The 57267-nt window shown below is 47.6% G+C and carries 61 protein-coding genes, 5 tRNA genes, 1 rRNA gene and 1 other RNA gene (1 of these 68 only partly in view); 16 read left to right on the top strand and 52 right to left on the bottom strand.

Features of this window, described 5'->3' with window-relative positions; all coding sequences use genetic code 11:
• The 5 genes from EDM52_RS22530 to EDM52_RS22510 all read right to left on the bottom strand — a co-directional run.
• Nucleotides 1–847, bottom strand: partial view of a heavy metal translocating P-type ATPase gene (locus EDM52_RS22530; protein WP_122911156.1) — the 5' portion only. It extends 1586 nt beyond the left edge of the window; only the first 847 of its 2433 coding nucleotides appear in the window; the start codon lies at nt 845–847; the stop codon falls past the left edge of the window.
• 32 nt (nt 848–879) lie between these two features.
• A complete protein-coding gene (locus tag EDM52_RS22525; protein ID WP_122911173.1) occupies nt 880–1080 on the bottom strand; it encodes a copper ion binding protein in 201 nt (66 codons plus the stop codon).
• A gap of 257 nt (nt 1081–1337) precedes the next feature.
• On the bottom strand, nt 1338–1658 hold the full coding sequence (locus EDM52_RS22520; protein ID WP_276330142.1) for a metal-sensitive transcriptional regulator: 321 nt from the start codon (nt 1656–1658) through the stop codon (nt 1338–1340).
• 105 nt (nt 1659–1763) lie between these two features.
• On the bottom strand, nt 1764–2141 hold the full coding sequence (locus tag EDM52_RS22515) for an urease accessory protein UreH domain-containing protein (protein ID WP_122911155.1): 378 nt from the start codon (nt 2139–2141) through the stop codon (nt 1764–1766).
• A 408-nt stretch (nt 2142–2549) separates the two neighbouring features.
• Nucleotides 2550–2927, bottom strand: a complete 378-nt coding sequence (locus EDM52_RS22510; protein ID WP_245997311.1) for an urease accessory protein UreH domain-containing protein — start codon at nt 2925–2927, stop codon at nt 2550–2552.
• Nucleotides 2928–3150: 223 nt separating this feature from the next.
• On the opposite strand from EDM52_RS22510, the gene EDM52_RS22505 reads away from it, so the two are divergent.
• Nucleotides 3151–3489 carry a four-helix bundle copper-binding protein gene (locus EDM52_RS22505; protein ID WP_122911153.1) on the top strand — a complete coding sequence of 113 codons (339 nt, stop codon included), beginning with the start codon at nt 3151–3153 and terminating at the stop codon, nt 3487–3489.
• A 155-nt stretch (nt 3490–3644) separates the two neighbouring features.
• Here EDM52_RS22505 and EDM52_RS22500 read toward each other — a convergent pair whose 3' ends face one another.
• Together EDM52_RS22500 and EDM52_RS22495 are read right to left on the bottom strand one after the other, a co-directional pair.
• On the bottom strand, nt 3645–4493 hold the full coding sequence (locus EDM52_RS22500; RefSeq protein ID WP_338068339.1) for a F510_1955 family glycosylhydrolase: 849 nt from the start codon (nt 4491–4493) through the stop codon (nt 3645–3647).
• Between the two features lie 378 nt (nt 4494–4871).
• Complete coding sequence (locus EDM52_RS22495; RefSeq protein ID WP_122911151.1) at nt 4872–5924, bottom strand: cell wall-binding repeat-containing protein; 1053 nt, start codon at nt 5922–5924, stop codon at nt 4872–4874.
• Between the two features lie 180 nt (nt 5925–6104).
• Between EDM52_RS22495 and EDM52_RS22490 the strand changes: the two genes are divergently transcribed.
• Nucleotides 6105–7829 carry a multicopper oxidase family protein gene (locus EDM52_RS22490; RefSeq protein WP_183185291.1) on the top strand — a complete coding sequence of 575 codons (1725 nt, stop codon included), beginning with the start codon at nt 6105–6107 and terminating at the stop codon, nt 7827–7829.
• 214 nt (nt 7830–8043) lie between these two features.
• On the opposite strand, the gene EDM52_RS22485 is transcribed toward EDM52_RS22490, so the two are convergent.
• The 14 genes from EDM52_RS22485 to EDM52_RS22420 all read right to left on the bottom strand — a co-directional run bounded on the left by EDM52_RS22485 (nt 8044) and on the right by EDM52_RS22420 (nt 20676).
• Nucleotides 8044–9117: a DUF5677 domain-containing protein gene (locus EDM52_RS22485; protein WP_122911150.1), complete on the bottom strand. Its 1074-nt coding sequence runs from the start codon at nt 9115–9117 to the stop codon at nt 8044–8046.
• 414 nt (nt 9118–9531) lie between these two features.
• Nucleotides 9532–10869, bottom strand: coding sequence for a HAMP domain-containing sensor histidine kinase (locus EDM52_RS22480; RefSeq protein ID WP_122911149.1), 1338 nt, complete (start codon nt 10867–10869; stop codon nt 9532–9534).
• Between the two features lie 3 nt (nt 10870–10872).
• Nucleotides 10873–11568, bottom strand: coding sequence for a response regulator transcription factor (locus EDM52_RS22475; protein ID WP_122911148.1), 696 nt, complete (start codon nt 11566–11568; stop codon nt 10873–10875).
• 344 nt (nt 11569–11912) lie between these two features.
• Nucleotides 11913–12851 carry a CBASS cGAMP-activated phospholipase gene (locus EDM52_RS22470; protein ID WP_122911147.1) on the bottom strand — a complete coding sequence of 313 codons (939 nt, stop codon included), beginning with the start codon at nt 12849–12851 and terminating at the stop codon, nt 11913–11915.
• Nucleotides 12844–13338, bottom strand: a complete 495-nt coding sequence (locus EDM52_RS22465) for a type II CBASS E2 protein (protein WP_221175570.1) — start codon at nt 13336–13338, stop codon at nt 12844–12846. The genes EDM52_RS22470 and EDM52_RS22465 overlap by 8 nt, the downstream gene beginning before the upstream one ends.
• Nucleotides 13325–14494: a nucleotidyltransferase domain-containing protein gene (locus tag EDM52_RS22460; protein ID WP_245997309.1), complete on the bottom strand. Its 1170-nt coding sequence runs from the start codon at nt 14492–14494 to the stop codon at nt 13325–13327. The genes EDM52_RS22465 and EDM52_RS22460 overlap by 14 nt, the downstream gene beginning before the upstream one ends.
• 369 nt (nt 14495–14863) lie before the next feature.
• Nucleotides 14864–15202 carry a helix-turn-helix domain-containing protein gene (locus EDM52_RS22455; protein WP_122911146.1) on the bottom strand — a complete coding sequence of 113 codons (339 nt, stop codon included), beginning with the start codon at nt 15200–15202 and terminating at the stop codon, nt 14864–14866.
• A 156-nt stretch (nt 15203–15358) separates the two neighbouring features.
• Nucleotides 15359–15714: a transfer-messenger RNA gene (gene ssrA, locus EDM52_RS22450) on the bottom strand.
• Between the two features lie 179 nt (nt 15715–15893).
• On the bottom strand, nt 15894–16367 hold the full coding sequence (gene smpB / locus EDM52_RS22445) for an SsrA-binding protein SmpB (RefSeq protein ID WP_122911145.1): 474 nt from the start codon (nt 16365–16367) through the stop codon (nt 15894–15896).
• Nucleotides 16368–16495: 128 nt separating this feature from the next.
• The gene (gene rnr / locus EDM52_RS22440; protein WP_122911144.1) at nt 16496–18994 is read right to left on the bottom strand and encodes a ribonuclease R; all 2499 of its coding nucleotides are present in this window, start codon (nt 18992–18994) and stop codon (nt 16496–16498) included.
• A 145-nt stretch (nt 18995–19139) separates the two neighbouring features.
• Entirely contained in the window at nt 19140–19382 is a 243-nt protein-coding gene (secG, locus tag EDM52_RS22435; protein ID WP_122911143.1) for a preprotein translocase subunit SecG, read from the bottom strand.
• A gap of 117 nt (nt 19383–19499) precedes the next feature.
• The gene (locus tag EDM52_RS25775; RefSeq protein ID WP_122911142.1) at nt 19500–19622 is read right to left on the bottom strand and encodes a DMT family transporter; all 123 of its coding nucleotides are present in this window, start codon (nt 19620–19622) and stop codon (nt 19500–19502) included.
• 45 nt (nt 19623–19667) lie between these two features.
• Nucleotides 19668–20006: a DMT family transporter gene (locus EDM52_RS22425; RefSeq protein WP_122911168.1), complete on the bottom strand. Its 339-nt coding sequence runs from the start codon at nt 20004–20006 to the stop codon at nt 19668–19670.
• Between the two features lie 85 nt (nt 20007–20091).
• Nucleotides 20092–20676 (bottom strand): TetR/AcrR family transcriptional regulator, encoded by a 585-nt coding sequence (locus tag EDM52_RS22420; protein ID WP_122911141.1) that lies wholly within the window; start codon nt 20674–20676, stop codon nt 20092–20094.
• Nucleotides 20677–20893: 217 nt separating this feature from the next.
• On the opposite strand from EDM52_RS22420, the gene EDM52_RS22415 reads away from it, so the two are divergent.
• The 4 genes from EDM52_RS22415 (at nt 20894) to EDM52_RS22400 (ending at nt 23251) form a co-directional block, all read left to right on the top strand.
• Nucleotides 20894–21289 (top strand): YqzM family protein, encoded by a 396-nt coding sequence (locus tag EDM52_RS22415; protein ID WP_122911140.1) that lies wholly within the window; start codon nt 20894–20896, stop codon nt 21287–21289.
• A gap of 83 nt (nt 21290–21372) precedes the next feature.
• On the top strand, nt 21373–22131 hold the full coding sequence (locus tag EDM52_RS22410; protein ID WP_122911139.1) for an ABC transporter ATP-binding protein: 759 nt from the start codon (nt 21373–21375) through the stop codon (nt 22129–22131).
• Nucleotides 22128–22883, top strand: coding sequence for an ABC transporter permease (locus tag EDM52_RS22405; protein WP_122911138.1), 756 nt, complete (start codon nt 22128–22130; stop codon nt 22881–22883). Before EDM52_RS22410 ends, EDM52_RS22405 begins: the two co-directional genes overlap by 4 nt.
• Nucleotides 22884–22918: 35 nt before the next feature.
• On the top strand, nt 22919–23251 hold the full coding sequence (locus EDM52_RS22400) for an HIT family protein (protein WP_122911137.1): 333 nt from the start codon (nt 22919–22921) through the stop codon (nt 23249–23251).
• Between the two features lie 59 nt (nt 23252–23310).
• Here the strand turns inward: EDM52_RS22400 and EDM52_RS22395 are convergent, their stop codons facing one another.
• The gene (locus EDM52_RS22395; protein ID WP_122911136.1) at nt 23311–24333 is read right to left on the bottom strand and encodes an ABC transporter substrate-binding protein; all 1023 of its coding nucleotides are present in this window, start codon (nt 24331–24333) and stop codon (nt 23311–23313) included.
• Nucleotides 24334–24538: 205 nt separating this feature from the next.
• On the opposite strand from EDM52_RS22395, the gene EDM52_RS22390 reads away from it, so the two are divergent.
• From EDM52_RS22390 to EDM52_RS22375, 4 genes are all read left to right on the top strand, one after another.
• Nucleotides 24539–25549, top strand: a complete 1011-nt coding sequence (locus tag EDM52_RS22390; RefSeq protein ID WP_122911135.1) for a FecCD family ABC transporter permease — start codon at nt 24539–24541, stop codon at nt 25547–25549.
• On the top strand, nt 25546–26583 hold the full coding sequence (locus EDM52_RS22385) for a FecCD family ABC transporter permease (protein WP_122911134.1): 1038 nt from the start codon (nt 25546–25548) through the stop codon (nt 26581–26583). Before EDM52_RS22390 ends, EDM52_RS22385 begins: the two co-directional genes overlap by 4 nt.
• A 21-nt stretch (nt 26584–26604) precedes the next feature.
• Nucleotides 26605–27438 carry an ABC transporter ATP-binding protein gene (locus tag EDM52_RS22380; RefSeq protein WP_122911133.1) on the top strand — a complete coding sequence of 278 codons (834 nt, stop codon included), beginning with the start codon at nt 26605–26607 and terminating at the stop codon, nt 27436–27438.
• Nucleotides 27439–27651: 213 nt separating this feature from the next.
• On the top strand, nt 27652–27996 hold the full coding sequence (locus EDM52_RS22375; RefSeq protein WP_122911132.1) for a YkgJ family cysteine cluster protein: 345 nt from the start codon (nt 27652–27654) through the stop codon (nt 27994–27996).
• A 135-nt stretch (nt 27997–28131) separates the two neighbouring features.
• Here the strand turns inward: EDM52_RS22375 and eno are convergent, their stop codons facing one another.
• The 11 genes from eno to EDM52_RS22320 form a co-directional block, all read right to left on the bottom strand.
• Entirely contained in the window at nt 28132–29418 is a 1287-nt protein-coding gene (eno, locus tag EDM52_RS22370; protein ID WP_122911131.1) for a phosphopyruvate hydratase, read from the bottom strand.
• 72 nt (nt 29419–29490) lie between these two features.
• Entirely contained in the window at nt 29491–31032 is a 1542-nt protein-coding gene (gpmI, locus tag EDM52_RS22365) for a 2,3-bisphosphoglycerate-independent phosphoglycerate mutase (protein ID WP_122911130.1), read from the bottom strand.
• 14 nt (nt 31033–31046) lie between these two features.
• The gene (gene tpiA, locus EDM52_RS22360; protein WP_122911129.1) at nt 31047–31805 is read right to left on the bottom strand and encodes a triose-phosphate isomerase; all 759 of its coding nucleotides are present in this window, start codon (nt 31803–31805) and stop codon (nt 31047–31049) included.
• A 12-nt stretch (nt 31806–31817) separates the two neighbouring features.
• Nucleotides 31818–33002, bottom strand: a complete 1185-nt coding sequence (locus EDM52_RS22355) for a phosphoglycerate kinase (RefSeq protein WP_122911128.1) — start codon at nt 33000–33002, stop codon at nt 31818–31820.
• Between the two features lie 99 nt (nt 33003–33101).
• The gene (gap, locus tag EDM52_RS22350) at nt 33102–34106 is read right to left on the bottom strand and encodes a type I glyceraldehyde-3-phosphate dehydrogenase (RefSeq protein ID WP_122911127.1); all 1005 of its coding nucleotides are present in this window, start codon (nt 34104–34106) and stop codon (nt 33102–33104) included.
• A 19-nt stretch (nt 34107–34125) separates the two neighbouring features.
• Entirely contained in the window at nt 34126–35493 is a 1368-nt protein-coding gene (locus EDM52_RS22345) for a Na+/H+ antiporter NhaC family protein (protein WP_122911126.1), read from the bottom strand.
• A gap of 19 nt (nt 35494–35512) precedes the next feature.
• Nucleotides 35513–36538 (bottom strand): sugar-binding transcriptional regulator, encoded by a 1026-nt coding sequence (locus tag EDM52_RS22340; RefSeq protein ID WP_122911125.1) that lies wholly within the window; start codon nt 36536–36538, stop codon nt 35513–35515.
• 180 nt (nt 36539–36718) lie between these two features.
• Entirely contained in the window at nt 36719–36988 is a 270-nt protein-coding gene (locus EDM52_RS22335; RefSeq protein ID WP_122911124.1) for a glutaredoxin family protein, read from the bottom strand.
• A 6-nt stretch (nt 36989–36994) separates the two neighbouring features.
• The gene (gene rpoN / locus EDM52_RS22330; protein WP_122911123.1) at nt 36995–38371 is read right to left on the bottom strand and encodes an RNA polymerase factor sigma-54; all 1377 of its coding nucleotides are present in this window, start codon (nt 38369–38371) and stop codon (nt 36995–36997) included.
• A 153-nt stretch (nt 38372–38524) separates the two neighbouring features.
• On the bottom strand, nt 38525–39565 hold the full coding sequence (locus EDM52_RS22325; protein WP_122911122.1) for a FecCD family ABC transporter permease: 1041 nt from the start codon (nt 39563–39565) through the stop codon (nt 38525–38527).
• Entirely contained in the window at nt 39558–40568 is a 1011-nt protein-coding gene (locus EDM52_RS22320; protein ID WP_245997305.1) for a FecCD family ABC transporter permease, read from the bottom strand. The genes EDM52_RS22325 and EDM52_RS22320 overlap by 8 nt, the downstream gene beginning before the upstream one ends.
• 177 nt (nt 40569–40745) lie before the next feature.
• Between EDM52_RS22320 and EDM52_RS22315 the strand changes: the two genes are divergently transcribed.
• On the top strand, nt 40746–41762 hold the full coding sequence (locus EDM52_RS22315; RefSeq protein ID WP_122911120.1) for an ABC transporter substrate-binding protein: 1017 nt from the start codon (nt 40746–40748) through the stop codon (nt 41760–41762).
• 154 nt (nt 41763–41916) lie between these two features.
• A tRNA-Arg gene (locus EDM52_RS22310) sits at nt 41917–41991 on the top strand.
• A gap of 404 nt (nt 41992–42395) precedes the next feature.
• On the opposite strand, the gene EDM52_RS22305 is transcribed toward EDM52_RS22310, so the two are convergent.
• The 3 genes from EDM52_RS22305 to EDM52_RS22295 all read right to left on the bottom strand — a co-directional run bounded on the left by EDM52_RS22305 (nt 42396) and on the right by EDM52_RS22295 (nt 45061).
• Nucleotides 42396–42968, bottom strand: coding sequence for an ABC transporter substrate-binding protein (locus EDM52_RS22305; RefSeq protein ID WP_276330141.1), 573 nt, complete (start codon nt 42966–42968; stop codon nt 42396–42398).
• Nucleotides 42969–43011: 43 nt separating this feature from the next.
• Nucleotides 43012–44472: an RNA-guided endonuclease InsQ/TnpB family protein gene (locus tag EDM52_RS22300; RefSeq protein ID WP_122911118.1), complete on the bottom strand. Its 1461-nt coding sequence runs from the start codon at nt 44470–44472 to the stop codon at nt 43012–43014.
• A gap of 133 nt (nt 44473–44605) precedes the next feature.
• Nucleotides 44606–45061 carry an ABC transporter substrate-binding protein gene (locus EDM52_RS22295; protein ID WP_122911117.1) on the bottom strand — a complete coding sequence of 152 codons (456 nt, stop codon included), beginning with the start codon at nt 45059–45061 and terminating at the stop codon, nt 44606–44608.
• Nucleotides 45062–45284: 223 nt separating this feature from the next.
• Here EDM52_RS22295 and EDM52_RS22290 point away from each other — a divergent pair, with 223 nt between their 5' ends.
• Nucleotides 45285–45530 carry a hypothetical protein gene (locus EDM52_RS22290; RefSeq protein WP_183185289.1) on the top strand — a complete coding sequence of 82 codons (246 nt, stop codon included), beginning with the start codon at nt 45285–45287 and terminating at the stop codon, nt 45528–45530.
• Between the two features lie 64 nt (nt 45531–45594).
• Here the strand turns inward: EDM52_RS22290 and EDM52_RS24865 are convergent, their stop codons facing one another.
• Entirely contained in the window at nt 45595–45741 is a 147-nt protein-coding gene (locus EDM52_RS24865) for a hypothetical protein (protein WP_183185287.1), read from the bottom strand.
• 198 nt (nt 45742–45939) lie between these two features.
• Between EDM52_RS24865 and EDM52_RS22285 the strand changes: the two genes are divergently transcribed.
• Nucleotides 45940–46074, top strand: a complete 135-nt coding sequence (locus tag EDM52_RS22285; protein WP_122911115.1) for a DUF4023 domain-containing protein — start codon at nt 45940–45942, stop codon at nt 46072–46074.
• Nucleotides 46075–46145: 71 nt separating this feature from the next.
• On the opposite strand, the gene EDM52_RS22280 is transcribed toward EDM52_RS22285, so the two are convergent.
• Nucleotides 46146–47375: a branched-chain amino acid ABC transporter substrate-binding protein gene (locus EDM52_RS22280; RefSeq protein ID WP_122911114.1), complete on the bottom strand. Its 1230-nt coding sequence runs from the start codon at nt 47373–47375 to the stop codon at nt 46146–46148.
• A gap of 251 nt (nt 47376–47626) precedes the next feature.
• Nucleotides 47627–48088 (bottom strand): copper amine oxidase N-terminal domain-containing protein, encoded by a 462-nt coding sequence (locus tag EDM52_RS22275; RefSeq protein WP_122911113.1) that lies wholly within the window; start codon nt 48086–48088, stop codon nt 47627–47629.
• Between the two features lie 218 nt (nt 48089–48306).
• Between EDM52_RS22275 and EDM52_RS22270 the strand changes: the two genes are divergently transcribed.
• A complete protein-coding gene (locus EDM52_RS22270; RefSeq protein WP_245997299.1) occupies nt 48307–48537 on the top strand; it encodes a hypothetical protein in 231 nt (76 codons plus the stop codon).
• Between the two features lie 137 nt (nt 48538–48674).
• Entirely contained in the window at nt 48675–49274 is a 600-nt protein-coding gene (gene clpP / locus EDM52_RS22265) for an ATP-dependent Clp endopeptidase proteolytic subunit ClpP (RefSeq protein WP_122911112.1), read from the top strand.
• Nucleotides 49275–49353: 79 nt separating this feature from the next.
• Here the strand turns inward: clpP and EDM52_RS22260 are convergent, their stop codons facing one another.
• The 13 genes from EDM52_RS22260 to EDM52_RS22200 all read right to left on the bottom strand — a co-directional run.
• Nucleotides 49354–49845: a metallophosphoesterase family protein gene (locus EDM52_RS22260; RefSeq protein ID WP_122911111.1), complete on the bottom strand. Its 492-nt coding sequence runs from the start codon at nt 49843–49845 to the stop codon at nt 49354–49356.
• Between the two features lie 145 nt (nt 49846–49990).
• Entirely contained in the window at nt 49991–50203 is a 213-nt protein-coding gene (locus EDM52_RS22255) for a hypothetical protein (RefSeq protein ID WP_122911110.1), read from the bottom strand.
• A 129-nt stretch (nt 50204–50332) separates the two neighbouring features.
• Entirely contained in the window at nt 50333–50590 is a 258-nt protein-coding gene (locus EDM52_RS22250) for an HPr family phosphocarrier protein (protein WP_122911109.1), read from the bottom strand.
• Nucleotides 50591–50641: 51 nt separating this feature from the next.
• On the bottom strand, nt 50642–51589 hold the full coding sequence (gene whiA / locus EDM52_RS22245) for a DNA-binding protein WhiA (RefSeq protein WP_122911108.1): 948 nt from the start codon (nt 51587–51589) through the stop codon (nt 50642–50644).
• A gap of 23 nt (nt 51590–51612) precedes the next feature.
• Nucleotides 51613–52605, bottom strand: coding sequence for a gluconeogenesis factor YvcK family protein (locus EDM52_RS22240; RefSeq protein ID WP_122911107.1), 993 nt, complete (start codon nt 52603–52605; stop codon nt 51613–51615).
• Between the two features lie 61 nt (nt 52606–52666).
• Nucleotides 52667–53548, bottom strand: coding sequence for an RNase adapter RapZ (rapZ, locus tag EDM52_RS22235; RefSeq protein ID WP_122911106.1), 882 nt, complete (start codon nt 53546–53548; stop codon nt 52667–52669).
• Between the two features lie 236 nt (nt 53549–53784).
• On the bottom strand, nt 53785–54765 hold the full coding sequence (gene trxB, locus EDM52_RS22230) for a thioredoxin-disulfide reductase (protein WP_276330140.1): 981 nt from the start codon (nt 54763–54765) through the stop codon (nt 53785–53787).
• 46 nt (nt 54766–54811) lie between these two features.
• Nucleotides 54812–56458, bottom strand: coding sequence for a tetratricopeptide repeat protein (locus EDM52_RS22225; protein WP_122911104.1), 1647 nt, complete (start codon nt 56456–56458; stop codon nt 54812–54814).
• Between the two features lie 163 nt (nt 56459–56621).
• Nucleotides 56622–56697: transfer RNA gene (locus EDM52_RS22220), tRNA-Gly, on the bottom strand.
• Nucleotides 56698–56715: 18 nt separating this feature from the next.
• Nucleotides 56716–56791, bottom strand: a tRNA-Lys gene (locus tag EDM52_RS22215).
• A gap of 5 nt (nt 56792–56796) precedes the next feature.
• Nucleotides 56797–56872, bottom strand: a tRNA-Phe gene (locus tag EDM52_RS22210).
• Between the two features lie 30 nt (nt 56873–56902).
• A tRNA-Asp gene (locus EDM52_RS22205) sits at nt 56903–56979 on the bottom strand.
• A gap of 111 nt (nt 56980–57090) precedes the next feature.
• Nucleotides 57091–57267, bottom strand: a 23S ribosomal RNA gene (locus tag EDM52_RS22200); the annotation flags it as partial.

The raw sequence follows: 57267 nt of genomic DNA, 5'->3' as shown, positions 1-57267 counted from the left end.
CCATAATTACAAGGGTGATTAGGACAGCACTTGTTTCGAAATAAAGAGCTGGCGCGTGGTGTGATTCTCCATTGCCTACAGACCAAGCTATCGTCTGATATACGCTGTAAAAATAGGCTGCAGACGTACCCAATGCAATCAATACGTCCATATTTGCACTACCATTGCGTAAGGCTTTGTAAGCACCCACATAGAACTGTCTACCAACGTAGAATTGGACCGGTGTAGCCAGAATAAGCTGAAACCATGGGTTCATAAAAATTTCTGGCGAATAGATCCAGGAAGTGAAGGAAAAGTGACCTACCATGCTCCATAATAGTGGCAAAGAGAGGATAGCTGACAAGAGCAATTTGCGTTTTTGATTCTGGATTTCTTTACCACGGTGATCTTGGGTCGCTTCCTTCTCGTTCTTCAAGATGGCTTTATAACCGAGTTGATTTACTTTATTTTGCATATCGGTTACTGATACTTCGCCAGGAGAGTACTCGACATGAGCAGTCTCCATAGCAAAGTTTACGGTTGCCTTCGTAACACCCGGAAGCTTATTTAATCCTTTTTCAATTCGGTTGGCACACGCGGCACAGGTCATACCTTCCAATTGGAAATCGATTACTTCTTTTACCGTACCATACCCTAATTTCTTTATGCTCTCTTCAAGGCGTGTCACATCAACTTTCGCTGGATCAAACACAACACTTGCTTTTTCCATGGCGAAATTCACATTCGCATTCGAGACACCTTCCAGTTTATTCAAACCTTTTTCGATTCGAATGGCACATGCAGCACAAGTCATGCCGGTGATCGGCAAGTTAACTTGTTTATTCCCTTGGGACGTAGCAGCTTCCATACCAAGTATTCCTCCTTTTTTATCGTAAGCCGTTACACAACCTCGTAACCTTGCTCCTCAATGGCTTCTTTGATTGCATCCATCTTGATTTTTTCTTCATCAAATGACACTTCTACGGTGTTGGTAGTAAGATCTACTTTTCCTTCAACTCCGATCAGTTTTAGAGCACCTTCAATGGAATTTACACAATGCTGACAGCTCATTCCTTCAACATGTAAAGTAACCTTTTTCATACCAATCGCTCCTTTAGGTTTTTTAATGATGGTACCTATAAAAGATTTCATACTCTGTCATGGTCTTTTTAAGTCGAATTTGTCCTCCCCATATAATCCCCCAAAATGTTTCTCAGGTAGGCGTTTGTTAGATTGGGGTGCATTTCCAGTATGATTTACAACTTCAATATACCCCCCCTGTGTATGCGCTGTCAACAACTTTTTACTATACCCCTGTACCCTATATTAAAGGTTTAAAAGGAAGCAGCATGCAGCTGCTATTTCATCAGTTTCGTGATACTTGTCATAAGTTCTTTTAACACTTCCGTGTCGCCTTCCTGGATTCGTTCCATCACACAGCTTTTCATGTGATGTTCCAGTAGCAGTTTTCCCACACCGTTAAGGGCGGATTGAACTGATGCAATCTGATTCAGCACATCATCACAGTACGTATCCTTTTCAATCATACCCTTAATGCCTCGAACTTGACCTTCAATTCGATTCAAGCGAAGAATCATATTGTTTTTGACTTGATCGGAATGATGACTTTTACGCTCTGTTTCTCCATGGGAACAACATGTATGCTCTACGTCACTTATATTTTTATCAAGTTGTACGATTTCCGTATTCAAAAAGTATCAACTCCTTTTCGTTCATTATACAATACCTATGTACCCTATTTCCAGTGATGAATGTCGGTCCCTTTACCAAAAAATCAAGAAATCCGAAATTCCAAGGAAAATAATGATGGTTCCAGCCAACTTTTGAATACCGGTTCCGATTCGTTTCGTCTTGTTCATCATCCTTGCCCGGTCACCGACAAATGAAAGAATCAACAAAACCACAAATAACGGTATTGCCGTACCTATTGCAAAAATAATGGGAACGAATATTCCGATCGAGCTTGAGAGCATTAATGGCACCGCAAGTCCAAAGAAGACCCAGAACATGGTAGGACAAAAACCTAATGAGAATGTAAAACCCATTAAAAAAGATTGCGTTCCTCCATCGAAACGTCCTGCAAACTGGTTCATTTTCTTTGTCAATGAAAGGGGCGCTTGTATGGAAGGTGTTAATACCAATACATAATGTCCAATGTAAGACGGAGCATGTTGTCCGAAATTAGACAGTAAATGTGTCCGATGCCTATATTGAGTGCCCAACCGATCAAACAATTGATGACTGATTTTGTCCGAAAATTCGTCTTTAACCGCTTACAAAGGGGCTGCTGAGCTAAATTGGCCATTTCGCACATTGAATAGGACATTGACGGCCGACTTGCCGCAAGGCAGAAGCCGATCTACTTCCCCTTCCGTCCCCTAAAGGGGAAACGCAGGGAACTCCGTCCCCTGCACCCCATCGCTCGCCGCGTGGCGGGCCAGCAACGGTTTGCTGGCAGCAATCAAGCGTGGGAGGATGGATTCACCAGTCAAGGCTAAATAAACGCTTCGCGGCCTTGACTGGTTTACTTGAAATGGTCGGTCATAACATCAAATTTTGGACACTTGAAACCACCAACTTTGAGACATTATGAAGTAGCAGAAACAGGAAGGTAACCGGACCCATCCGATCATATACAATCCGATTAGAATAAACAAAGGTGCCAATAATTTTCTTGCCCATTGAAAGAGTGGAATGGCGTCTGAAGATAGCTCTTTCCCAAACAGGAAGACGATCCCGCCAAAAGCGGAATAGACAACCACTTTTCCTAAAATAAACATGAATAGGCTGATCCCAAAAGTTCCTTTTCCAAGAGTTTTTCGTCCAAATACGGTGAAGGCAGCAACATTAGCGGAGAGCTGACAGGGAGCAAAAGCACCAATCACGCCAAGCAGGAGCGCGCCAATAATCGGAGCTTGTTCACCCATACTATAGTACAAATTAGAAAATGGTGAAGATAACCATGATCCTAAGTGGGATAAGTACGAAAACCATTCCATTTGTGCCTCTTCTCCCCCCGAATAGATAATATACTGCCTAACACTTACGTGAGAAAATCAAACGCAGGCTTGCTAATGGAAATATAAGAAGAATAATTCTTTGCTCGGTTATCATACTACTACTGAATAACGATGAGGGAGGATTTTAAACATGCCTGTTGCAGTTTCGAACATGTACCAACAATGCATTGATGCCTGTATGAAATGTCTGCAATCCTGCGAACAATGCCTGACAGCTTGCCTCCAGGAACCGGATGTACAGAATCGGACGAAGTGTATCCAACATCTACGGGATTGTATTGATATTTGTGCCCTGTCTACTCAGTTCATGGCACGTAATAGCCACTACGCGAAACAATTGTGTGGAATCTGTGCAACGATCTGCGATGCATGCGCAACTCATTGTGCTATGTACAAAGATCCGCATTGCCAAGAATGTGCAAAAGTATGCCGTGAGTGTGCTGAGCACTGCCACAATATGGCGTCTTAATCAAAAGGGAAAGGCGGTTGCCTTTCCCTTTTTCATTCTACGGTCTCATTCATCGATGAAGAATGATGGTTTCCCCTTCTTTACCCCACAACAAACTAGATACATGATATTCATTTGTGTGTTATTTCTATGACTGTATCTATTTATGGCTAACGTCACTCACCATCTGTTATTACCTTTCCTTGCTCAGCAATCCTTTTCCAGTCCAAGCCTTGGTTATCGGATATATAGACGTCTTTCTTAAAAGTCACAAATGACAGTTCATTCTTGTTTGAGGGGTTTTGCGCAATATAAGCAATGGCGTCTTCTGTTAGTGTAGGAATGGGGAGTTTTTCAGCCTTCCTATTTTCCACGTTCATCTTTTGTAAATTGGCGTTGTTTTGGTACCCTCCCATGAACAAATCGCCTTCCTCATTAAAGAGCAGTGCCGTAGCTTGTCCATTTGTAACCACTTTCTCAAAATGGTTGCCATTATCCTTGGAAAGATACACTCCGGTAGGTGTTCCAAGAGCTACAATAGCGTCTTTCGATGGATGAACAGCCAAAGAGATTGGTTCTTCCCGAATGCCGTTACTTTGACTTTTCGTCCATGTCTTTGCGTCATCTGTCGAAAAATAAAGTCCAGGCTCGTCCATTATCGAATTGGCTTGAGGATTCATTGCATATATCACGTGGGATGAGTATCCAACTGCCAAGAGATGAAAGTCGGTTTGTCCGTCCAGGACGAGTGTTTGTATGGTTTTTCCTCCATCTGTACTTTTCACAATCCCAAGTGGATTTTTTAAGGCAGAACCTGGTGCCGGATGTCCACTGCTGTAGAATCCATCACTTGATGGGGCAAAGCCCATATAGTCATGCTTTGGCCCTTCTGCCGCCATCCAACTTCCATCTTCATAGATTCGTAGACCATCATGGGCTGGTATGATCATTTCTTTGCCATCTGGAGAATAACCCAGTCCATGCGCATGCATCAGATCCATGGACTCTTCGCTATCGCCACTCATCAAGGTGATTACCCCGATTATAGACACTAGCAAGATGGAAGTGGCTACACTCCATTTCAAATACTTGGCGGTAACGGATAGCTTCACCCGTTTTTCCCGATCTTCCTGTGCTTTCACATTCTTCAGTTGCTCCATTTGCCTCTTGGTGACAATTAACCATGCAAAAAGGATGAGCGTTAGCAACGCAATCCCAACCAGTGTGAGTCCCATGTAATTCTCCTCTCGAACGTAACCAGATTCTGTTCCATTCTAATCGGTAGTTGTGAAGAAAATATGTTGATAATAAGGAGTTCCTGTGTCCATGTTGAGGACCTCCAATACGTTAGTTCTTCTGATCACGAAAAAAGCACCTTTTTAGGCGCTTTTGAAGAACAAGTGTTACATCGTAGGAAAAATGATGCTCTCTTCAATCTCAATCTGCGTTCGATAATCAATGGAATGAAAATCACCGAAAACGAACCCGTGCATGAATGGTGGCTGAGGTGGCTTTTTCCTTTCAGGACGTAAAAAGCGAAGATATTCTTTTACATCTCTTGGTAAGCTGTCTCTTTGTGTCAATAAAAGTGGCGCGTGTTTTCCAAGATGTGAGAAGAGTCCAGAGATGATCGCATGTCGCCAATCCTTATGATTTACGAAAGAAAATGCATTTCCGTTTTTTTGATTCCGATTCCAGCCCAATTGGGTTTCTTCGTCAAAAAATCGAGAGAAACGTACGGATAAATCATATGGCGATGCTCCTGTTAACCGAACAACTTTACCCCTTGTATAACGATGCAAGGATGCTTCCACATGTTGCGAGACGGTTTCAAAAGTGCCGACAATATACACATTCAGATCGGGGTGCATCGAGAAGAAATGTTGAATGGGCGCCGGTACATTGTTTTTCTCTGTTAGTAGAACAGGGATTCCCTGATGCATGGAATAATTTGGAACAAACATCGTTTCGGCGAATGTTTCGCCTGAAAGAAGAAACACGTTTTCTCTGCCTTGTTGGGCAGCCGACGGATGCAGCAATCGAAATTGCGAAACCTCCAATGAAGTCTGATACGGATCCTGATTTCCGATTCGATAGGTAGACAACCCTAATGCTTGAATCTCACGTTGTACATCTGAGTTTACTGGACCAATTAATAAGACTTGTGCTGGAAGCTGGTTACCTATCGGGGACAATCGGAGCATTTCATTTTTTACTTCCTCATTTAGCTGATCTGAAACCAACATCATCGGTGCTTTGTTCGGGTCATGAACGAGGGACGAAGCGGTAAAAGCATATTGGAATTGCGAAGCCGGAGCTACTGTAATCGCATTGGGTCTCCAGTGAACCATTGTAGTTGGATAACCAGGGTATATCATTTGAAACGCATTTGTCATCACCGATAATATATCTTCGCCCCAAATTCTTGTTGTATCAACCGTATTTCCACTAAACAACCTGAACACCTCCCCCAAGTTTATATATATACCCACCTGGGCTTCCTCAGAAGAGAATTCCTACTTCGCAAAGCATCTCCTGGACCAAAAAGCTTGGGTTCTCCCATTGTTCGTGTATCTCCATCTTTTCTTCACAATCGTATGATATTCTTCACCTAGAATTCAAAAGGAGGTTTCAGTATGATTCGTAAAATAAGGACAAAAAAGTGGATCGCACTACCTGTTGTGCTAACGGGCGCACTTGTTTTGTCTGCATGTTCAAATAGTGCTCAAAACGATATGGCAGGACATGACATGTCGAAAATGGGATCTACGAGTGCGGCAGAAACGACAGAGCCTACAAAAATGACTGCCTCAGCCGATCCAAAATTTGAAGTTCTTACCGGCAATTCCTTTACCCTAACAGCCAAAGAAAGCATGCTTATGCTTGATGATAATACCATGAAAACCGCTTGGACATATAACGGAACCGTGCCAGGACCGCAATTACGAATCAAGCAAGGTGAGACGCTGAAAGTAGTGTTGAATAATGAGTTGCCGGATCCGGTAACCATACATTGGCATGGGTTACCAGTCCCCAATAATATGGACGGAATCCCCGGTGTAACCCAAAATGCTGTAAAACCGAAAGAGAGCTTTACGTATGAATTCAAGGTAGATGTACCGGGTACTTACTGGTACCACTCCCACCAGGATGGTGTCAATCAGGTCGATAAAGGCTTGTATGGAACGATCATTGTTGAGCCTAAAGACGCCGAAGTTGTTGATAAAGACTTCACTCTTGTGTTGGATGAGTGGATGGAAGACGACAGCATGGCCGAGATGCATGGTGGTGGAGGTGCGAAGACAAGCGACAGTAATAGTCACTCTGATCAAGGCAATATGGACATGAGTAACATGAATCATGGTAATTCTGGTTCTGGTATGGACATGAGCAACATGAAACATGGCAATTCTGGTACCGGTATGGACATGAGCAGTATGAATCACGGCGATTCCAGTACTGGCATGGACATGAGCAACATGAGCGATGCTGAAATGATGCCGTTGATGTACACCATCTTTTCCGCGAATGGCAAGACTGGATCCGCCATTCAACCTCTTCAAGTGAAAGAGGGAGAAAAAGTGAGAATCAGACTGGTTAATGCGGGATATCTCTCCCATAAAATGTACTTGCCGGGTCATGAATTTAAAATCGTTTCGACGGACGGGCAACCGATTAACAACCCACCTTTGATCAAAGACCAGTTGCTCAATATTGCTCCAGGTGAGCGGTATGATATTGAGTTTGTCGCAAATAATCCAGGTAAATGGCTACTTGAAGAACATAGTGCATTTCCCGGTGCAAAATCACTGAAAATCCCGATTGTCTATGAAGGGTCAGAGAATGCTTCAGTCAAACCCGTGGCAGGAGATTTCCCTCTGATTGACATCACAAAGTATGGCGAAGCAGCGAAAAGTACCTTCTCGCTTGAAGGTCAGTACGACGTTGAATATACGATGGATCTCAATACTGTAATGGGCAATGGAATGACATTTACTATCAATGGTAAAACATACCCTGACGTCCCTCCCCTCAATGTAAAAGAAGGGGATTTGGTAAAGGTAAGAATGGTGAATAACTCCAAAGAGGACATTCATCCGATGCATTTGCACGGTCACTTTTTCCAGGTACTCAGTAAAGACGGAAAACCGATCTCTGGGTCCCCATTGCTAAAAGACACATTAAATCTTTTACCTGGCGAAGAATATGTCGTTGCTTTTAAAGCAGATAATCCTGGGAACTGGATGTTCCACTGCCACGATCTGGGGCATGCTTCTCAAGGGATGATGTCCGAAGTGAAATACGATGGTTTCAAACCCGATTTTACAATCGATCCAACTGTCAATAACAAGCCAGAATAAAAAAAGAAGTAAGGATAGGAGCGAGTTTTCCTATCCTTTTTGTGTTGATTAATATTGACTAATTTTATGAAAAAGCTGCGGTATAAGACCTTGAAAATGAAGTCTTAGACTGCCGCAACTGTTTTGATTTGTTATTCAATAAATGATGCCAGTTGGTCTCAATTCGATCGGCGTGTGTCACCAGCGATTTACAGTTCGACTTTCATACAAACATTCAATCTTCGTATTCTACTCCAAACTCTTCGTACTCAATGTTTTTTTGAACATCTACAAATGCATGACAAATTTCATCAACGAGTAGCGACATTACTTTACCTACCATCAATCGTTCATAAGAAGGATACACAGTCAATAAACAAGTAGTGATTTGACTCAGAGATAGACTCGTATTTTGCCCCGGATCAGCAAGTCCATAATTTGATGCTCCGGCTAATAGTAACTTACTCTCTTGCATTACTCCTAATGAATAAGAACTAGCTTTTGGCCCTAAATGTATATAATTACATGTGAGTTTGTAGAACGGTCTCAAATGATCCAATTTAATATTCTCTTCAATTCCTTTGAAATTCCTCTCCTTTTTAGGGAGGACACTCATCGTCCAGCCGAATGGCTTATCATACTCAGGACCATACTTGGAAACTAGATCGTTTCTTGATTCAGTTAACTTCTCAATTTCTTCCTTTGTTAACTCTTCAAATCCTAATATGGGTGCGTAACGAATATACTCTAGCATTTCATAATAACTTTCAATATACTCATATTCCAGATACATTTTCGCAACTTCATTACTATTTTGACTTATAAAGGCAGCTAGTACGGATAGTTCGTGGAGAGTCCGCCATCTGGAGATTGCTCCATCAGCAAATCCTCCCTTTAATAAACATAAAATTTCATAAGATATTTGACATGCCCGTGCATGAATTTTTACAAGCACCTCAAATACGGTGCAGTTTTCTTCAATTGCTTTGTCGATACATGCTTTATAACATGTTTCACCACTCTCACTTGAAATAACAATTAATGTTTCAAGCAAATTTATAGGCTTTGACCATCTTCTTTGAAGCCGTGCCTCAAACTCAATTCTCTCTAATCTATGTTCCTCCAGCATTTCCATAGATTTTTCCTTCAGTGAACCTAACAACAATGCTGCTGATTCTGGCAGTGTATTCTCAATTACTTTGCTCATTAATGCTTGAATTTTTTTATCGTCGAGGTCAATATTCGGATTTTCTTGAATTTTTTCTTGAATTAAAGAATAAAAAGATTGCAGAAACCAATCCTGCTCCATCGTTTTACAATCCTTTCGATTACCTATTCATAATTCTATGTTACAACATTCAGAACAGTTTTTGTGGGATAAAATTACTTATGACTTCCTGTTGGTTCGATTAAATAAGCTGTTGAGAGATAGCATCGCTTTATTAAAAATGAATATAACGAAGCCATTTCAGTTTATGAAGTGAACAAAGAGAGCAAGTACCCCCTGCCCCCATTTTACCTACTGATCGCCAACTTTTTTCAGTTCTTTTGGGATCCAGTGAAACAAAATCTCCTATTTTCCTTATGGAATGATGATAGCATCATATAATAACGATATAATCAATAGCTTTAAAAAAGCAAAAAGCGTAAAAAAAGATGGTAACGATACGACCGTTACCATCTGGACCTTGCAACAAAATCAAAGCTACATACGTTCCCTTGTTTATGCTGGGTTCCTTATCGCCGGAAATGTAAGTGTCACAATGGTACCCTTGCCCACTTCACTTGTAATGGCGACGTTTCCCTGGTGAGCTTCCACGATCCCCTTCACAATGGTCAAACCGAGACCGGTTCCTCCCTTTTCCCGATTTCGTGAGCGATCTCCCCGATAAAACCGTTCAAAAACAAAGGGTAAATCTTCGGGTGAAATTCCCGTTCCGTTATCTACGACCTTGACCTCGACGATCCTCTTCTTTTGTTCGAGGGTGACGTTCACTTCACCCCCTGGTGGTGTGTGCTTCAAAGCGTTTGTAAGCAGGTTGGAGATCGCTTGAGCAATTCTTTGTTGGTCCCCCATAATCCATGCAGTGGATTTCAAGTAACTTTTCACTTGAATTCCTTGTAGCTGAAAGGCTGCTGTCATCGATTCCACAATTCCACCTACTACATTGGTTAGATTGATCTCATTTTGAGAGATGTTTAGTGCTCCGGATTCTACCTGGATAACTTGGTCTAAATCGCTTACGATGCGGATGAGCCGCAACACTTCGGAACGAGTTGCCTCTAGGTGTTCTGGAGTAGCTTCCCAAATGCCATCCAACATTCCTTCAGTCTGGGCAAGCAATGTGTTTAATGGTGTACGTAGCTCGTGTGCAATATCAGACGTAAGCCGTTTCCTCAGTTCCTCCTGCTTTTGTAGGCTTTGAACGAGATTATTAAATGAATGCACGAGAACGGACAATTCGTCTTCCCCTTGGGGCAGATCCACTCTGATAGATAAATCTCCTCTTGAAACAGCTCGCGAAGCGTCACTCATATCTACGATCGGTTTAGCAAGACGTTTTGCAATGAAAATACTGGCGATACAGACGAGGAGTAGCAAAGCGAGCATGGTCCACTGCATAGCATTCGTATGAGCCATCCGGAAGTGTTCCTCCAACGACATGGCGTACGAGTTGTCATATTGAATGCCGATATACCCGATTGTATGATCCCGTTCTTTTATAGGAATCATGTTCACGCTACTTGTATCTTCAGGGTTCACAGCTTTTCCAAACGTTCGAATGAGCCTATGCTCCTGGTCAAACAGGGAAAACTGCAAACCTAATACGGAAGAAGCGGCTTTCAGTTTTAGATATGTTTGATCGTCCCATCCTAGTCCTGTTTGATACTCGTTCTCAAGGATGTCCAGCAGATCCTGTTCGTGCTGTTGATTGACCTCATTCAGATACATTGAAAAATGATAATCCATTTCTTTAATGGACAAAACCGTGGATATCAAAATGCCACTGGCGCTAACGGCCATGAAGGTCAGTGCAAGCCTCATCCATATGCGCCTCATAAGTTATCTCCCATTCCTCGTGGGATTGTCAAAGCGATAACCCAATCCATATACAGTCTTAATGTATTCCGGTTGTTTTGGATCATCTTCGATCTTTTGACGTAAATTCTTGATATGCGTGTCGATCGTTCGATCACTGCCTATGAAGTCCATTCCGAGTACTTCCTCCACTAATTCTTCACGTGTCCACGTTCGACCTGGGTGACGAACCAAAGTGGTAAGTAAGCGAAATTCATTGGATGTCAATTCTAGAGCAATACCCTTCTTGGTAACGCTACGCTCACGAAGGGAAATCTCTATTTCGCCAATGCGGATGAGATCGCTCAATACCTGGTACTCCCCTGCTCTTCTCAGTATTGCTCTAACTCTTGCGACGAGCTCACGTGGGCTAAATGGTTTAATAATATAGTCATCTGCTCCTATCTCCAAACCAGTGATTCTGTCGGCCTCCCCACTTTTCGCCGTCAACATCAAGATTGGCACTCGTGAAGTTTTCCGGATCTCCCTGCACACATCCTCTCCAGTCATGTCTGGCAACATCAAATCGAGGATCATGAGGTCAATAGGATACGTCGAAGCATATTCCAGTGCCTGTGTACCATCTTCAGCTGTACTGACATGGTATCCTTCCTTTTTTAAATACGAAGACAGTATTTCAAGGATTTGTCGCTCATCATCTACGATCAGAATATTGGACAACCTAAGCACCTCTCAGTCGTTCAATTGCAATCATCTTTCCTTCTTACGTTTGAGAAAGTATACGCTTATCATGAACATGGTCACAATGCTCCCGATAGATAGTGTCCCTCGCTAAATACCTAACAACCCCGAGGGATAATCATACAGCTAATTCAACGACAATACCGTAAGAATCTGCCCTCCCTTATCGAATGTCTGTCTCTTCTTGTGCTGTAAGTATAGAAGGACAATATGTAGGAATTATGGAGGCTGAATAAGAAAAAGATGGTCACTTGAAATCAGATAACCATCCTTTAAACCCAAAAGGAACCAAATCATAGTCCCTACCTATTAAATCAAGAAACTTACACTAGTTGATAAATCGGTAGAAATAGCTCAGCTTCCCTTTTCAGGAAAATATCCCAGAAGAGAGATTTGGCTTTTCTTCCTTCAACACTTCCGATCCCCTTCAACTCTGGAATTTTATCAACTCCATCCAGGCTAAATTTCCCATTTCCAACCACTGGACAAATTCGATGTACATTCTGATGTCCCAATAACAACTGAGCTGTTCCGTAGGAAAGAGAAGATTGAGCAGCCATAGTTAAGTGCAACAGATTCATTCCCCATTGAGCTGCCCCCATATCTCCAGCAGATCTATCTGAATCTACTAAAATTGGTTCCATAGTACAACCTATCGATAATAATTGAACATTTCCAACTGGCCATCCAAGTACACTCACTGCCTCTACAGCTGCTAAACCTGCTGGGTTATTTGCACATATTCCACCATCCACGAGGGCTGCGCCTGCTGAATCAAATTGAACCGGAAAGTACGTAGGTGCCGCAGAAGTTGCTAATGCTGCCTCAATGATGGGCTTTTTATAATCGCTTCTGAATCGCTCATGATGGGCAGTTTTGTACATATACACTTCCCCTGTATTAAGGTTAACAGAAGGAATGATTAATCTCGTTTTACAATCACCAATCACTTTATCTTGAAACAATTCCTGCAGTGCTTTCTTCAAGGGTTCTTGTGCATACTTAGCTTTTGATAATTGGGACAACAAACCACGACGCTCAAAAATTTGGGGACCGAATTCCTCATAGAACTTTAAAATTTCTGATGCCCTAAATCCTAAACTTAGTGCAAGTGCAATTAATCCACCGGTTGATGTTCCTACAATAAGATCAAAGTACTCTACAATCGATTTCCCTTCCAAGTCTTCCTCTATCGTTGCCAGAAATGATACAGGAAAAACCCCTTTTATTCCCCCACCATCTATAGACAGGATTTTATACATCCTCTTTATCCTCACTTTCCGGATCTGCCTCTCCGTGAATACCTCCACCTAACCATTCACCGGTAACATGCCAAATCTCGTAATAATAAAGCCATTCGCAAATCCAGGGGACTATAGTCTTGTGGATCCATTTTCTAGGCGTCCATTCCCTTGCCTGGGGATAATACAAACAAAGCCTGTCCTGCTCATACATATGAGGAATTTTAGACTCTCCTTCTCTTACCTTTAGTGCTGGCGAGATTACCCATACTTTCAATTTCTGTTTATCATTACGCCTATACAAAATTTTCACGGTATAGGACAGAGATAACTCTGTTGGCTGAAGGGAGCCCTGCCAAATGATTTCATTCAGATTTGAATGAACCACTGTAAATTGCGGATAGGCTTCTAGAAGAGAATGTGACTGTTCGGCCAAGGTTGGAACCTTGACACGAATCAACCACTTATTTGGACCATTCAAATACATCTTGCGTTTAAACTGATCCATAGAAGTTGTGTCCCTTTACAGGAATAGTATTGGAGAGCATGCTAGTTGTAAGGATTCCAGAGGATGTCACTCCTAATTTATTATTCTCCCGGAGTACTCTCATGAAATTAGCTTGCTTACGAAGTTCTTCTTCAACTGGTAGATGACCTTTGAACATACCTATGAGGGCTGTCGAAACATACTGAATACCACGGAGATCTATGATTTGGTTCCACTCACGTTGAAAATCATAAACAAATTTCACGAAATGCTTGTACGCCATTGCATCGTTATCCCAACGCTCGCTTAAATCTTCAAGTGGATTCATTGGATTCGCAACCTTCAGTCGTTTATTCTGTTGTTGAGCCTTAGAAAGTAAAACAGATATCCCATCGAGAACCCCTTGAATAGTTTCGGCAACAGAACCTTGTTTGTTGTATGTTTGAGCTGCCAGTGTGGTCAGAACTATGCTGATCGGAGCAAATTCCGGATTATTTTCGAAATAAACATCTCTATACCGCTTTATGAGTTGAACAGCTCTTTTGAGTGGGGGCTTTAATTCAACTGCTTCTACATCCGGAAGTGGTTGAATTTCTGCTCTCTTCTCAAACAACTCATACTGTTGCAACGGTATATAGTCATTTGCAACTTTGTCGAACCATTCAGCATAACCTTTTGGGTTACTGTCCTTCCATCCCTCTACGGATCGGTCGGGAACTTTTATACAACAATCGTCGCTAACAAGATTGGTTGGACATGCAGGAAGTATATCTAAATGATAATTCCCAGCGTAATTCAACCGAACGCATCGTTTTTTCACTTCTAACATCTGTGCGTATGTTTCATTTTGGAGCATCCGCTTTTTAATTGCATCAAACACTTCCATAGCATCGGTTTTACTCCAGTCTAGCTTTAATTCGCACACAAGATCCAAATCATACTCTTGTTTCGACAGTGGCTTTACCGTAGTACCAATACGCAATGATCCTTGTGGATAGATGACAACATCAACATCTTTCAATAAGTCTTCATCGCCACTGAGCCACTTAGATACAGACCCATAAGATGTTTCGATTGCATCGTATTGTGTTCTAGTGATTTGAAGCGTACTGCATATGCGTTGTAACAAGTCCTCCATCTGAAGTCCAACAGTTGCAAAATTTACTAGCGTGTTCATTAACCATACACCTCGCAAGAATTGATATATGTAACCATCCCTAGTCCCATGTATCCTACGATTCAACTATTGAATTTTTTCGAATTATGTAGTTCTTGCGTAGTGTTTATGAAAAAAGTTCTTGTATTCTACAAAATGAACTTGTAGAATAATGTTGGTTGAGTATCACATGAGACTAGTAAATATTGAGATGCCCCACATCTCATACTTACCAATAAAACAAAAAGATGGTTATCCCTTTAATCTTAAAGGGTTGATTTGATTTGGTCAACAACGTAAACTCTTTAACAAAAAATAGGGGGATGACAGATTTTTTCTGTCATCCCCCTATTTTTTGTATAAAAAGCTAATTCGACGAGTCTTTGAGTGTTATTTCCTTCTATATCGAGCTAATTTTAAATTTACAAAATCTAAAACTTCTTCTTTAGCAATATCCTGTAACTTTCTATAAGAACGAATTAATTCCATTTCGTCTTTTGCTATTTCAGTTTTACAAGATGTCACTTCGCTTAATAAAAGCCACTGCAAATCTATTTCGAACTGAGTTATCAATGAAATCAGAACATCAATAGATGGTTTTGATTTTCCTGATTCAATCTCACTTAAATTCGATTGAGATATACCAAGAATTTTAGCAAAATCAACTTGAGTCAATTTATTCCTTTTCCTAACCATTTTAACTCGCTCGCCAAGAGTATTTACAATCATTATGAACACCTTGTTAAAGGCAATCCAACCATGCCCGAATATAAATAAAAAACTTTAAAGCATATATTTGCCTAAAGTTTTTTAAAGCATAACCTTGCCGATGCGGCAAAAATATGGTTTAAGTCACACATCAGGTGGCTTCACTTTTTATGTATTTGGTGGAGGCGGGGGGATTCGAACCCCCGTCCGAAAACAGCGACACATGAGCATCTCCGAGCGCAGTCACTCATTTAGATTTCGGTGATGGATTCGCGGAGTGACGCGCTGACCCAGCACCTAGCCTGATTCATCTTCTTCCTTCGGCTCCAGGCGGAAGCCTCTGGCGTATCCCACTAAAGTTGAGCGCTAGTCACGCCACATGGGCGATGGAGTGGTAGCGCCTCACTGGTTATTAAGCAGCGAGAGAAAGTTGTTTGTTGCCAGTTAATGGCGTTCCGCGTTGTTGACGAGGTCCGCAGCCCCCCGGCTCGCTTCTCATGCTCTACCATCCTCGTCGAATCCAGAACGCCCCCAGGATGGGATAAAAAAGTCTAGGCGAAGAGAGGTAACCTACCGTTCCACACCTAGACTGTGTTGTGTGTTGTTAACAGTGTTTACTGCTCTTTCACTATAGCACAAAAGTCATGCATTTCTCAACGTGGATTCCTGCCAGTCCTGCCAGCACGATCCAACTAGGCGATTCTGCACCAAACTACACCTTCTGCCGCTCCCGCAAAGCACGCTCCACTTCCCGTGCTGCGTCCTTTTTCTTGAGATCCTCGCGCTTGTCGTAGTTCTTCTTCCCTTTGACTAGCGCCAGCTCTACTTTGGCCCATCCACCCTTGAGGTAGATGCTGAGCGGGACGAGCGAGTAGCCTCTCTCCCGGATCAAGCCATTGAGCTTGAGGATTTCCAGACGTTTCATCAGGAGCTTGCGTGTGCGCTCTGGCTCGTGGTTGTAACGATTGCCCTGCTCGTACGGGCTGATATGCACGTTGTACAGGAGCAATTCACCATCTTGCACGCGGGCGAAGCTGTCTTTGAGCTGCACGCGGGCTGCACGCACTGCTTTGATCTCCGTACCGGTCAGGGCGATGCCTGCCTCAAATACTTGCTCGATGTGATAATCGTGGCGGGCTTTTCGGTTTTGAGCAATCGTCTTGGTGCCGGCTTTATCTTTTGACATGGAGATCACCTCGCTTGTGCATGTTCCGCATTGGTATCAGTTAGTTTAGCAAATTTTTAACGTTGTGGCAAGGGATTTACCCGGCCATTCCCGCTGTTTTCACCCAGAATGGCCAGCTAAACAACTGTTTAACGACGTTTTCTCTTTGCCTGACTGGCGACGTTTTTTCGTTTCTTTTTCTTGGAGTGAACCAGATCCTCCCAGAAGCCTTTTTGACTCGCGGCTGGTGTATCCGTCCCTTCTCCGTTCTTCATCGCTACAACGTCCTCACTTCCTGGTACACCTGCAGAGCCTGTTCGACGAGATGATTTTTTCCCAGACGCTCCATTTGCAGCACGGCGCTCTTTGTACTTTTGTCGGATTGCAGCCGGATGCGTCTTGTCTTTATCCCGGGACGGACGTGAACCGTCTTGCTTGGACCTAGTCCCGCCTCTTCGCTCGTTTCCACGCCCATCGATGACTTTTGGCGTCCGCTCGCGACTTCCGCGGAAGCCCGCCTGCTTGGTCATGCCGACGATTTCAAAATCGATTGTTCTCTCGTCCACATTGACATTGGCTACCCGCACCTGGACTACATCCCCGATGCGGAACTGCTTCCCTGTCCGTTCACCGACCAGCGCGTACATTCTCTCATGGTAATGATAGTAGTCGTCGGTCAGGAAGCTGACGTGAACCAAACCTTCGATGGTATTCGGCAGCTCCACAAAAATTCCAAATGAAGTCACGCCAGAAATGACGCCTTCGAATTCCTCGCCGACCCGCTCCAGCATGAACTCGGCTTTCTTCAGGTCGTCGGTCTCCCGCTCCGCATCGACAGCCAGACGCTCCCGTTGAGACGCATGCTCGGCGATCAGCGGCATATTTTCCTGCCAGTAGGCCATTCGCTTCTCTGACAGCTGCTCGCCCCGCTCGATCCATTCGCGAATCCGACGATGCACGATAAGGTCTGGATAACGGCGAATGGGCGACGTGAAGTGCGTGTAAAAATCCGTCGACAGGCCATAGTGCCCCAGGCTTTCCGCGTCATAGCGCGCTTGCTTCATCGAGCGCAGCATCACGGTGCTGATGATGATCTCTTCCGGAGTGCCCTTGACCTCTTCCAAAAGCTGCTGCAGGGCTCTCGGATGCACCGAGTTTCCTTTTCCACGAATGGAGTAGCCGAAATTCGTGATGAATTCCGTGAACGCCATCAGCTTTTCTGCGTTAGGGTCTTCGTGAATCCGGTACATGAAAGGCTGCTTCATCCAATGGAAGTGCTCCGCGACGGTCTCGTTCGCTGCCAGCATGAACTCCTCGATGATCTGCTCTGCAATGGAACGCGTCCGAAATCCAATGTCAGTCGGTGTCCCTTCTTCATTTACATAAATTTTGGCCTCACGAAAATCGAAGTCAATCGCTCCGCGCTGCATCCGTTTTTTGCGCAGCTTGAGTGCCAATTGCTCCATCTCCTGGAACATCGGAACCAGCTCGCTATATTTCTCGATCAACGATTCGTCTTTATCCTGCAAAATGCTGCGGACATCCGCATAGGTCATCCGCTCATTCGTTTGAATGACGCTCAAAAAGATGTCGTACTTCACGACCTTGGCTTCATGATCCATCTCCATGTCGCAGGAGATCGTCAGACGGTCTACCTGCGGGTTGAGACTGCATATCCCATTAGACAAACGATGAGGCAGCATCGGGATGACGCGATCCACCAGATAGACGCTGGTCCCGCGACGAAATGCTTCCTGATCCAGCGGAGATTTCTCTCGGACGTAATAGCTCACATCTGCGATATGCACGCCGAGACGGACATTGCCGTTCGGCAGCTTTTCCAGCGATACCGCATCGTCCAGGTCCTTCGCATCTGCCCCGTCGATCGTCACCATCATGCGCTCACGCAAATCGCGACGGCCCTGAATCTCTTCTTCTGAGATCTGGTCCGGTGCCGCTTCGGCTTCTGCCAATACGTCCTCAGGGAAAGATTCTGGCAGGCCAAATTTGCGGATGATGGACAAAATGTCTACGCCCGGATCGTTTTTATGACCCAGTATCTCGACAACTTCACCCTCCGGATTGACACGCCCTTCTGGATAACGGACGATCTTGGCCACGACCTTGTGCCCGTCCACCGCACCGTTGTACGCTTCTTTCGGGATGAAGATGTCCTTGCCCAGTCGCTTTTCATCCGGGACTACAAACGCGTAGTAGGTCTCGTCCTTGAACGTCCCCACTACTTCCGTAATACCCCGCTCCACGACGCGGATGATGCGTCCTTCCAAACGATTTCCGCCCGCTTCTTTCTCGACCCTGACAAGCACGGTATCTCCGTGCAGCGCGCCGTTCATATCGTTGGCGTGTACGTAGACATCATCCATGCCAGGCGTTTCCTGGATTACAAAGCCAAAGCCTTTGGGATGGCTCTGCAATCGGCCACGCACCAGATTCATTTTCTCCGGTACTCCGTAGCGATTGGCCCGGGTACGAACCACTTCCCCGCTCGCCTCCAGCCCATTCAACGTTTTGACTAACTCCTTGAAGGCATCAGCGTCTTCCAAACCAAACGCTTCCTCCAGCTCCCTCACGGTCATCGGGTGGTACGCTTGCTCCCGCATGAACGCCAGGATATCCTGATCTTTCATTCACAAACCTCCTATTGTGCACGGACTTGCATCCTTGCTCTTTTCGTTATCATGTAGTATGTAGTATTCACCGCTCAGACGAGACGCAATCCCAATAGCGAAAAAGACAGCAAGTCGCACTTGCTGCCTTTGAGTCGTTCGCCTATTACGCTCCTGTTTTCAAGAAATAACCGAGCACGATCGTAAAGACCATGAATAAAACCGCAAACACAACGGTTAACTTCCCTAAAAGCGCGTCAATTCCACGGGCTTTTTGTTTGCCCATCAATTGCTCAGCACCGCCGCCAATCGCTCCCGACAGGCCAGCACTTTTTCCGGATTGCAACAATACGACGATAATTAATCCAATACTTGCGATCACAAGTATGATTTTCGCAGCCAATGCCATCTCATTTCACCTCAAAACGGATTTCCAAGACGGTACAAAACCAATAAAAACACTTTACCATATTTAGATAGGATCAGCAACAAGCTTTCCCTTCCATAATATATCATTTCTGTTGCATCAGCTGGTCATACGCAGTGCAATAACACTTACGATCAAAATAGACAGGGAAATTACTTGCCCTTTACTCAGCTTTTCCTTAAACCAAACAAACCCCAACACGGTAATTCCCACCGACCCGATCCCTGCACACCTCCAGGCCTGCTAATACCAATAACATCCACGCCATTACGCCCGCTCTCCTTTCGTCTCTTTTTCATCAGTCTTGGTAAAAACCTTCAAGCCTACAGTACCGAGCAAGACGCCGAACAGGGCAACCGCTTGCGTCAGCGAATACGGATCGCCCATCACGACTCCGACGATATACGTACCTATTGTCCCGATCCCGACAAAGACAGCATAAGCAATCGCTACCGGAATTTGCTTATAAGCCTTGATCAGCATGATAAAACTGAATGCAATCAAGAGGACGACTCCCATCCACTGCAAAGGGGTCGAGGCCGTTTTCAGGCTCGATGCCCAGACCACTTCGAGCAGACCTGCTGCAATAACTAAGAACCAACTCATCATGTTCTGCCTCCTTTTGTTAATGAATGAATGTCAGTCATTTTGTGTGTATAAAAAAAGCATTGGATACTCTCCAATCACTTTTTTAGGCTTTGAATAACGCTCGTTCCAGGAAAATCAGGAGCTCGTGCTTGAATGCTTCCAGCGAATCGTCTTGCTCCAAGCCGATGTAGTAGCGCTCAGCCGCATTCTCAATCATGTTGATCAAGGTCTTGGCTGTCCATTTTACATGCAGATCCGCCACGATTTCGTTTGCTTGCACGGCTTGATTCAATAGATTCTCAAGCCATTGATAATACGGCTGGTAGATCGCTTCCCATTTCTCCAGAGAATGATCGATAGCAAGCCCGGAATAGCAAAGGACAATCACGTCCTTGTGCTCTTCTGTGATCTTGAAGGTTTCATCGATCACAATCTCCAAGACATCCCATAGCTTTTCTTTCGATTCCGCCTTCTCCTTGATACGCTCTAACGTCATCCCAAACAAGTTGTCAGCAATTGCGGGTATTAAAGCCTTTTTAGATGAGAAATATAAATAGAAGGTTCCCTGTGCAACCCCGGCTTTTTTGACAATATCTGAAATAGACGTCTGATCGAGTCCTTTTTCAGCTATGACATCGATCGCCGCTACTAAAAGCTTCTGATATTTGTCATCAGATCTACTAGCCATGCCGCTGCCCACCTTTACAAACATGAATGACTGTCATTCATTTTAACGATTTTCGGGTAAATTGTCAAATCCCTTAACAAAAATTTCCGTTTTCCAGCTGTATAATATGGAAATTGTGTACTTTCTTTGTCCTTTTCTTAGGTTCCTTGCAACTGTCAAGATTTTGCCGTAAAATTGCATGTGAACCTTTATACTTGCCTTGGGAGGTCTTTGTCAGATGGCTGGGTCCAACAAAAAAGACATGAATCAAAACGACGTAATTGATTCCGCGAAGGCCTTTTTCACTTCGTTCGGTATCTTGTTTCTTGTATTTCTCATTGCACTCGTAGGATCGATCTTTTTCCCACCAAGTCACGGGGAGGAAGCGCAAGGTGGCGGAGCACCAACTGCCAATATTGATGCAGCCGCTGTATTTAAACAAAACTGCGCATCCTGTCACGGTCAAAACCTGGAAGGTATCGCAGCACCAGCTTTGACTACTGTAGGGGCAACACACAGCGCTGAGGATATCGCCAAAATCATCAAAGAAGGTAAAGGCGGTATGCCACCAGGATTGCTGAAAAAGCAACCGGAAATTCAAGCAGTTGCGCAATGGCTGTCTGAACATAAGTAAGTACATAGATAGCCCGTATGGATAAACACCGGAGACTCGTCCTCTTCGGTGTTTTCCATGTTTACAAGGAGGCATCACAGAACATGACATCCACTCTTCTGCTCGAGGGTCTGGGCAAGCAGATTCAACCTCCCGATGGTCCCTGGCTATTCCGCGATCTCCAAGCAACTATTACTGAACCCACTATCATCAGCATTTTGGGCAAATCAGGCCAAGGAAAGAGCACCTTGCTGCGCATACTAGGGCGATTAACCCTGCCAAGCTGCGGCATAATGGTTCTGGACAACAAGGATTGCAGCCAATGGACGCCAGAGGCATGGCGTATGACCGTCAGCTACGTAGCCCAACAGCCCATGATGCTGCCAGGCAGTGTAACAGAGAATTTGCAGGCTGCGAGCAACCTGCATCAGCGCATATTTGACGTCAAACAGGCCCGACAGTGGATGGAACAGATCGGGCTGGATCATCTCGATTGGGAAAAGCCGGCACAGCAGCTGTCAGGTGGGGAAAAGCAGAGGCTTGCCCTGATCCGCACTCTGCTCCTGCGGCCTGCTATCCTTCTTTTGGATGAAGTGACCTCCTCTCTGGATGCTGTCAGCAAACAAGCTACAGAAGGCCTTCTACGTGATTTGCACGGACGGATGGGTACAACTATCCTCTGGGTCACACACGACCAGGAAGAGGCACGTACGACCAGCCAGCGCGTCTGGTTTATGGCAAACGGTCAATTATTGGAAGATACAGACAGTCAGACGTTTTTTGATTCTCCTGAATCCGATGAAGCGAAAATGTTTCTAAGCACTCATCCTGTCGTTGCCGAAGCAGCGGAGAGAGTCAGATGAGCGATATTTCGATGTGGTTTGCGTTCGCCTTTGTCCTAATCGCTCTCTTCCTCTCGACTTGGCAAAAGCTCGGCATGGGCAAAGAGATAGTAATCGGCACAGTTCGTTGTACCGTCCAGCTTTTGGCCATCGGCTACGTTTTACAATTTATTTTTCATTCCGACAGCTACCTATTCGTCGCGCTTTTTGTAATCATGATGGTCACTGTTGCTTCCTGGAATGCTTCTCGCCGTGGTGCTCAACTAAAGGGAATCTTCTGGCGAATTCTGCTCTCCTTTGGCTTGACCGCAGTGGCGACAATCGGATCAATGGTCGCTGTCGGGCTTGTCACCCCTACTCCGCAGTACCTGATTCCGATGAGCGGCATGGTCATTGGGACTTCTATGATTGTATGCGGACTTTATATCAGTCAAATGAATCGCGAGACAGAGACAGCCCGTGGAGAAATCGAAGCCTTGCTCGCACTCGGTGCCTCCAGTCGCCAAGCCATACAGGGTACACTGAGACGCGCTGTCAAAGCCAGCATGATCCCTACCTTTGATACGATGAAAACAATCGGACTCGTGCAGCTGCCAGGGATGATGACGGGGATGATCATCGCCGGAGCCAGTCCGATCGATGCCGTTCGCTATCAGATTCTGACCATGCTGACCTTCTCCTCCGCAGCAGCCATCTCCGCCGTCATGATCAGCTTGCTGAGTTATCGGCTCTGGTTTACCAACGACTCGATGCTGCGTCAGGATGCGGAGTAATAGAACCTTCATATGTTTGAGAGGAGATTTTTTGGATGTCCGAAGACTTTTATTGCGATGAGGTACTTAGTGGTAAAACTGCTGTAGAAAAGGTCTATGAAACAGATCGAGTCCTAGCTTACTTCCATACCCGTCCTTTTTACGAGGTTCATATTGTCGTCATTCCCAAAAAACATATCTCGTCTCTCCTCACTCTAGAGGAAAGCGATCATGATCTTCTGATCGAGCTTCTGGAAGTCGTCAAAAAAGTGGCAGCCCAGCTCGTCGCCCAATACGGAGCCAGTCGTATTTTGACCAACCTGGGTCATTATCAGGACTCGAAGCATCTACACTGGCACGTCTATTACGGTAAACAAATTCGAAGCTAAACTCTCCAGTACACAAAAAAGCACTCGGCATTCAAGCCAAGTGCTTTTTTGTGTTTCGCTTATTTTCCGAGAATGTATCCTTCCAGCTCATCGACAACCTTGTTGGCTGCAATGACACCGCCGGATGTATTCCAGATTGTATCGTCAACCTTGAAGGCCTTGTTGTTTTTCACGACGTTCAGGTTTTTCCAGAGCGATTCGTTAGTCCATTCTTGCTCCAGCTTGGAGCCCTCGCCATTTCCTGTTTCATACGTGAAGTACACCATGATGTCGCCATCCATTTCAGGGATGCGCTCTTTGGTTACTTCAGCAGCAAACTCTTCTTTGTTTTGTGCTGCCGGACGGGAAAGTCCCAGATCCTTCATAATCGCGCCCAAGAAAGTATCGTTGTAGTAAATGCGCACGCGACCCGGCATAAACCGGACAACAGAAACCTCTGTGCTCAGCTTGTCTCCAGCTTTTTCCTTGAATGCAGCGACTTTCTTGTTCCATTCTTCGATGACTTTTTCCCCTTCAGCCTTCTTGTTTACCGCTTCAGCAAACAGAGTGAAGTTGGCCTTCCAGTCACCGCGCGGCTCTTCTACGAATACGGTCGGCGCGATGGCAGACAGCTGCTGATACACTTTTTCTTGACGGAATTTCATACCCAGAATCAGGTCAGGCTTCAGAGCAGCGATCGCTTCCAGGTTTGGCTGGGATTCGGACCCTACTACCTGAACCCCTTCCAGTTGAGGTTTGACAAAATCGTAGAAGGTCGTTGGATCTGTGAAGGAACCAACAGCACCTACAGGTTTTACACCAAGAGCGAGCAAGGTTTCAACACCTTGAGTAGTCAGCATCACAACACGTTCAGGCGTACCTTTGATGGTTGTTTCACCCATCGCATGCTTGATGGTATAGGATTGATCAGCAGCAGGAGCTGGCGCAGCGTTATTAGCAGGAGCTTGTTCGGCGCTTTGAGATTCAGCAGGCTTCTGCTCGCTGGTTTGCCCTCCGCCGCAGCCTGTGACCAGCATGACGAGTGCCACCAGGAATGCTGCGAATGCTTTGCCCCCTGCTGTGCGATATGTACGAGATAACATAGTGAAAAGACCCCTTTCAGACCCTTTGAAAAAGTGAGAATGATACTCAATTACATACACATCCTACAACTTTCAGTCTAATAAGTCAATCAGAAACTGATAATGACTATCAACATCATTGACACTCGCCTAGATTACCATCTACAATGATTTTGTCACTGTATTTTATCCGTAAAATTACCTAAATCATAAGGATGTAGCTGTTATGTATCCGTTGTTGTCCAGTAACACGCGCAAGACTCTGGGAGTCGTGCTTTGTTTGCTTCTGCTTGTGTACCTTTGCTACGCCAGCCTTGTTTTTGGTGTCATCAACACCAGCTGGCAGACGGCGATCGATGCCTACACGCAGTTCAACGGCTCCAATGAACATATTGTCATCAAGGAAGTACGTGTCCCACGTGTTCTGAATGCACTCGCCGTAGGGTTTTGTCTCGGCTTGGCAGGTACGTTGCTCCAATCTCTGACCCGCAATCCTGTAGCCGATGTCGAGCTGTTTGGACTCAATGCCGGCGCTTCTCTGTTCGTTGTGTTTGCGGTCACATTCGTGGGAATCAGCTCCTTGACCCAGTTTACCTGGATCGCTTTCCTCGGTTCCGCGGTCGCTGGTATCATCGTCTACGTTCTCGGTTCCTTGGGGCGTGACGGTCTATCCCCTGTCAAACTGATTCTGGCCGGCGCTGCCATTACTGCATTGTCCGCATCCATCCGGCACGGCATGATGGTATTGAATGAAAAAGCAGCTGATGAAGTACTCTTCTGGCTGGCTGGCTCGGTCGGCGGAAGAAAGCTGGAGTACCTTGAAGCTGTGTTTCCTTATATGCTGGTCGCCTGGATCGCCGCCTTTCTATTGGCGCGTCCCATCCAGACGCTGCTCATGGGGGATGATGTAGCTAAAGGCTTAGGTCAGCGGACGTTGCTGGTCAAGATCATGACGGGGCTGGTGCTCGTGCTTCTCGCGGGCTCTTCCGTCGCCGTCGCGGGACCGATTGGGTTTGTCGGACTCGTGACACCACATCTGGCTCGATTCTTTGTCGGAATTGACACGCGCTGGGTTCTGCTTTACAGCGGCTTGTTCGGCTCCATACTGTTGTTGATCGCAGATATTGCCGCCCGCTTTGTCGCCATGCCAGCGGAAGTGCCGATTGGCGTCATGACTGCCCTGATTGGCATCCCGTTCTTTATCTACGTGGCACGAAAGGGGCTGGATGAAAAGTGAAGGACTACCTGCCTCTTCGCGTCGGCAAGCGTTTTTCATCGTATCAGTTACATAAAAGGGTATTGTGGATCACCCTGATTGCCCTCATCCTGACCGTTGCGGTAGCGATCATCAGCCTCGGCATGGGAGAGATGAAAATCCCTCCTCTCGATGTGGTGAAGGTCCTCCTCGGAATCGGATCGGAGCAGCACGTGCTGATTGTCGAGCAATTCCGGATGCCACGCATCATCATTGCCATTCTGGTAGGAGCCGCACTGGCTTCCGCAGGGGCGATCATGCAAGGTGTGATTCGCAATCCGCTCGCTTCGCCTGATATTCTGGGCGTCTCCGGCGGCGCTTCTGTAGGAGCTGTCGGTTTTCTGCTGTTGTTCGAGACCGCCAGTATCCACTGGCTGCCGCCTATCGCCTTTCTCGGCGCTATGCTGACCACCTTGCTTCTGTACGCACTCGCCTGGAGGCAAGGGGTGACTCCCCTTCGTCTGGTCATGATCGGCGTCGGTATCAAAATCGCTGCGGGTGCCATCGTGACGCTGCTGATCATGTTCAGTCCATTTTTGCTTCAAAACAAGGCGCTGCTTTGGCTGACAGGCAGCATTTACGGTGTATCCTGGAGTGACGTGCAGATGATCCTGCCCTGGACGATGCTTCTCATCGCCACCGCAGCGATCCTGGCACGAAGGGTAAACATCCAGCAGCTTGGCGATGAGATCGCTACTGGAGTCGGCAGCAGGTTGCAGCTCGACCGCTTCATGCTTCTGATGATCTGCGCTGCCTTGGTCGGAACTGCCGTATCTGTCGGGGGCGACATCAGCTTCGTTGCCCTCCTGGCTCCACACATCGCCAAGCAGCTGATCGGGCCATCCTTTGGCGGCGCTTTGCCGCTCTCTGCCTTGATCGGATCGCTTATCGTGCTCATCGCGGATTTGATTGCCCGTATGGCTTTTTCTCCGCTCGATGTTCCGGTTGGCGTCTTTACTTCTGCTGTAGGAGCGCCATTCTTTATTTACCTGCTGTACAAAAATCGCAATCACTAAGTGAAAGGGGTCGGATGGATCATGCACGCATTGGAAACCCGTCAGCTAACCTTGTCGTATGGAGAGCGCAATATTATTGAAGGTCTGGATTTAAACATTCCTCGTGGAAAAATTACGGTTTTCATCGGCAGCAACGGCTGCGGTAAATCCACTTTGCTGCGCTCCCTTGCTCGCTTGTTGAAACCAAAGGGAGGAGCCATCCTGCTGGACGGAGAAGCAATCGCCAAGCGCTCGACCAAAGAGGTCGCCAAGCGACTCGCTATCCTGCCGCAAGGACCTACAGCGCCAGAAGGTCTCTCTGTCTTGCAGCTGGTCAAGCAAGGACGTTATCCGTACCAAAGCTGGCTGCAGCAATGGTCGGAGGAAGATGAAAAAATGGTGACTCGTGCTCTCGAAGCAACGCAGCTCACCAGCCTGGCCAACCGTCCCGTCGACTCCCTCTCCGGTGGACAGCGGCAACGTGCCTGGATTGCCATGACCCTGGCACAAGGAACCGAAACCATACTTTTGGACGAACCAACGACTTATCTCGATATGTCGCATCAGATTGAAATTCTCGATCTGCTGTTCGAGCTGAATGAAACCGAGCAGCGCACCATTGTCATGGTTTTGCACGATCTCAATCTGGCATGCCGCTATGCGCACCATATCATTGCCGTCAACAACCAGACGGTCGTAGCCGAAGGAGCGCCAGAGGATGTCATGACGCAGGATTTGGTTCGCACCGTTTTCCAGATGGATTGTGAGATTACACTCGATCCCCTGTACGGTACCCCCATGTGCATCCCGTACAGCAAGAGCCGCCTGACTGCTGCGATGGCCAAGCAAAACGAGAAGGAAGTCGTATTGGCTTAGACCTCTCTTTCACGAAATTAGGAATAGGCTTGTATCCACTCCGATCTGGCGGTGGAATCAAGCCTTTTTTTGATTTTTTGCAAAATAACTATTTACAAAATTAAATATTTATGTTATGATAAAATATTTTATTATTTACAAACACAATTTAACCTTTCATAATATTCTTGCTGATGCTGTTCTTCGAGAATAGATAGAAAGGGTGTAAAAGAGATGGAAACTTTGCCTTGCCAAGGTTGCAAAGGCTTATGCTGTGGTCCTGTTCCCATCACCGAAAAAGAATATAAACGCATACATAAAAAAATCAAATCCATGCCACGCAAGATTCGCGAAGCGTTAGAGAACCAGCCAAGATTTTTTGGAACCTGTATGTTCTACGATCTACATAAAGATCAATGCGGCATCCATTCGGTTCGGCCCGAAATCTGCCGGAATTTTGGTTATCACAAAGATCTCGTCTGTTTCCGCAAGCCTGAGCTGGCGACCAAGGAAAAGGTCACACCAACGGAACGACCTATCGGACATCTCAGTATTGATTTTACTTGGAAGAATTTTTAGGGAAGCAAAAACGGCAGCTGAAGCCCAGAACATCCAGCCGGCCTCATACTTGTTGGGGGATGTTGTCAATAATTTAAATAAGGACTGTACCCCGCATCAGCTGCGAGAATACAGTCCTTTTCCTATCTTACATTCTTACTTCTTCAGGTTGTAGAACGCCGCGCGTCCACCAAAGCGAGCCGTATCGCCCAGCTCATCCTCAATACGAAGCAGCTGGTTGTACTTCGCTACGCGATCCGTACGGGATGGCGCACCTGTTTTGATTTGACCAGCATTGGTAGCTACCGCGATATCCGCGATCGTGGAGTCTTCTGTCTCACCGGAACGGTGGGAGATTACCGCTGTGTAGCCAGCCAGCTTGGCCATTTCAATCGCTTCGAAGGTCTCGGTCAACGTACCGATCTGGTTCACTTTGACGAGAATGGAGTTGCCTGTATCGCTTTCGATACCGCGAGACAGACGCTCGGTATTGGTTACGAACAGATCGTCACCCACGAGCTGTACTTTGCTGCCCAGTTTGTCAGTGAGCGATTTCCAGCCATCCCAGTCGTCCTCGGACAAGCCGTCTTCGATGGAGATGATCGGGTATTTGCTGACCAGATCTTCATAGAAAGCGATCATTTCTTCGGTTGTTTTCACAACACCTTCGCCTTCGAAGTGGTATTTGCCATCCTTGAACATTTCGGTAGCAGCCACGTCGAGTGCGAGGAAAACGTCTTTGCCTGGCTCGTAGCCAGCAGCCTTGATCGCATCGAGGATCGTGGTGATCGCTTCTTCGTTGGACTTCAGGTTTGGCGCAAAGCCACCTTCGTCACCTACAGCGGTGCTCAGGCCTTTATCGGAAAGTACTTTTTTCAGTGAGTGGAAAATTTCTGCACCTGTGCGCAGCGCTTCCTTGAAGGATTCTGCACCTACCGGCATAACCATGAATTCCTGGATGTCCACGGTGTTGTCAGCGTGCTTACCACCATTCAGGATATTCATCATGGGCACTGGCAGCGTTTTTGCATTGAAGCCACCCAGGTAGTTGTACAGGGACACGCCGAGGGAATCTGCTGCCGCGCGAGCTACTGCCATCGAAACACCCAGAATCGCATTGGCACCCAGTTTGCCTTTGTTGTCAGTTCCGTCCAGCTGCAGCATGGCCATATCTACGCCTACCTGATCCAAAGCGTCCATGCCGATCAGTTCAGGTGCGATGATTTCGTTTACGTTTTCTACTGCTTTCAGTACACCTTTGCCCAGGTAACGGGATTTGTCGCCGTCACGCAGCTCAACAGCCTCATAGGCACCAGTGGACGCGCCGGATGGTACCGCTGCACGACCCATCGTACCGTCTTCCAAGTAAACCTCTACTTCCACAGTCGGGTTTCCACGGGAATCCATGATCTCGCGTGCATAAATGTCTGTAATCATTGCCATCTCTCATCCATCTCCTTTTTAGAAAAATGCTCCAAAACCAAGCTATCCTTATACAGTTTGTGGTACGGAGGACTATTTTGCAAGTAAGGATTTTCCTGTCATCTCGACAGGTTGTTCAACACCTAGTAAATCGAGCAGGGTCGGCGAAAGATCCGCCAGTTTTCCATCCTTGCGCAGCTCTACCCCGTCCTTGGTCACAATCACAGGCACCGGATAGGTACTGTGGGAGGTGATCGGACGACCTGCCTCGTCCAGCATCAGATCGGCATTCCCGTGATCCGCTGTGATGACCGCTACGCCACCCTTGGCGAGAATCGCGTCCACCACTCTTCCCAGGCACGCATCGACCGTCTCGACGGCCTTGATCGTCGGTTCCATCATACCGGAATGGCCCACCATGTCGCAGTTGGCGAAGTTCAGGATGATCGCATCGAAATTCTCTGCCTCGATCTCCTTCACGACCGCATCCGTCAGCTCTGGCGCACTCATCTCCGGCTTCAGATCATAGGTCGCTACCTTTGGAGACGGGATCAAGATGCGTGTCTCTCCCGGAAACTCCTGTTCACGTCCCCCGCTGAAGAAGAAAGTCACGTGCGGGTATTTTTCCGTTTCTGCGATGCGAAGCTGCTTCAGCCCGTTCTGGGAAAGCACTTCCCCCAGTGTGTTATCCAGATTGGATGGCTTGTAAGCGACATAGCCGTCCACGGTTTCCGAAAAGTGAGTCAGGCAGACAAAATGCAAGTCGCGCGGACGGTTCTCGCCGCGGTCAAAGCCGCGAAAATCATCGTTCGTAAAGGCCTGCGAGGTTTGAATGGCCCGGTCAGGGCGGAAGTTGAAAAAGATAATGGCATCCTGGTTCTGGATCGTGGAGACAGGCTTGCCCTGCTCGTCGACGATTACTGTCGGCATCACGAACTCGTCCATGATTGATTTTTCGTACGACTCTTTCACGGCTTTGAGCGGGTCCGTATAGGCTGGACCATCGCCGTACGCCATCACGCGGTACGCCTTCTCGACACGCTCCCAGCGTTTGTCACGGTCCATCGCATAGTAACGTCCTTGTACGGTCGCGATTTTGCCGACTCCGATTTCCGCAATCTTCGCCTGCAGCTGTTCGATATAATCCACTGCGCTGTCCGGCGAAACATCCCGTCCATCCAGGAAAGCGTGGATGTACACTCGGTCAAAGTCTTTGCGCTTTGCCAGCTCCAGGATCGCATACAAATGCTTGATATGGCTGTGAACTCCGCCGTCCGACAGCAATCCGAACAAGTGAACCTGCGTCCCGTGCTTGCGAGCGTGATCAAACGCCGCTACCAAGGTCTCATTATCGTAAAAATCGCCTTCATGGATCGATTTTGTAATCCTCGTCAAATCCTGATACACGACACGTCCAGCACCAATGTTCAGGTGGCCTACCTCAGAATTCCCCATTTGTCCTTCCGGCAGACCAACAGCCAATCCACTCGCTTCCAGGGTCGCATGCGGATAGTGATTCCAATAACGATCGAATTGTGGTTTGTTTGCCTGTGCGACTGCATTGCCATACGTTTCATCGCGTAGGGCAAAACCGTCCAAGATCAGCAGTGCAACCGGCTTGGGCCGATGTGCCATCTGTCTTTCCCTCCCTATTCTTGCAGTGATCCATTTACGAGTTGAAGGTAGCTTGCCGCATCCAGACTGGCTCCCCCGACCAGTGCTCCATCGATATCTGACTGCGACATGTAGCTGCCGATATTCTCCGGCTTGACGCTGCCGCCGTATTGGATTCGCACGTTTGCCGCATCCTCTTGTCCGTAGGCCTCCGCAACTACCTGACGAATCACTGAGATGGTCTCATTCGCCTCTTGTGCGCTGGAAGACTTGCCTGTGCCAATCGCCCAAATCGGTTCGTATGCAATGATGACATCCGCTACTTGACCCGCTTCCAGACCCGCCAGAGCTGCCTCTGTCTGCGTCCGCACGACACGGGATGTTTCTCCTGCTTCACGCTGCTCCAAGCTCTCACCCACGCAGATGATCGGAACGAGACCGTGCTTCAACGCAGCCAGCACTTTTTTATTGACCGTCTCATCCGTTTCGTTGAAGTACTGACGACGCTCGGAATGACCGATGATAACGTACTGGACGCCGATCTCCTTGAGCATGGATGGACTGATTTCACCGGTAAATGCGCCCTGTTCCTCAAAGTGCATATTCTGCGCCCCTACAGCCAGATCACTTCCTTGCAGCGCTTCAGTCAAAGCTGGCAGAGCCGTGAATGGCGCACAAACAACCTTTTGCACACCTGCTTTCGCACTCCCCGCCTTCACTTCCTGGGCAAATTGCTTGGCTTCGGCAATCGTCTTGAACATCTTCCAGTTTCCCGCAATAATTGGCGTTCTCAATCTATTTCCTCCCTATTGGTTGTCTGTAAGTACCGCTACACCTGGCAGCTCCTTGCCCTCCATGAATTCCAGCGAAGCTCCACCGCCAGTAGAGATATGGGTCATCTGCTCGGCAACTCCAGCCTTTTCGACCGCAGCTACTGAATCTCCGCCACCGATGATGGTGGTGCCGGAACACTCCTTCATCGCGACGGCTACACCGATGGTACCCTGTGCAAAAGCATCCATTTCAAAAACGCCCATAGGGCCATTCCACACGACCGTTTTAGAGTCAACGATCACACGATGGTACGCTGCTACTGTTTTAGGACCGATATCGAGCGCCATCCAGCCGTCCGGAATCGCATCGATAGAGACAGTCTGTTTTTGCGCGTCAGCAGCAAATCGATCCGCAATCACCACATCAATCGGCATCAGAAGCTGTACGCCGCGTTCCTTGGCCTGCTCCATCAAGGTGCGAGCCAGCTCCAGCTTATCATCCTCACACAGCGAAGAACCGATAGCATAGCCCTGAGCCTTCAGGAACGTATTGGCCATTCCCCCACCGATGATCAGGTTATCTACTTTCGTTAACAGATTTTCAATCACAGCGATTTTATCCTTCACCTTCGCGCCGCCTACAATTGCGGTGAATGGCCGCTCCGAATTGGAGAGTGCTCCACCCATGAAGCGAATTTCCTTTTCCATCAGGAGGCCAGCTACTGCAGGTATGTACTGAGCAATGCCTGCGGTGGAGGCGTGAGCACGATGGGCTGTACCAAACGCATCGTTGACGAACAGATCAGCCAGCTCGGCAAAGCTTTTCGCCAGCTCAGGATCATTTTTCTCTTCTCCGGCATGAAAGCGCACGTTTTCCAAAAGAAGGACATCCCCCTGTTCCATCCGTTCGACGGCTGCCTTCACTTCCGCTCCTACAGAATCGTCCAGCTTGGTCACTTCCCTGCCGAGCAGTCCGGACAGATGGGCGGCTACCGGTGTCAGGCGCATTTCCTCCACGACTTGGCCTTTTGGACGACCGAAGTGGCTGGCCAGGATGACTTTGGCTCCTGCATCCACCATAAAGCGGATCGTAGGCACGGCAGCACGGATGCGTGTATCATCCGTAATGACACCGTCTTGCATGGGCACGTTGAAGTCAACTCGGCAGAAAACGCGTTTTCCCGCCAGCTCAACATCGCGGATAGATTTCTTATTCATGAACGATCCTCCCAAATCAGTGGCTTATTCTTCGTAAAACGCATATGGGAAAAGGGAGATTGCTCTCCCTTTTTTTCCACAACAAGTCTATTTTACTTTTTACAAGCCACGCTGTGCAACATAATGACACAAGTCTACGACACGATTGGAATAACCCCATTCATTATCGTACCAGGAAACGACTTTCACCATGTTTCCTTCGAGTACCATTGTGGACAGAGCATCGATGGTCGAGGATGCCGGGTTGCCGTTGTAGTCCGAGGATACGAGTGGCTCTTCGGAATAGCCCAGGATGCCTTTCAGCTTGCCATTCGCTGCATCCTTCAGCGCTTGGTTCACTTCATCTACAGTGACGTCTTTCTTCAGTTCCGCCACCAGATCCACGACGGATACGTTCGGAGTTGGCACACGCATCGCGAAGCCGTTCAGCTTGCCCTTCAGCTCAGGCAGCACGAGTGCTACAGCCTTGGCAGCCCCAGTCGAGGTCGGGATGATGTTTTCCGCTGCTGCACGCGCACGACGCAAGTCCTTATGCGGCAGATCGAGAATTTGCTGGTCGTTCGTATAGGAGTGAACGGTCGTCATCAGACCACGCACGATACCGAACTCGTCATTTAACACCTTCGCGAATGGAGCCAGGCAGTTCGTCGTGCAGGAGGCATTGGAAATGACGGTGTGGTTGGCCGGATCGTAGTTCTCTTCGTTTACGCCCATCACGACGGTGATATCTTCATTGGTAGCCGGTGCGGAAATGATCACTTTTTTCGCGCCGCCCAACAGGTGCTTCGCCGCATCATCGCGCTTCGTGAAACGACCGGTTGATTCCACCACGATCTCTACGCCGTAATCCGCCCATTTGAGCTCGGCTGGATCGCGCTCTGCAAGTACCTTGATCTCTTTGCCGCCGACGAACAGCGTGCTGTCTCCCGCTTCTACATCTACATCCAGCACACCATGTACCGAATCGTATTTCAACAAATGAGCCAGCGTGCGAGCGTCTGTCAAATCATTGACGGCCACGATCTCTACGTTGGGATTGTTAAAAGCTGCACGAAACACATTACGACCGATGCGACCAAAACCGTTAATACCTACTTTTACCATTACAATACCTCCTGCTTCTTTACATGGCTTTTTTTGTATTGGGAATCATCCCCGCCTCCTTTTCACCAAAGCGACGGGAAGAAATCAATGTGACGATAGGCAACAGCAGTGAGTAAAACAAAAACGGCAATGTCTCTACCGTAGAGACGCCCAAGCTGATCGCGATCACCATCGCCAGCCCGTTCCAGGGAATCAGTACAGGCATGACGAGCGTCGAATCCAGCATGGTTTTACCCAAAAACTCCTTGCCCCTGGTGAACTGCGAAAACCGTCCGATCAAGGTCGATCCCATGACCAGGATCGGGATCGTCTGGTTGCAGCTGATCATGACGACCAAGAGTGAGATCGCCATAGACTTTCCTACCAAAGCGATTTTATTTTTCGTAACTCCCATCATTCGTTCAACGAATGGAGTCAATAGATTTGCCTTATTTAAAATGCCGTTTAAAAACCCCGCCAGCACGATCAACAACAGCACACTGAGGATCGAAATCATGCCTCCGCCGTGAACCAGCTCATCCAGCAAGGTCCCTGTCTGTGGCTCGTATCCATACAGGATCGTTCCTGCGAGCGTAGACAGCGTGATCGGTCCACTCGACAATACCAGCACAAGACTCGCTACTACGCCACAGAGCAGCGCGTAAATCGCCTTTACCCGAAAAGCAAACACGGCGATCAGGACAAAAAGCGGTATCAAAGCGCCCCAGCTGATGGAGAAATGGCTGGTCAGCAGCTCCTGATACATACGGATCGAATCTCCAGATCCCGCTTGTTCACGGAACAAATCGAGCACCAAAAAGAGCACAGCACAGATGATGGTCGTGAGTCTTGCAGCTCCCTGAGTGGCTCGATCCTGCTTCTCCGTCATCCCCACATGCGAGAGCACCAGCATGCGGCTGCTTGAGATCGGGGAGAAACGTTCCCCCACCATCGCTCCACAAATCAAGGCTCCACCTACCATCCCGGCGGAGAGATCAGCAGCGTGTGCGATTCCCATTAAGGAAAGCCCGATGGTGCTCAACGTTCCGACAGACGTCCCCAGCAGGTAGCTGACTACTGAAGTGAGGATAAAGGACAGTACGAGAAGGTATTCGACATTGACGATAGACAAACCATAGTAGATGATCGCCGGGATCGTCCCACCCATCATCAAGAGTGGAATCAGCAGCCCGACCAGAAAGAGAATGATCAGGACTGGCTTGGTCTGGCGAATCCCATCCCAACCAAAGCTGAATTGCTGTCCCCAGCTAAACCCAAGTTTTTTTACACTAACCAGTGTGACCAAGATTGCGAAAAGAATCCCCCATGAGAGCGGAAAACCGAGAGTGAAGCTGAGCACAATACCCACAATCAGCGACGAGATTGGGAAAACCGCCGCACTATTCATGCAAACCATCGTCCTTCCGTTACAATCGTGTGGACAGTAAGGATCTTGCAGCTCCTTCATCCGTAACAAGTACATTCTGACACGACTGTTTCGCAAAGGAAAGGATTGCTTTTGCCTTGCTTTCGCCTCCCGCGATGGATAACACCTTCTGTGCTTTTTTCACTTCGTCCAGCTGCAGCCCGATGGTCGGCATGTGATAGACGGTCTCGCCTGCTTCATTAAAATAGTAGCCAAACGCCTCAGATACAGCCCCTGCCTCCTGCAACGACGCCAACTCTGCTTCGGAGTGATTTCGCCTTTTGGCCATCGAAATCGCGTCTCCGATCCCGTGAAGGACGATTCGCGTCTCCCGCAGCAGCTCTAGTACCTCTTGGACCTGCGGCTCTTTGCGCAAGGTCTGCAAGGCCTCTGGCTGAAGCCGATCCGGCACGTGCAAGAGACGATAGCTCGCACCGGTTTTGGCGGCCATTTCGGAGGCAAGTGTATTTGCCTGCAGCTCCGCTTGCTCGGATAAACCACCTCTGGCGGGCACAAACTTGACGCTCCTGAACACCGATGAAGCAGACAGATGATGCGCCAGGCTTGCAACGGAAGTTCCGCCCGTGACAGCCACGATGTCGCCCTCTTGGACGGTCTGCTTCAGGACTCGTGCTGCTACGCGCCCCAGCTCTTCCTTTACCCACGGGGATTGGTCAGCATTGCCCTGAACGACGATGACTTCCGGTATGCCCAGCAGGCTTTGCATTTTCTCAGCCAGATCCGTCAGTCCGAACAGTTCACCGACCAATGGCTCCATTTCGTCCAGCACCTGCAGCCCCTCTGCCGTCAGGTTCATGCCTGCCGCGGTCACATGCAGCAGTCCCGAATCCTTTAGCAGCTCAACTTCTGCCCGCAGTATGCGTTCTGTCGTCCCTATGGCCTGAGCCAGACCGCGCCTGCCGATTGGTTGCAGATGATCAATGGATCGAAGCAGCATGTATCGCTCCCGCAACACCTGTACCAGGTCAGGCAACAGCTTTTGTTGCAATTCCACTAAACGACGCATGCACAACCTTCCTCATTTGTCAGATTCATCATTATCGGGACTTAATACGTCCCTCTATATACATTTTATGTCCCGCTTGCCGCAAAAAAAAGAAAATGTGCTACAAACTGAATGTAGCACACCTGACAGCAACTTTCAAGCTTCCCGGCGCCCATTGTTGGAAAGGCTAGGAAAATCAAGCTATTTGGCTGTTCTTCGCTGCAATTCCTGATCCAGCTCGGCTAAGGTCACGACATGGGAAACGGAGCGAAGGACGACCTCCCCATCGATCGCCACTGCCGGAATCACCAGCATATATGTTTCATGCAGCTTCGGATCTTTTTCAATATCAACGATCTGCAGATTCAACGGATAAAGCTCACCCAGAGCACGGATGTTTTGCTCCACGTCATCACACAGCTTGCAGTTTTTGCGTCCATACAAGACGATTTCCATTGGCTTTTTGACCATCCCAGATTAAAACCTCTTTCGTTTGGCCGAGGAAGGAATGAGCATTTCCTCCCTATACTTGGCTACGGTCCGGCGCGAAATCTCGATTCCCTCTGTCAGAAGCATCTCGGAAAGCTTTTGATCAGATAAGGGAACCTTCCGATCCTCCTGGTCGATCAGCGCCTTGATCCGCCGCTTGACACTCTCGGATGAGGTGGCTTCCCCGCTCGCGGTAGACAGGGCTGAGGTGAAAAAGTATTTGAGTTCAAAGATGCCGCGCGGAGTTTGGACGTATTTGTTGCTGGTAGCCCGGCTGATCGTCGATTCATGCAGACCAACCCGTTCTGCAATCTCCTTTTGGGTCATCGGCTTGAGATAATGCACACCGCGCTCGAAGAATTCCAATTGCATATCGACGATCGCCTGTGTCACACGCAAAAGTGTGAGTCTGCGCTGCTCCAAGCTTTTTGCCAGCCACATGGCCGCATTCAGCTTGTCGTGGATAAACTGCTTTGCCTCTTCCTCGCTCTTCGGCTGTTTCAGCATTTTTTCGTAAAAGTTGTTAATTTTCAAACGCGGAGTGGCGATGTCGTTGACCAGGACGACAAACTCATTCCCCACCTTTTCCACAGAGACATCCGGAATGACATATCGGGTCTCATTCGTGGAAAAAGCAGCTCCCGGACGCGGATTCAGCGTCCGCACCAGATCAGCCATCGCCTGTACATCCAACACCGTACAGCCTACTTTGTCCGCGATTCGTTGATAGCGATTGTCTGCGAGGTCCTGCAAATGGTACTTGACGACCTGGACGATCTTTTCATCATCCAGAGCAAGATGCTCCAATTGCAGGAGCAAACATTCCTCCAGATTGCGTGCTGCTACTCCGACCGGATCGAAGTGCTGCAGAACTGACAGGACGTCCTCAAGCTCCTCCAACTCCACTCCCAGGCTAGCCGCTGCTTCCTCTGCGCTTACCTCCAGGTAGCCTTTTTCATCCAGATTGCCGATCAAAAAAAGGGCGATTTTTCGCTGCAAGGGTGAAAATCCTTTGACGTACCCCAACTGGTTTTCCATATGCTCATATAAGGTCGTAGCACCTTGAGAGATGTAGTCTAATGGATTGTAAGTGCTATCATTTTTAGCCACACTATACTCACCCGTTGCCCGATTGCCCACGATCTCCTTCCAGTCCAATTCGTGTGTCGGTTTTTCCACTTTGGCTGAAGCGACCTCGCCTGCCGCTTCCTGCAGTTCGATCACGGGGTTTTCCGTTGCCTGTTCTTGCAGATAGGAGATTAGATCAATGGTAGAATATTGCAAAATGGTGATCGCTTGCCGCAGTTCCGGTGTCATGACTAAACGAAGCGTCTGCTCTTGATATAACCCCATTCCCATGTTCATAAGGCTGCCCCCTTCCCACACTGCCACTCGCATTACTCTTTATCGACATTATATTCGTTCTCTCATGCAATTTTCCTGCCAATATTTGATTTTTCGACCTGTAGGAATAACCCTATTCACTTGCGAAATGGGGTACATCTTCGTTTACGCTTTTTATCCTTGGCGACTTTTATATAGAAGAAACATAAAAAACGGGGCTCCTACCGCTGCGGTAAAGACACCAGCTGGTACGTCGAGCGGAACAAACATCGTCCTGGCCACGAGATCGGCTAACAGGACAAATAGGCCTCCCAGCAAAGCAGAAGCAGGCAGCAGACTGCCAAAGGACGAGCCGACGAGCTTGCGGGCCATATGAGGGGCCATCAGACCAACAAAGCCAATCCCTCCCCCAATCCCAACCGCGGCAGCTGCCAGCGCTACACTGACGGCGATCATGAGCAAGCGCTTGCGTTCAACTGCAACACCTACGCCCTTGGCAACATCGTCACCCAGCTCCTGCGCGTTTAACGTTCTGGCCTGCATCAGTGTGATCACTAAAAACCCGACTGTCCACGGAAGCAAGGTGAATACGTGGTCCCAAGAGCTGCCGTAGACCGTTCCAGACATCCAACCCATCGCCTGCGCAGCCAGATACAACGGTCCCGAGATCAGGAAAAAGATCGTCAAGGCAGCCATCGCTGTAGAGATGGAGACGCCGATCAAGGCAAAACGAAACGGGGACAATCCCTTTTTCCACGACGCCAAATAGGTAAGGAAAGCTGCGAAAAACCCTCCGACCAGCGCCACAAAAGGCAGCCAATGGATACTGTACGAGCCGTTGGAAAAGGCAATGAAGGCTACTGCCGCAGCCGTAGCGCCATTCGTGGTTCCGACCAGATCCGGCGAGGCCAGTGGATTGCGGATCAAAGCTTGCAGGATCGCCCCTGATACCGCCAAGGAAGCTCCCACTAATACTGCAACGGCAATCCGCGGAAGCCTCAGCTCAAGGATCACCAGCTGATGTGTGCTATCCCCCAAACCGACCAGGCTTTTCAGCACCTGCACGACGGGGATGTGGATACTACCCAAGCCAATACTGACGACACTCACCCCGACCAAGAGAAGCAGCAGCAAGCACTGAATCACGATAGAGCGTTTATCCATCTGGTACGAATACATGGGACGCTGACTGCGAACGACAACAAATCTACTCATACGCCCTCCTTCTGACAATCGCAATGACGAATGGCACTCCGATGACGGCTGTGGCTACACCAACTGGCACCTCGTTTGGCATGAGTAAAAACCGGGAAAGCAGGTCTGCCAAAACCAAAAAAATCGCCCCAAAGACAATGCAGTACGGAATCAACCAGCGGTGGTCAATACCGACCAGATACCGGCAAATATGCGGAATAATAATGCCTACAAAACCAATCGGACCAGTCAGCGCAACCGAACCCCCAGCCAGCAGGACGACCACGATAACAATCGCGGCTTTTACCCACACCGTTTTCTGACCCAGGCTTTTGGCTACATCATCCCCCAGTGACATGGTGTTGAGAGAGGCCGCCAGCATCCCCGCAAAAACCCAGCCACACACCAGGTAAGGAACGATCATGAGAGCGTGACGCAAATCTCTGCCAGATACGGAGCCGACCAGCCAATACAAGGCTTCCTCCATTGTCACATTGTCGATCAGCATCAGCAGCGATGTGAGCGAAGAAGCAAATGCCGCCACCGCAGCACCTGCCAGGGTGACCTTGATCGGAGACATGCCGCCTCTGCCTGCCGAACCCAGCAGGTAGACGAACAGTGCCGTCAATCCGGCTCCGATAAAACCCACCCACATCAGCTCACTGAAGGAAAACATGGAACCGAATAGATAAAGTGCAAGTACGATCATCAAAGCTGCTCCCGAATTGATTCCGAACACCGAGGGAGAAGCCAGCGGATTGCGTGTGAGTGCCTGGAGCAATGCACCGGCAACTGCAAGACTTCCCCCGACGAACGCTGCTGTGATCGCTCGAGGCACCCGGGTATGCTGAATGATCAGATGCTCGTTGCTCCCGTCAAAGCTGGTGTACGCCTGAATGGCATTGGTCATCTGAAAGTTGTGCAATCCGTACAGAACACTCGCCACCATGGAAAGCAGCAGGATCACCAAACCAGCAATGAGGGCAACAGACTTTTGATACCGAGTGGAGAAAAATGATTCCACGTCCATTCCCTTCTTTCTTCTACACATTACCTGTATTGTACGGGGCTATTTCCCACTCAGTCAACGATAATGATTCTTATTATCAAAATAATCATTGACATGCCTTTTCCTGAATTATACAGTATGTATTGTGATAATGATAATTAATTTCAATAAAGATTTTGGGAGGTTTTCTTCATGAAGTTAGTTCGCAAGCCAGCTTTTCAATTGGCAAGTGCAATCGGATTATCGCTGATGCTTCTTGTCACCGGGTGCGGAGGAGCCAGTCAAAGCTCCTCGAGCAGTCAGCCTGCCGCCACGCCCGCCACTTCTGCGCCTGCTGCGGAAGCAAGTGCGGCACCAGAGACAAAAAGCGAAGCCCGCACCATCAAGCATGCAATGGGAGAGACCCCGATCACAGGCACTCCCACTCGCGTAGTCATTCTCACCAACGAAGGAACGGAAGCCCTGCTATCCCTCGGCATCAAGCCTGTAGGAGCGGTGAAATCCTGGCAAGGCGAGCCGTGGTATGAGCACATCAAAGACCAGATGCAGGACGTAACCGTGCTGGGTGAGGAAACACAGCCCAACCTCGAACTGATTGCCAGTCTGAAGCCAGACCTCATCCTCGGAAACAAGGTTCGTCAAGAAAAGGTCTACTCCCAGCTATCCGCGATTGCACCTACCGTCTTTTCCGAAGAGCTGTCCGGCAACTGGAAAACCAACTTCAAGCTTTATGCGGAAGCCGTGAACAAACAAGCGGAAGGCGACGCTCTTTTAGCTGATTTTGACAAGCGAGTAGAAGAAGCCAAAACAAAATTGGGCGAAAAGACCAAAACCCAGGTATCCCTCGTTCGCTTCCTGAATGGAAAGGTTCGCGTCTACATGAAAGATACATTCGCCGGTGTGCTGTTCAATCAATTGGGCTTTGCCCGTCCTGCCGCTCAGGATAAAGATGAATTCATGCAAGTGATTGCGAAGGAACAGATGGCTGTCGCTGACGGGGATGTATTGTTCTACTGGGTATCGGATTACGATGACAAGGATGCTGCTAAGTACAAGGACGAATGGATCAATGATCCACTCTGGAAAAACCTCAATGCCGCGAAAACCAACCAAGTCTTTCAGGTAAACGAAGTGATCTGGAACACGAGTGGCGGAATCCTTGCAGCGAACATGCTAGTGGACGAGATTGTGAATCACTTTTCAAAGTAAGGAATCAGTCAGAATAAATACAAGGGGCAGTTGCATCACGCGACCGCCCCCTTTCTGCATATGTTCACACCCATGAAAAAAATCCACTGAAAACGCGTTTTTCAATTGCATCTCTGTCAACAATATTTTATAATAGGAAGGTATCACTTTTCTTGCGCCTGTAGCTCAGTGGATAGAGCAATGGTCTCCGGAACCATGTGCGGGGGTTCGATTCCCTTCAGGCGTACCATACTAGTTCGAAGCCGCGATGTGTATTCGCGTAGTATACGTAAACCTCCGTTCTCTGGTGAACGGAGGTTTTTTAGTGAAAAAAAAACCTTCCGCAATCGAGACGGAAGGGTAACGTACAGGGGTAGTACGTTAAGGGTACGTGAATGATTATAGTATACATGAATATTAGAGCTATTTCGCATGTACATATAGGTAGGTATGCCTTTTGTTGGGCAAAAAAAATAGCGCCGACTTCCTGCATCAATTAAGTCGAAAGCGCTAATCCCCAAGTTGGATTATACTAGTTGTTATGGATTACATTGCTATTATCTCACTGGTTGATCGTTGGTGCATTACGTAAATATTGGTAAATTCGACAGGGAAAAAGGACTGGAGTCTCCAGTCCTTCTTTACTTATCCTGCCTAAGGTTGAATATCCGCTAGAATCTTCTCGATATCCTTCACCATCAGATCAGCCGCGATGATGCCTCCAGCCGAATTCCAAATCGCTTCATTCACCTGATAGACATGTCCTTTTTTCTTTACATTCAAATTCTGCGCAAGCGGGTCACTCAGCCATTCCTCCGCGGTTTTGCTTGCTCCCGTGTCTCCCTCGCGATCGGAAGTAAAGTAAAAGAAGACATCACCATCCAGATCAGCCATTTGCTCTTTGGCGAGATCTTGGGTAAATTCATCCTTATTCTGCGCTTCCGGTCTAGCAAAGCCCATCTTGTCTAACATCACACCTGCAAAATTGTTCTTATAGTACACTCTTACTTTACCTGGCTGAAAGCGTGCCAGGGAGATTTCCAGCTTGGTTTTATCACCTAGCTTTGTCTTGGCTTCCTCGATTTTTTGATAAAATTCGTCGAGCACCTTTTTGCCGTCTTCTTCTTTATTCAATGCTTTCGCATACAACTCAAAGTTCTCGATCATGCTATCGCCCAGGTTTTCTGTAAACACGGTCGGAGCAATCGCTGAAAGCTGCGTATGAATACTCCCACCACCTATAGAGGTGGGGGTTTCTTATGTGTCGTCCTTATCGGACGCTTAACACAAGCGGAGTTGACACAGCGACAGCCGACAGGCCGTCCAACCCCTCTATTCCATTAGCGAATACCTTTGGAACTTCTTTTCGCAAAATGTTGTAGGCTCCGTTCACATCAGCATTGATCAATGTCCCGTTTGCGCAACGGTACATGCCACGGTGAATTCGCTTCCCTGAAAAGGTTGCGATTGTATCGCTTTCACCATACGTAGGGATGTCGTCGTTATCCAGGAAGCTTGCTTTTGAAGTGTAGGATTCTTCCCTCACGATGGTTGTCATCCCTGACCGCTTTGCCTTGTAGCGAATCATTTGAATCAACAGGTTGTGCGGAATGTGGCAAAACGATTGATTGTTCCTTTTGCCCATATTGGATTCGCTTTTCCATTGGGTGTTATGACCAATGACAATCGTTCCGATCTGCTCTTGTAAAGCGATTTCCACAATGGCATGACTTGCCTTATGGAAGATGTCCTTGATTTTGAGAAATCGCTTGCGATGCAAACATTCCAGTCGTTTCGAGGTCTTTTGTCCTTCATGCGACTTCTTCCCTTGGCGCAAAATGCCAACATAATACGCCTTTTGCTTGTTGTAATACTGATTGATCGACTTGACAACTTTGCCCTTGACCAACGTTGGTGTTCTGCCTGTATTGGTCACAATGGTTGCAAGGTTATCAATGCCCAGATCAATCGCCATCACTCGATCCAAAGGATGCTGTTGCGGTTGCTCGTCACAAGTAAAAATGAGTTCCACCACATAGCGTCCGTAGGACGGAATCACTCGTACTTGCATAAGCCTCCCGTTTGTAAAGCCCACTTTCCCAATATTCAACCGTTGCTTCGTAAAAGGAAGCTTCAAGAACCGATGATTCTTGATTTCGCAATCCTGATTCGTGAAAATGAACTCTTTTTGTGGAGTACGGCAATACTTCGGAATCCGTGGCTTTCCTGACAAGGAAGTTGGATTGCTCTTATACTTCTTGATTAAGGCAAAAAAACTCTTCCAATTTTGAAACGCTACTTTCATGATGTTCTGACTGCTTTGCGTCGGTAAGGCTCGATAGTTTTCCTGCCCCATCGCTTTGAACAGTGCATCGAGGAAGTGGTAGCTGAGCATCGGATCTTCCTTGATTGGAAGGGGAAACAGGTTCGCTTTCACGTCTTTACGCTGCTCCTCAGGCTTCATGCCTTCCTTTGCCACCTTTTTCTGGAAGGCAAGAAATTGATTCTCATTCATTGCATCCAAATGTTGATGAATGAGGTCCATCACTTCCTGTTGGAGGGGTTGAAGCTCCTTGCCTTGGGTGAGAGCCGTATACACCTGCCGAATGAAGAAGTTCGTGGTGTTGTACAAGCTTTTGGCTTGTTGACACAACTGCTGAAAGTACGGAAAGAGCCGATGTCCTGGTTGGATCCAGATCTGGTAGGTTTGGTAGGAACCTTTGTCGTGCATGTGTTTTCACCTCCTTTTGCAAGCGTTCTGCATACGGAACATACGTTCGTTTTGTTCTCTTTGATTATATGCAAAAGAAGGAAAAAAGAAAAGCGATTCACCCCACCACTTATAGAAGTGGGGGTACTCTCGCTTAACTTAGATAGATTTTTTCCTGACGAACCTTGGTGCCCAAAATCAGATCGGGCTTCAGACTCGCAATCAATTCTACGTTGGGCTGTACCTCATCTCCTACTACTTCTACCCCATCCATTTGATCCTTGATATGGTCAAACCAAGGATTCCCGATCCATGACTTCACCGCACCCACAGGCTTGATCCCCAAGACAAGTAGACTTTCCGTACCTTGAGTGGTCAAGACGACGACCCGCTGCGGCGTTCCCTTGACGACAGTCTCCCCCATCGCGTGGGTAATGGTACGTGTCTCCTCTGCTGCCGACTGTGCATTGCTTTCTGCCGGGGTGCTTTGCTGTGGAGCTGTCTGTTCGGCTGCTGGCGGTGCCGCACTTTGCGTGCCTCCTCCGCAACCAGCCACCAGAAGCGACATGATGAGTGTCATGAACAGCCATACTCTTCCTTTGGACAACATCGATTTCTCCTCCTCTAATTGATCACTTTAAGTAACAATGAGTATCATTATCAATTAAAAAATGTTAAAAAAAATAGGCGTTATGTAGATGGTCTGCCTCCTTACCTGTTCTCCCGGTGCGCATGGGGCGGTTCCAATGTTACAATTGTAACACTACCCCTTTTTTCTCGTATTTTCAATTCCTTTTGTACCTTTTGCTCTGAAAATAGACAAAATCAAGGATGTGTCACGTTTGTTGATCAACCGTATTAGCCGCTCCCAACAATCGAAGGAATGGATCATCTTATCGCTTTTAAAGCTCATGGAAACCCAGACATACTCCACGATTTCCATTACGGATATTGCTCGCATGCTCCAATATGAGTACCACCGAAACAATGGAGGTACAGTCGGTGAGTTTGATGTTAACAATAACATTGACACCTCTTTCGTTGAAGAAGCTGTCAAGCTGATCGGCACATACGAATAACAAACACGAAAAGCAGCCACCTCAATAAATGGATGGCTGCTTTTTTCATTGAAGTGGCAACGACCTAATTGTTCATCTTATTTTCATGTTCTGGCTTAATGGGATCAATCGTATCCGGTTTGCGACCATATGCCTTGTTCGTCACCCAAATGGAGACCCATATGATTAACACCGACATAATGACCAATACGGCAATAAATCCGGTTGACATGCTCATAACCTCCATCATTCATACTCACTTATCTCTTTACTCCTATTATAGCTGATATCTCCCCCTAACTAGCATGCTTGGTTCTTCCAAATTCGTGAATATTTCTGAATTCTGCTCTTCATCAAGAGAGCGATAGACTGTCTTCCGCAGAAACAGGACATCCTAATAACGCATGCCATACCCTTTTGGAGGTGTCAGATGGATTTTACCAAGATGAGTACAAGCCAATTCGTTGCCAAGATTCACGAAGCTCAGGAAAAAAATATGCGCAGCCGAAAGCATCAAGGCTATGGCCACCCGGAAAAACGCCTGCCGAGCAAGCAAGGCATCTAAGCGCAGGTTTTCCTCCCCCTGTCACAACAAAGCCCTGGAGAGCTTCCCCAGGGCTTTCAAGCATCCTTCTCTTACTTCGCTTCACCGATGTACACTTTTTGACCGTTTTCGTATTTGTACACGTAGACGGACGCGAATTCGTTGTCACCTTTGTCGTTGAAGGTCACATTTACAAATTTCCCTTTGTACTCTTTCGTTTTGTGAACAGCTTCCAGCACTTGTTCACGCGTCGGCTTCTTGCCGCCATTCGCCTTGATCGCCTCTTCCAGACCATTCAGCATCACGCCCATGGAATCATAGCCGAAGGACGTAAAGATTCCCACCTTGTTGCCGGTTGCCTGCTCAAAGTCTGCGATCCACTTCTTGCCTTCCTCAGTGGCTCCTACATCGCCAACCGTCGAAGTGAATACGACGTTATTGGCATTTTCAGCGCCAGCGATTTTCACCAGGTCAGCAGAATCGTAGCCATCTCCACCCATGAAGATTCCGGTAAAGCCTTTTTCACGTGCCTGCTTCACGATGATTCCGGCATCGGAGTAATAACCGCCGAAGTAAATCATTTCCGGATTTGTAGCGAGGATTTGGTTGAGTACAGCACCATAATCTTTCTCGCCTGCTGTCACACCTTCAAAGCCAAGTACTTGTACGCCATCCTTCTCGAACTGCTTTTTCACTTCGTCTGCCAAACCTTGACCGTATGCTTGCTTGTCGTGCATCAAGAAGGCGTTCTTCACACCCAATGTATTTTTCGCAAAAATCGCGGCTTTAGAACCCTGTTGGTCATCGCGTGCACAGATGCGGTGCACAACCTTTTTGCCTTGCTCAGTCAAGTCAGAGCCGGTTGCCGATGGAGATACCATGACGAGGCTCTCTTGCTCATATTGCGCGGCTGCCGTGACGGATGCACCTGTCGTAGCGTGTCCGACAACGCCGACTACATCGGGATTGGAGATCAGCATTTGCGCGACAGCTACGCCTTGTTTCGGGTCAGCCTGGTCATCTTGAGAGGAGAGCTGTACATCGAAACCGAGTTGCTTAAACGCTTCCTGCTTTTCCTTTAACGCATATTCCGCCCCTGCTTTGGCTGTACTTCCGTAATCGGAGTATTGACCTGACATCGGACCTACTACGGCTATGACCAGCTTTTCAGCTGCAGCCGCTCCGCCGCCTCCACTGGATCCCCCGCTATTTTGGGGTGTTTCCCCACCTGATTGCTGTCCGCCGCCTCCGGCACATCCAGCCAACAGTGCGCTAACGGTTAATGCTGCTGCAAGAATTGACAATCTTTTCTGTTTTTTCATCGCATTACATCCCCCTTTTTCCTTTGCAGACAAACTACAGGAAACTGTAACCTATTTTAAGATAAATGGGAAAATTTGCAATAGATAAACTGGTTTTTTGCCTAAATATTTTTTACAGAAGTATATTGACCGTGAAAATGCTAATGCTTGCAGAAAAGAAAATGACCACTCCCAGTCAGGAAGTGGCCATCCATTTTTCTATATACACACAAATCATATATAAATAGATAATATTTGCGTGCAACTTATCTTTATTTTTCGACAGCGATACTCAGGTTATAAGTGCGAGAATTCTCATCATACGTCACTTCAGCACCCAGTTCCTGTGCAATGTAGACAAGTGGTACGAGCACAGCACCAGTCGTTTGGCGAGGCGGGTTAGGGACTCTTGTTTCTTTTCCGTTTTTGTAGGCAAAGGTGCTGTTTTTGTACATACGAAGCGCATATGTGTTATCTTTTGCAATGAGCAGGGACTCTTTCATCGTATCCCATGCCGCTGTACCGCCCAACGCGATCGCGAGGGTGCTGGCATTCACATAAGCCACTCCGTTTTCTGTCACTACGTCTTGTGGGAAGACGAGTTCTTTTTCATTCAAGTTCACTTGAATTTTTTGTTGTTGCACAGGCGCTGTTTGGGCAAAAGCGGCTGTTGCAGCGACACTGCCCGTCAATAGAGCTGCTGTCAACAACATAGCTGGAATTTTCTTTAACATTTTCCACACTCCTTATTTATTAAGAAATATAACCCAATTATGTAACATACGCTTAAAAATTGATTTTTCCTTCTTTTTTCTCCCATCCTTTTCCTATGCAAGGTTTTTTTCCTTCATGCCATCCTAAGAACGACATCTTTACTTGTTTTTTTACGTTGATATCCCGCGAACAAATGTTTTTGTGCACAACCTGTGGATAACATTGTGGATAAAAGGATGTGTTGATCATCGCCGACGAGCGTTTTTATCTGATCTATCAGGAGGCCAGTGACGAGGAGTGTCTGCTGACGATACAACCCTACTCCGACGAAACAGCATTGGGGGAAGCTATTCAAGAGCTGCAGATGAAGCAGGTTGAGGAATACACGATCATCAAGGGCAGGAAAATGGCAGCCACCCTACGTCTGACGGTTGAACTGACAGAAGTGGAGGAATCCAAGAAGAAATAACAGCTGGCTCAAATCGGTTTGAGCAGGTTTAAGGAGAAGCGATCTGGTAATCATGGTAGTGAGGACCCATACATAAGTGTTTGACCTTTACTGACCTTTTGTGTATGATATTCTTACTAAGAGAGGAGGAGGACTAGATGCACATGAATTTAATTCCAACCGTTATTGAACAGACGAACCGCGGTGAACGTGCTTACGATATTTATTCGCGCCTGCTCAAAGATAGAATTATCTTTTTGGGAACTCCCATTAACGATACGGTAGCCAACATCGTGGTGGCCCAGTTGTTGTTCCTACAAGCAGAAGATCCTGATAAGGACATTCACCTCTACATTAACAGCCCTGGCGGTTCCATTACAGCTGGTATGGCGATATATGACACGATGAACTTTATCAAGCCAGACGTATCTACGATTTGTATTGGTATGGCAGCTTCGATGGGCGCCTTCTTGCTTGCAGCAGGTGCCAAAGGCAAGCGTTTGGCCCTGCCGAATAGCGAAGTCATGATTCACCAACCTCTGGGTGGTGCACAAGGGCAAGCAAGCGATATCGAAATCGCAGCAAAACGCATTCTGAAAATGCGTGACAAGCTGAACAGAATCCTGGCTGAGCGCACAGGCCAACCACTGGAGCGCTTGGAAAAAGATACAGACCGCGACAACTTCCTCTCCGCTGCTGAGGCGCTGGAGTACGGACTAATTGACAAGGTTATCACTTCCGAGGCTGCAGCAAAATAATAAGCATGTGTGAAAAGGCAAGACACCCGTTGCTATGAACGGGTGTTTTTGTATGCCAAAAAACAGATTACTAATTAAATTATGCTTGTGGAATATAGGCTTTTCCACTGCGAATCGCATTCGCATAATCCATCCGCCCGAATTGTTCAGCACGTCTGCTTGCCCGCTCCCAATCGTATGGAATGCACACATGCGCAAGCGACCATCCCTCTTCCACTCGCTGCAATATGGCATATTTGGCATGGGGCGAATGAGACTCCATGACATGCGGATGCGGGGATTCCTCATAATATGCCGGAAAACCTACACTCCCCGGATTCACGATCCACTTCCCGTCTGGCAGGAACACATTTTTGGGCACATGTGTATCACCGCATACGATGACCTTCTGCGGGATGGCCTGCAGTTCCGCTGACAGAACCTCAATTGGCTTGTCGGCTACTCCGTCTTCCGTTACCTTCTCGATAAGGCTTGCATCGTCTGTAAAGGGAGTGGCATGGCAAAACAGGATGTCTTCCCATGCACATCCGAAATGACAGCTATGGCTTCCCCGATTTGAAGACTCATACAATCTCCCCCTTTGCTCCTCTCACTATTTCTATCATCCTATCTCCTTTTCCCTTTTTTCCCAACAAAAAACGTCGAGCTGACGACAGAATCTTTCTGTGCCTGCTCGACGACTCTAAAATGGCGTTCAGCTGCTTATCAATACTCTTTTACGTTACCGACTCGTCATCGTCATTCAAAGCCTGTCTTGCAGCAGATCCGCCAGATTGGCCAGACTCGCCCTGCATGGTATCCACGGACGTTTCCTCTACCAGACCGTTCTGATAAGAAACCATGCCACCGCCAAGTCCTTCGTTGATCATCCGATCCACGTCCATATCGTATGCGTCTCGGCCTTCATAGTTAGAATCTCGCTCGCTCATGGTATCCCTCCTTCAGCTCAGCATTATTTTTTCCTATTACATTGATTAGAAATGCCCTGATCGTGAAAAAACATGCCTATATACGCAAAAAACACCTTCCGACGGGGAAAGTGTTTTTCTTGTTCCTAGCTATTCTTCTTTGCTTACCAAGTTCGCAAGACTTGCAACTGCCTGGGGCGCATCTGGTCCTTCTGCCAAAATCGTAATTTCCGTTCCGGAGCTTATAGCGAGGCTCATGATACCCATGATGCTTTTGGCATTTACTTTCTTGTTGTCTTTTTCTACGAATACTTCGGATGCAAAACGGTTGGCCTCTTGTACGAAGAAAGCTGCAGGACGTGCCTGCAAACCGGTCTTCAGATTGACCATAACCTGCTGCTGAACCATCGATGGACCTCCTCACGCGAAAGAATCATTATCCCTTAGTATACCATGTATTTAGATCGAAATATTTTGTTTTTCTCGTAATTTGTCAGCGATTTCGTTAATTTTTCGCAGTCGATGATTCACTCCCGACTTACTGACAATTCCGCTCGGGAGCATTTCACCCAATTCTTTCAGATTGATATCTGGATGAATGAGCCTCAGCTCTGCCACCTCTCTCAAGCGTTTGGGCAAGTTCTCCAGCCCCATTTCCTGATCGATCAGCTGGATATTCTCCATTTGACGAGTGGCGGCATTTACCGTCTTGTTAATGTTCGCAATCTCACAGTTATGCAGTCGGTTTACAGAGTTGCGCATGTCTTTTACGATACGCACATCCTCGAAATAAAGCAGTGCCTGGTGAGCGCCGATCAGACTCAAGAACTCGGTGATTTTTTCGCCTTCCTTGATATAGAGCACATACCCTTTTTTGCGCTCAATGCACTTGGCATTCAATTTATAGCGATTGGCCATCTTGGTAAGAGCTTCACAAAAATCCTGATAGGAAGTGAAAATCTCCAAATGATAGCTGGACGATTCCGGGTGATTGACCGATCCTCCTGCCAAAAAGGCTCCCCGCAGGTAAGCGGCACGGCAGCATGAGGTTTTGACTACATCGGAGGAAATTCCCGGAACAAACGACATGCTCTGGTCCATGATGCCCAAGTCCTGCAGGATTTCATTCGCTTTGTTGGGAATACGCACGATGTATACATTGTTTTTCTTCAAGCGCATTTTTTTGCGAACCAAAAGCTCTGTGTGGATGCTAAACAGCTTTTTGATCAAGGTGTAGATCCGTCTGGCAATCGCTGCATTTTCTGTGGTTACATCCAGCACCAGCCGGCCCGAACCAAATTGAAGACTGCCATTCATGCGAATCAATGCGGACAGTTCCGCCTTGTTGCAGCAATCGCCGGCCTCCTGCATGGTTAGTTCCTTTTTGGTATGCGCGGCGAATGACATTGACACCCTCTCCTTCTCTTTCTTCAGCCCCTTCGCCTGCGCTTGACAAGTGATACAACCTGTTTGCTCACCGCATGTGCATCATGCCTCAGGTAACCATCCTCGAACGTAACCAATGGTTTTGCTACAATATGCAAACCCAGTTGGCGCAGCTGCTTCAGGTCATACCGGACAGGCTTGGCACCCTTTTCCGCGTACTTTTCCAATACGTGAAAGGGAAGTTTTGCTGAATTGACAATGATTGTATCCAAAAATGGTCCACCCACGTGCTGATACATGGCATTCACGTGATGCGAAGCCGCAAAGCCATCTGTTTCACCTGGCTGGGTCATGACGTTGCAAATATAAATCTTGGGCGCCGTCGAACGAGCAATGGCAGAGAACAAGCCACGCACGAGCAGATTCGGAATGATGCTGGTATACAGACTGCCCGGACCGATCAGAATCGCATCGGCATCCGCAATCGCAAGCAGCGCTTCATTCAACGGAGCAGCGTCTGACGGCTCCAGATAGACACGCTTGATTTCTTTACCCGCCAGCGGAATTTGCGACTCTCCAGCCACCAGCGTACCATCCTTCATCTCTGCGATTAACTGGATGGACTGGGTAGATGCAGGCAACACGTCCCCGCGTACCGCCAATACACCGCTCAAAGCCTTGACCGCTGTAACAAAATCACCTGTGATCTCGTTCATAGCTGCAAGTAGTAGATTTCCCAAATTATGCCCGGCTAATCCGGTGCCGGTAGAAAAACGGTATTGCATGACTTTTTCCATCAATGGCTCTGTATCAGCCAGTGCAGTAAGAACGTTGCGAATATCTCCTGGAGGCGGCATATCCATCTCAGCACGCAGACGGCCTGAACTTCCCCCGTCGTCAGCAACTGTTACGATGGCGGTGATATGAACCGGCTCGTACTTCAAACCACGCAACAGGACCGACAGCCCCGTTCCTCCGCCGATTACGACAAGCCGCATCTGCTGTCGCTGAGGTCTCCCCATTCCCTTCGTCGGCATATGTCACCCCATTATTCTCTATTACACCTAACTCTCTTATCTCTTTCCTGCCATCTTATGCTTACTTGCTCTTCTCCATGTCTCGATGGCTGGTTCTGACCGTAAAATCTTGTCCGAAGGTTTTAGCCAGGTGTTCGACAATAGCAACAGAGCGGTGTTTCCCGCCTGTGCAGCCGATTCCGATAACCAATTGGCTTTTGCCCTCGCGCTGATAGTGAGGCAGGGTATAGGCCAAAAAATCGGTCAGCTTTTCAACGAATTCCTTTGTATCCGGATGACTCATCACATAGTCCGACACTTCCCGGTCACGGCCGGTTTTCGGTCGCAGCTCCTCAACATAGTGCGGATTGGGCAAAAAGCGTACATCAAACATTAAGTCGGCATCAATCGGTGAACCGTATTTGAAACCGAACGATTGTAAGTTAATGGTCAATGGCGAGCCCTGCTGACCGTATTGACTGATGATTTTTTCCCGAAGCTGTGCCGGCTTCATCTGACTCGTATCAATAATCTGATGCGCCAAGCCCTTCATCTCTTCCAGCAGTCGACGCTCAGCATGGATGCCTTCCAATGGCGAACCGTTCGATGATAGCGGGTGGCGACGACGCGTTTCCTTATAGCGAGAGACCAGGGTTTGATCATTCGCATCTAGATACAGGATGTGGAAGGAGAGCCCGTTCATCTCATTCAGTCGATCAATGGTTTGGGACAAGCTTTCAAAAAACCCTCTCCCACGCAAATCGATGACCAATGCGACTCGCTCAATACTTCCTCCAGACTGCTGCACCAATTCGGCAAACTTCGGGATCAGGACTGGCGGCAGGTTGTCTACACAAAAGTACCCCAAATCCTCCAGGCTTTGCACCGCAACGGTTTTACCCGCTCCTGACATCCCGGTGATGATGAGCAAGTTAATAGCCTTGTCTTTTCCCATATCCGTCACGCAACTCGCCTCCTACGATTCTGACAATAGCATACCATATTAATCGACATATTCGCATCCTTTTGAGCCCCTCCCCTAAATTCCCAACCTGGAGCGTCGGTTACGCCAACAATGTAAATGGGGAAAAAAAGAGACGTGGCTCAATTTCAGCCACGCCAATCAATTTATATAGATAAGGGGGTTAATTCATTGTCTTTATATTACTCCCCTAATATTTCAGTAATGTTACAACGAAGTTAAGAGATTGTGACATTTTGTTCTTGCAGCTTTTCATTCAGCTCTTCAACATAGTGTTGAGCGGACTGAGCAGCAATCGAGCCGTCTCCCGTTGCTGTTACCACTTGACGCAGCATTTTTTCGCGAACGTCTCCGGCAGCGAATACGCCTTTTACTTTGGTGTTCATTTTCTCATCGGTCAGCACGTAGCCTGCTTCGTTGGTAACTCCGAGACCGCGAACGCTGTCTGTCAGCGGGTCCATACCGACGTAGATGAAGACACCATCTGTAGCCAATTCGCTTTGCTCATTTGTCTTGACGTTCTCCAACAGCACGGATTGAACTTTGCCTTCGCCGCGAATTTCTTTTACCTGGGTATCCCAAATCACGGAGATTTTTTCGTTTTCCATTGCGCGTTTTTGCAGGATTTTTTGAGCACGGAATTGATCACGACGGTGAATAATGGTCACCTTGGAAGCAAAACGGGTCAAGAACACGGCTTCTTCTACTGCAGAGTCTCCACCGCCTACGACAACCAATTCTTTGCCGCGGAAGAAAGCTCCATCACATACTGCACAATACGATACACCGCGGCCGGAAAGCTCTTTCTCACCTGGCGCTCCGAGGAGACGGTGTTCGGCTCCTGTCGCGATGATCACAGATTTTGCCAGGTACTCCTTGTCTCCAGCAAGCACGCGTTTGTATGGCGCTTCGTCGCGAACTTCCTTGATATCTCCATATGCGTATTCAGCCCCAAACTGTTGAGCATGCTCAAACATTTTGGTGGACAGATCTGGCCCCAAAATAGAACCGAAGCCAGGATAGTTCTCAATTTCTTCTGTGTTCGCCATCTGACCGCCTGGAATTCCTCGCTCCAGCATCAGCGTACTCATATTTGCACGAGATGTATATACGGCAGCCGTCATTCCGGCAGGGCCGGCTCCGGCAATAATAACATCATAAATTTTTTGATCACTCATATCCCTCGTCCTCCTTCTCAAGACGTGACTAGAAGCTTCTAATTTAAATTAATTATAAAATAATAATCTATTTAAAATCAAGCCTCGACAATAATTTGACGCACTTTGATACGGTCGCAGCAGATATTCCGTATTTTTTCGCCAAAGCTGCTTGGGATATTTTTTGTTCGCTTACAGTTCCGTATACATATTCTAATGCTGCTATCCATGCTACTGCTTTACGCACTTGCCCCGGATCGTCTGCCGTTTGCTGCAGATACTTCTTCCACGCTTCCAAGCACCACTTCGCAGCTTGTTCATGTCCTTCGTCGTGAAGGAGACGCTGTATTCCCGCTTCGACTGATTCATCAGCTTGATCTTTAACCGCTGTCTTGCGTTCCTCCGCAGCCGGACAGTCTGTAGGAAGCGAGGCTCCCATATCTGCCAGGGCCAGCAAAGCTAACTTTTGCAGCTGTGGATCGGTCGCCTGCTGGTAGAACTGTCGCACAGCCGTCTCTGCCTCATCGTCAGCAATGAGTGACAATGTCTGAAGCACCGCAAACTTCACTTCATCTCGGCCATGCTGCAAGGCCCACAGCAGTGAAGCACGAATCATCGGATCGGTCTTGAAATCTTCCACCCCTGTGAAAGAGGCCGTTTCCCAAGAAACTTCGCGCTGAGGCGGATTGTATTGGTAGGGGATCGGTTTTATAGTTTCCCCTTCCTGTTCGTTTTTTACCATTTGGATATATTGATCAGCGATACCTGCCTCCGGGTCAAGCTGCTTGGCTTTCTGCCACCAACGCAGCGCCTGATCCTTGTGCCCGCTCAAATAGGCTGAGATTGCCGCATAGTGATACGTGCACGCCTCATGGGGACGTCCCGATTTAAGCATGCGATGGTAGTTTATATACGCTTCTTCATGCTGTCCGAGTACGCCCATCGTCGTTGCCAGCTTGTAGATGTTCTCGGGATGGAAGGGAACGACCTTCTTTAGCGTGTCCATCACTTGGAGCAGCTCTTTGGTATGGTTATTATGAGAAAGGAGAACCGCCAAGTTGCATAGCGCATGCAGATTACCCGGCTCTATATCAAGCGTTTTACTGATCGTTTCCAGCGCCTGATCGAAGTCTCCTGCGTAATAGTAAGCCAGGGAAAGATTATTCCAGGCCGGCAAAAATGAAGGATCCGCTTCTACGATTTCTTTTAATGTATCCAGTGCTTCGAGAAAACGCCCTTCTTCCAGACTGCGACGCGCACGCTCATGCTTGCTGTAGATGTCTTCCTTTTCACTCGGAAGAAAGTGACGCGGCGGCATGTCTAATTCAAAATAAATATAATCAAGCAATTCCTCTGCATCTTCTCGGTATGATCCGTTGCTGTCCTCCTGCAGGTAGCGAATTGCCATCTCTTCGGCCATTTCGTAATCTTCCAGGTTTGCATAGTTGTTTGCCATGTAGAAATAGACTTCATACATGGTCGGATCCCACTTCTCTATGACTTCACTCAGAACTTCATTAGACAATTCAAATTTTCCGGTTTCAGCGAGTGCGCTGGCCAGATGGCAGTGGCACTCGGCATTGCTCGGTTCCAGCTCTACCGCTCGCCGAAAAGACCGCAATGCTTTTTCATAGTCGTACCGGTTTAAACATTTCATTCCGCGCTCAACAAAAAACGTAGCATCTTGCTGAAAGTCAACGACGGTTTTTTTCACAATACTTTTGTTATGTTTCATAGAACCTCCAACATCGTAGGAGCAGCACTCCCATCGTACCAGAAGGGCGGCGATGCCACAAGCTGACTAGTCTTGCAAATGTTCTTCCAATAAAAGCATGAAAACACCACTGCCTCTACAGCAAGTGGTGTCTATATCCAGGCTCTTGCCTGAAATTCTGCTATGGAGCGGACGACGGGTCTCGAACCCGCGACCTTCGCCTTGGCAAGGCGACGCTCTACCAATTGAGCTACATCCGCATACCCTGTTGTAAAAACTGGTGAGCCATGAAGGACTCGAACCTTCGACCCTCTGATTAAAAGTCAGATGCTCTACCAACTGAGCTAATGGCTCGTACATGGTGGCTCGGGACGGAATCGAACCGCCGACACGAGGATTTTCAGTCCTCTGCTCTACCGACTGAGCTACCGAGCCATTAAAATACAAATCGCCATTTCTAAGAAATGGCGGAGCTGACGGGACTCGAACCCGCGACCTCCGGTGTGACAGACCGGCGTGAACTCCAACTTCACCACAGCTCCACTAAGGAAGGATCGCTGAATTCGAAAACTATCTTACGGCATCAACGTTGCTTGCACATGGCTCTGAAGCCTTGTTCCTTCAAAACTGGATCTGCATGATTGCTAAGACATGTGGATAAGTCCTCGACCGATTAGTATTCGTCAGCTCCACGTGTTACCACGCTTCCACACCGAACCTATCAACCTCATCGTCTATGAGGGGTCTTACCAGCTTGCGCTGTGGGAAGTCTCATCTTGGAGGGGGCTTCACGCTTAGATGCTTTCAGCGCTTATCCCTTCCGCACATAG

It is taken from the genome of Brevibacillus invocatus (genome assembly GCF_003710915.1).
GTDB classification, from domain to species: Bacteria; Bacillota; Bacilli; order Brevibacillales; family Brevibacillaceae; genus Brevibacillus; species Brevibacillus invocatus.
This window is presented reverse-complemented; position numbering and strand designations above follow the sequence as displayed.

Bases quoted from the DNA above. Each gene is read 5' to 3' on its own strand.
- EDM52_RS22525 (WP_122911173.1), bottom strand. From the start codon at position 1,080: ATGAAAAAGGTTACTTTACATGTTGAAGGAATGAGCTGTCAGCATTGT.
- EDM52_RS22510 (WP_245997311.1), bottom strand. From the start codon at position 2,927: ATGGGTGAACAAGCTCCGATTATTGGCGCGCTCCTGCTTGGCGTGATT.
- EDM52_RS22505 (WP_122911153.1), top strand. From the start codon at position 3,151: ATGCCTGTTGCAGTTTCGAACATGTACCAACAATGCATTGATGCCTGT.
- EDM52_RS22500 (WP_338068339.1), bottom strand. From the start codon at position 4,493: ATGAGTGGCGATAGCGAAGAGTCCATGGATCTGATGCATGCGCATGGA.
- EDM52_RS22490 (WP_183185291.1), top strand. From the start codon at position 6,105: ATGATTCGTAAAATAAGGACAAAAAAGTGGATCGCACTACCTGTTGTG.
- EDM52_RS22485 (WP_122911150.1), bottom strand. From the start codon at position 9,117: ATGGAGCAGGATTGGTTTCTGCAATCTTTTTATTCTTTAATTCAAGAA.
- EDM52_RS22480 (WP_122911149.1), bottom strand. From the start codon at position 10,869: ATGAGGCGCATATGGATGAGGCTTGCACTGACCTTCATGGCCGTTAGC.
- EDM52_RS22470 (WP_122911147.1), bottom strand. From the start codon at position 12,851: ATGTATAAAATCCTGTCTATAGATGGTGGGGGAATAAAAGGGGTTTTT.
- EDM52_RS22465 (WP_221175570.1), bottom strand. From the start codon at position 13,338: ATGGATCAGTTTAAACGCAAGATGTATTTGAATGGTCCAAATAAGTGG.
- EDM52_RS22460 (WP_245997309.1), bottom strand. From the start codon at position 14,494: ATGAACACGCTAGTAAATTTTGCAACTGTTGGACTTCAGATGGAGGAC.
- EDM52_RS22455 (WP_122911146.1), bottom strand. From the start codon at position 15,202: ATGATTGTAAATACTCTTGGCGAGCGAGTTAAAATGGTTAGGAAAAGG.
- smpB (WP_122911145.1), bottom strand. From the start codon at position 16,367: ATGTCAAAAGATAAAGCCGGCACCAAGACGATTGCTCAAAACCGAAAA.
- rnr (WP_122911144.1), bottom strand. From the start codon at position 18,994: ATGAAAGATCAGGATATCCTGGCGTTCATGCGGGAGCAAGCGTACCAC.
- secG (WP_122911143.1), bottom strand. From the start codon at position 19,382: ATGGCATTGGCTGCGAAAATCATACTTGTGATCGCAAGTATTGGATTA.
- EDM52_RS22425 (WP_122911168.1), bottom strand. From the start codon at position 20,006: ATGAGTTGGTTCTTAGTTATTGCAGCAGGTCTGCTCGAAGTGGTCTGG.
- EDM52_RS22420 (WP_122911141.1), bottom strand. From the start codon at position 20,676: ATGGCTAGTAGATCTGATGACAAATATCAGAAGCTTTTAGTAGCGGCG.
- EDM52_RS22415 (WP_122911140.1), top strand. From the start codon at position 20,894: ATGGCTGGGTCCAACAAAAAAGACATGAATCAAAACGACGTAATTGAT.
- EDM52_RS22410 (WP_122911139.1), top strand. From the start codon at position 21,373: ATGACATCCACTCTTCTGCTCGAGGGTCTGGGCAAGCAGATTCAACCT.
- EDM52_RS22405 (WP_122911138.1), top strand. From the start codon at position 22,128: ATGAGCGATATTTCGATGTGGTTTGCGTTCGCCTTTGTCCTAATCGCT.
- EDM52_RS22400 (WP_122911137.1), top strand. From the start codon at position 22,919: ATGTCCGAAGACTTTTATTGCGATGAGGTACTTAGTGGTAAAACTGCT.
- EDM52_RS22395 (WP_122911136.1), bottom strand. From the start codon at position 24,333: ATGTTATCTCGTACATATCGCACAGCAGGGGGCAAAGCATTCGCAGCA.
- EDM52_RS22390 (WP_122911135.1), top strand. From the start codon at position 24,539: ATGTATCCGTTGTTGTCCAGTAACACGCGCAAGACTCTGGGAGTCGTG.
- EDM52_RS22380 (WP_122911133.1), top strand. From the start codon at position 26,605: ATGCACGCATTGGAAACCCGTCAGCTAACCTTGTCGTATGGAGAGCGC.
- EDM52_RS22375 (WP_122911132.1), top strand. From the start codon at position 27,652: ATGGAAACTTTGCCTTGCCAAGGTTGCAAAGGCTTATGCTGTGGTCCT.
- eno (WP_122911131.1), bottom strand. From the start codon at position 29,418: ATGGCAATGATTACAGACATTTATGCACGCGAGATCATGGATTCCCGT.
- gpmI (WP_122911130.1), bottom strand. From the start codon at position 31,032: ATGGCACATCGGCCCAAGCCGGTTGCACTGCTGATCTTGGACGGTTTT.
- EDM52_RS22355 (WP_122911128.1), bottom strand. From the start codon at position 33,002: ATGAATAAGAAATCTATCCGCGATGTTGAGCTGGCGGGAAAACGCGTT.
- gap (WP_122911127.1), bottom strand. From the start codon at position 34,106: ATGGTAAAAGTAGGTATTAACGGTTTTGGTCGCATCGGTCGTAATGTG.
- EDM52_RS22345 (WP_122911126.1), bottom strand. From the start codon at position 35,493: ATGAATAGTGCGGCGGTTTTCCCAATCTCGTCGCTGATTGTGGGTATT.
- EDM52_RS22340 (WP_122911125.1), bottom strand. From the start codon at position 36,538: ATGCGTCGTTTAGTGGAATTGCAACAAAAGCTGTTGCCTGACCTGGTA.
- EDM52_RS22335 (WP_122911124.1), bottom strand. From the start codon at position 36,988: ATGGTCAAAAAGCCAATGGAAATCGTCTTGTATGGACGCAAAAACTGC.
- rpoN (WP_122911123.1), bottom strand. From the start codon at position 38,371: ATGAACATGGGAATGGGGTTATATCAAGAGCAGACGCTTCGTTTAGTC.
- EDM52_RS22325 (WP_122911122.1), bottom strand. From the start codon at position 39,565: ATGAGTAGATTTGTTGTCGTTCGCAGTCAGCGTCCCATGTATTCGTAC.
- EDM52_RS22315 (WP_122911120.1), top strand. From the start codon at position 40,746: ATGAAGTTAGTTCGCAAGCCAGCTTTTCAATTGGCAAGTGCAATCGGA.
- EDM52_RS22300 (WP_122911118.1), bottom strand. From the start codon at position 44,472: ATGCACGACAAAGGTTCCTACCAAACCTACCAGATCTGGATCCAACCA.
- EDM52_RS22295 (WP_122911117.1), bottom strand. From the start codon at position 45,061: ATGTTGTCCAAAGGAAGAGTATGGCTGTTCATGACACTCATCATGTCG.
- EDM52_RS24865 (WP_183185287.1), bottom strand. From the start codon at position 45,741: ATGTCAACCGGATTTATTGCCGTATTGGTCATTATGTCGGTGTTAATC.
- EDM52_RS22285 (WP_122911115.1), top strand. From the start codon at position 45,940: ATGGATTTTACCAAGATGAGTACAAGCCAATTCGTTGCCAAGATTCAC.
- EDM52_RS22280 (WP_122911114.1), bottom strand. From the start codon at position 47,375: ATGAAAAAACAGAAAAGATTGTCAATTCTTGCAGCAGCATTAACCGTT.
- EDM52_RS22275 (WP_122911113.1), bottom strand. From the start codon at position 48,088: ATGTTAAAGAAAATTCCAGCTATGTTGTTGACAGCAGCTCTATTGACG.
- clpP (WP_122911112.1), top strand. From the start codon at position 48,675: ATGCACATGAATTTAATTCCAACCGTTATTGAACAGACGAACCGCGGT.
- EDM52_RS22255 (WP_122911110.1), bottom strand. From the start codon at position 50,203: ATGAGCGAGCGAGATTCTAACTATGAAGGCCGAGACGCATACGATATG.
- EDM52_RS22250 (WP_122911109.1), bottom strand. From the start codon at position 50,590: ATGGTTCAGCAGCAGGTTATGGTCAATCTGAAGACCGGTTTGCAGGCA.
- whiA (WP_122911108.1), bottom strand. From the start codon at position 51,589: ATGTCATTCGCCGCGCATACCAAAAAGGAACTAACCATGCAGGAGGCC.
- EDM52_RS22240 (WP_122911107.1), bottom strand. From the start codon at position 52,605: ATGCCGACGAAGGGAATGGGGAGACCTCAGCGACAGCAGATGCGGCTT.
- EDM52_RS22225 (WP_122911104.1), bottom strand. From the start codon at position 56,458: ATGAAACATAACAAAAGTATTGTGAAAAAAACCGTCGTTGACTTTCAG.